Origin of the sequence: Agathobacter sp. LCP21S3_B2 (assembly GCF_052118705.1) — a bacterium.
Lineage (GTDB): Bacteria > Bacillota > Clostridia > Lachnospirales > Lachnospiraceae > Roseburia.
Genome location: NZ_JBQKGQ010000017.1, coordinates 1 through 57,671 on the forward strand (window position 1 = coordinate 1; position 57,671 = coordinate 57,671).

At 43.7% G+C, this 57,671-nt stretch carries 61 protein-coding genes and 1 other annotated feature (1 of these 62 running past the window's edge); of the genes, 14 read left to right on the plus strand and 47 right to left on the minus strand.

All coding sequences use genetic code 11. The features are described from left to right. Positions 1–131: 131 nt before the first annotated feature. Both ACTQ1L_RS11800 and ACTQ1L_RS11805 read right to left on the minus strand, forming a co-directional pair. A complete protein-coding gene (locus ACTQ1L_RS11800; protein WP_306763942.1) occupies positions 132–284 on the minus strand; it encodes a hypothetical protein in 153 nt (50 codons plus the stop codon). Positions 285–787: 503 nt separating this feature from the next. After that, positions 788–1,171, minus strand: coding sequence for a hypothetical protein (locus tag ACTQ1L_RS11805; RefSeq protein ID WP_441367334.1), 384 nt, complete (start codon positions 1,169–1,171; stop codon positions 788–790). Between the two features lie 383 nt (positions 1,172–1,554). Here ACTQ1L_RS11805 and ACTQ1L_RS11810 point away from each other — a divergent pair, with 383 nt between their 5' ends. Next, a complete protein-coding gene (locus ACTQ1L_RS11810; protein ID WP_441367336.1) occupies positions 1,555–1,770 on the plus strand; it encodes a type II toxin-antitoxin system Phd/YefM family antitoxin in 216 nt (71 codons plus the stop codon). After that, the gene (locus tag ACTQ1L_RS11815) at positions 1,771–2,190 is read left to right on the plus strand and encodes a PIN domain-containing protein (RefSeq protein WP_441367338.1); all 420 of its coding nucleotides are present in this window, start codon (positions 1,771–1,773) and stop codon (positions 2,188–2,190) included. 113 nt (positions 2,191–2,303) lie between these two features. On the opposite strand, the gene ACTQ1L_RS11820 is transcribed toward ACTQ1L_RS11815, so the two are convergent. The 4 genes from ACTQ1L_RS11820 to ACTQ1L_RS11835 all read right to left on the minus strand — a co-directional run bounded on the left by ACTQ1L_RS11820 (position 2,304) and on the right by ACTQ1L_RS11835 (position 5,566). Next, a complete protein-coding gene (locus ACTQ1L_RS11820; protein ID WP_117689928.1) occupies positions 2,304–2,699 on the minus strand; it encodes a zinc ribbon domain-containing protein in 396 nt (131 codons plus the stop codon). Between the two features lie 15 nt (positions 2,700–2,714). Further along, entirely contained in the window at positions 2,715–3,038 is a 324-nt protein-coding gene (locus ACTQ1L_RS11825) for an acylphosphatase (protein ID WP_118141173.1), read from the minus strand. A 35-nt stretch (positions 3,039–3,073) separates the two neighbouring features. After that, positions 3,074–4,633: a cardiolipin synthase gene (gene cls, locus ACTQ1L_RS11830; RefSeq protein ID WP_441367339.1), complete on the minus strand. Its 1,560-nt coding sequence runs from the start codon at positions 4,631–4,633 to the stop codon at positions 3,074–3,076. 66 nt (positions 4,634–4,699) lie between these two features. Then, complete coding sequence (locus ACTQ1L_RS11835) at positions 4,700–5,566, minus strand: deoxyribonuclease IV (protein ID WP_055060845.1); 867 nt, start codon at positions 5,564–5,566, stop codon at positions 4,700–4,702. A 279-nt stretch (positions 5,567–5,845) separates the two neighbouring features. Here ACTQ1L_RS11835 and ACTQ1L_RS11840 point away from each other — a divergent pair, with 279 nt between their 5' ends. After that, positions 5,846–6,742: a DegV family protein gene (locus ACTQ1L_RS11840; protein ID WP_441367342.1), complete on the plus strand. Its 897-nt coding sequence runs from the start codon at positions 5,846–5,848 to the stop codon at positions 6,740–6,742. A gap of 27 nt (positions 6,743–6,769) precedes the next feature. Here ACTQ1L_RS11840 and ACTQ1L_RS11845 read toward each other — a convergent pair whose 3' ends face one another. From ACTQ1L_RS11845 to ACTQ1L_RS11855, 3 genes are all read right to left on the minus strand, one after another. Then, positions 6,770–8,482: a carbon starvation CstA family protein gene (locus ACTQ1L_RS11845; protein ID WP_441367343.1), complete on the minus strand. Its 1,713-nt coding sequence runs from the start codon at positions 8,480–8,482 to the stop codon at positions 6,770–6,772. A 157-nt stretch (positions 8,483–8,639) separates the two neighbouring features. Beyond that, positions 8,640–9,686 carry a bile acid:sodium symporter family protein gene (locus ACTQ1L_RS11850; RefSeq protein ID WP_441367408.1) on the minus strand — a complete coding sequence of 349 codons (1,047 nt, stop codon included), beginning with the start codon at positions 9,684–9,686 and terminating at the stop codon, positions 8,640–8,642. Between the two features lie 63 nt (positions 9,687–9,749). After that, positions 9,750–9,989, minus strand: a binding site (T-box leader). Positions 9,990–10,115: 126 nt separating this feature from the next. Beyond that, a complete protein-coding gene (locus ACTQ1L_RS11855) occupies positions 10,116–10,970 on the minus strand; it encodes a DUF5684 domain-containing protein (protein WP_441367345.1) in 855 nt (284 codons plus the stop codon). Positions 10,971–11,132: 162 nt separating this feature from the next. On the opposite strand from ACTQ1L_RS11855, the gene asnB reads away from it, so the two are divergent. Then, positions 11,133–12,980, plus strand: a complete 1,848-nt coding sequence (asnB, locus tag ACTQ1L_RS11860; RefSeq protein WP_441367347.1) for an asparagine synthase (glutamine-hydrolyzing) — start codon at positions 11,133–11,135, stop codon at positions 12,978–12,980. 13 nt (positions 12,981–12,993) lie between these two features. Here asnB and ACTQ1L_RS11865 read toward each other — a convergent pair whose 3' ends face one another. The 14 genes from ACTQ1L_RS11865 to ACTQ1L_RS11930 all read right to left on the minus strand — a co-directional run bounded on the left by ACTQ1L_RS11865 (position 12,994) and on the right by ACTQ1L_RS11930 (position 24,524). Further along, positions 12,994–14,115: a hypothetical protein gene (locus ACTQ1L_RS11865; protein ID WP_441367349.1), complete on the minus strand. Its 1,122-nt coding sequence runs from the start codon at positions 14,113–14,115 to the stop codon at positions 12,994–12,996. Between the two features lie 156 nt (positions 14,116–14,271). Further along, the gene (gene atpC / locus ACTQ1L_RS11870) at positions 14,272–14,679 is read right to left on the minus strand and encodes an ATP synthase F1 subunit epsilon (RefSeq protein WP_012741051.1); all 408 of its coding nucleotides are present in this window, start codon (positions 14,677–14,679) and stop codon (positions 14,272–14,274) included. A 14-nt stretch (positions 14,680–14,693) separates the two neighbouring features. Beyond that, positions 14,694–16,085, minus strand: coding sequence for a F0F1 ATP synthase subunit beta (gene atpD / locus ACTQ1L_RS11875; protein WP_441367351.1), 1,392 nt, complete (start codon positions 16,083–16,085; stop codon positions 14,694–14,696). Positions 16,086–16,184: 99 nt separating this feature from the next. Then, positions 16,185–17,045, minus strand: a complete 861-nt coding sequence (gene atpG, locus ACTQ1L_RS11880) for an ATP synthase F1 subunit gamma (protein ID WP_441367353.1) — start codon at positions 17,043–17,045, stop codon at positions 16,185–16,187. Positions 17,046–17,078: 33 nt separating this feature from the next. After that, positions 17,079–18,584, minus strand: coding sequence for a F0F1 ATP synthase subunit alpha (atpA, locus tag ACTQ1L_RS11885; RefSeq protein WP_321112014.1), 1,506 nt, complete (start codon positions 18,582–18,584; stop codon positions 17,079–17,081). Continuing rightward, positions 18,581–19,147 carry an ATP synthase F1 subunit delta gene (atpH, locus tag ACTQ1L_RS11890; protein WP_012741047.1) on the minus strand — a complete coding sequence of 189 codons (567 nt, stop codon included), beginning with the start codon at positions 19,145–19,147 and terminating at the stop codon, positions 18,581–18,583. Before atpH ends, atpA begins: the two co-directional genes overlap by 4 nt. Next, positions 19,135–19,665: a F0F1 ATP synthase subunit B gene (atpF, locus tag ACTQ1L_RS11895; RefSeq protein ID WP_022293665.1), complete on the minus strand. Its 531-nt coding sequence runs from the start codon at positions 19,663–19,665 to the stop codon at positions 19,135–19,137. The genes atpH and atpF overlap by 13 nt, the downstream gene beginning before the upstream one ends. Positions 19,666–19,730: 65 nt before the next feature. Beyond that, a complete protein-coding gene (atpE, locus tag ACTQ1L_RS11900; protein ID WP_012741045.1) occupies positions 19,731–19,985 on the minus strand; it encodes an ATP synthase F0 subunit C in 255 nt (84 codons plus the stop codon). 33 nt (positions 19,986–20,018) lie between these two features. Further along, the gene (gene atpB, locus ACTQ1L_RS11905; RefSeq protein ID WP_173858647.1) at positions 20,019–20,756 is read right to left on the minus strand and encodes a F0F1 ATP synthase subunit A; all 738 of its coding nucleotides are present in this window, start codon (positions 20,754–20,756) and stop codon (positions 20,019–20,021) included. Between the two features lie 39 nt (positions 20,757–20,795). Beyond that, the gene (locus ACTQ1L_RS11910) at positions 20,796–21,227 is read right to left on the minus strand and encodes a hypothetical protein (RefSeq protein ID WP_055224455.1); all 432 of its coding nucleotides are present in this window, start codon (positions 21,225–21,227) and stop codon (positions 20,796–20,798) included. Beyond that, positions 21,208–21,534 (minus strand): AtpZ/AtpI family protein, encoded by a 327-nt coding sequence (locus ACTQ1L_RS11915; RefSeq protein WP_441367356.1) that lies wholly within the window; start codon positions 21,532–21,534, stop codon positions 21,208–21,210. Before ACTQ1L_RS11915 ends, ACTQ1L_RS11910 begins: the two co-directional genes overlap by 20 nt. 176 nt (positions 21,535–21,710) lie before the next feature. Continuing rightward, positions 21,711–22,196 (minus strand): deoxycytidylate deaminase, encoded by a 486-nt coding sequence (locus tag ACTQ1L_RS11920; protein WP_321112011.1) that lies wholly within the window; start codon positions 22,194–22,196, stop codon positions 21,711–21,713. 105 nt (positions 22,197–22,301) lie between these two features. Then, entirely contained in the window at positions 22,302–22,931 is a 630-nt protein-coding gene (upp, locus tag ACTQ1L_RS11925; RefSeq protein WP_321112010.1) for a uracil phosphoribosyltransferase, read from the minus strand. A gap of 72 nt (positions 22,932–23,003) precedes the next feature. Continuing rightward, entirely contained in the window at positions 23,004–24,524 is a 1,521-nt protein-coding gene (locus ACTQ1L_RS11930) for an L-threonylcarbamoyladenylate synthase (protein WP_321112009.1), read from the minus strand. Positions 24,525–24,887: 363 nt separating this feature from the next. Between ACTQ1L_RS11930 and ACTQ1L_RS11935 the strand changes: the two genes are divergently transcribed. Beyond that, complete coding sequence (locus ACTQ1L_RS11935) at positions 24,888–25,058, plus strand: DUF362 domain-containing protein (RefSeq protein ID WP_015517610.1); 171 nt, start codon at positions 24,888–24,890, stop codon at positions 25,056–25,058. A gap of 146 nt (positions 25,059–25,204) precedes the next feature. Here ACTQ1L_RS11935 and ACTQ1L_RS11940 read toward each other — a convergent pair whose 3' ends face one another. From ACTQ1L_RS11940 to ACTQ1L_RS11975, 8 genes are all read right to left on the minus strand, one after another. After that, complete coding sequence (locus ACTQ1L_RS11940; RefSeq protein WP_441367410.1) at positions 25,205–25,921, minus strand: MerR family transcriptional regulator; 717 nt, start codon at positions 25,919–25,921, stop codon at positions 25,205–25,207. Between the two features lie 224 nt (positions 25,922–26,145). Further along, a complete protein-coding gene (locus ACTQ1L_RS11945; protein ID WP_441367358.1) occupies positions 26,146–26,967 on the minus strand; it encodes a purine-nucleoside phosphorylase in 822 nt (273 codons plus the stop codon). A gap of 55 nt (positions 26,968–27,022) precedes the next feature. After that, complete coding sequence (locus ACTQ1L_RS11950; protein WP_441367360.1) at positions 27,023–28,210, minus strand: phosphopentomutase; 1,188 nt, start codon at positions 28,208–28,210, stop codon at positions 27,023–27,025. A 75-nt stretch (positions 28,211–28,285) separates the two neighbouring features. After that, positions 28,286–29,272 carry an adenosine deaminase gene (gene add, locus ACTQ1L_RS11955; RefSeq protein ID WP_441367361.1) on the minus strand — a complete coding sequence of 329 codons (987 nt, stop codon included), beginning with the start codon at positions 29,270–29,272 and terminating at the stop codon, positions 28,286–28,288. A gap of 119 nt (positions 29,273–29,391) precedes the next feature. After that, on the minus strand, positions 29,392–29,811 hold the full coding sequence (locus ACTQ1L_RS11960; RefSeq protein ID WP_441367362.1) for a cytidine deaminase: 420 nt from the start codon (positions 29,809–29,811) through the stop codon (positions 29,392–29,394). 35 nt (positions 29,812–29,846) lie between these two features. Further along, positions 29,847–30,500 carry a deoxyribose-phosphate aldolase gene (deoC, locus tag ACTQ1L_RS11965; protein WP_321112002.1) on the minus strand — a complete coding sequence of 218 codons (654 nt, stop codon included), beginning with the start codon at positions 30,498–30,500 and terminating at the stop codon, positions 29,847–29,849. Positions 30,501–30,534: 34 nt separating this feature from the next. Further along, the gene (gene udp, locus ACTQ1L_RS11970; RefSeq protein WP_022292497.1) at positions 30,535–31,317 is read right to left on the minus strand and encodes a uridine phosphorylase; all 783 of its coding nucleotides are present in this window, start codon (positions 31,315–31,317) and stop codon (positions 30,535–30,537) included. A 404-nt stretch (positions 31,318–31,721) separates the two neighbouring features. Further along, positions 31,722–32,483 (minus strand): DUF6128 domain-containing protein, encoded by a 762-nt coding sequence (locus ACTQ1L_RS11975; protein ID WP_441367364.1) that lies wholly within the window; start codon positions 32,481–32,483, stop codon positions 31,722–31,724. A gap of 210 nt (positions 32,484–32,693) precedes the next feature. On the opposite strand from ACTQ1L_RS11975, the gene ACTQ1L_RS11980 reads away from it, so the two are divergent. Both ACTQ1L_RS11980 and ACTQ1L_RS11985 read left to right on the plus strand, forming a co-directional pair. Continuing rightward, entirely contained in the window at positions 32,694–33,080 is a 387-nt protein-coding gene (locus ACTQ1L_RS11980) for a Fur family transcriptional regulator (RefSeq protein ID WP_441367365.1), read from the plus strand. Between the two features lie 64 nt (positions 33,081–33,144). Continuing rightward, a complete protein-coding gene (locus ACTQ1L_RS11985; RefSeq protein ID WP_441367366.1) occupies positions 33,145–33,732 on the plus strand; it encodes an NADH peroxidase in 588 nt (195 codons plus the stop codon). A gap of 494 nt (positions 33,733–34,226) precedes the next feature. On the opposite strand, the gene ACTQ1L_RS11990 is transcribed toward ACTQ1L_RS11985, so the two are convergent. Next, positions 34,227–34,718 (minus strand): type II toxin-antitoxin system PemK/MazF family toxin, encoded by a 492-nt coding sequence (locus tag ACTQ1L_RS11990; protein WP_441367368.1) that lies wholly within the window; start codon positions 34,716–34,718, stop codon positions 34,227–34,229. Between the two features lie 502 nt (positions 34,719–35,220). On the opposite strand from ACTQ1L_RS11990, the gene ACTQ1L_RS11995 reads away from it, so the two are divergent. The 3 genes from ACTQ1L_RS11995 (at position 35,221) to ACTQ1L_RS12005 (ending at position 36,753) form a co-directional block, all read left to right on the plus strand. Then, positions 35,221–35,598 (plus strand): TnpV protein, encoded by a 378-nt coding sequence (locus tag ACTQ1L_RS11995; protein ID WP_441367370.1) that lies wholly within the window; start codon positions 35,221–35,223, stop codon positions 35,596–35,598. Between the two features lie 232 nt (positions 35,599–35,830). Beyond that, positions 35,831–36,100, plus strand: coding sequence for a metalloregulator ArsR/SmtB family transcription factor (locus tag ACTQ1L_RS12000; protein ID WP_277084059.1), 270 nt, complete (start codon positions 35,831–35,833; stop codon positions 36,098–36,100). Next, positions 36,097–36,753 (plus strand): DUF1648 domain-containing protein, encoded by a 657-nt coding sequence (locus ACTQ1L_RS12005; RefSeq protein WP_441367372.1) that lies wholly within the window; start codon positions 36,097–36,099, stop codon positions 36,751–36,753. Before ACTQ1L_RS12000 ends, ACTQ1L_RS12005 begins: the two co-directional genes overlap by 4 nt. A 148-nt stretch (positions 36,754–36,901) precedes the next feature. Here ACTQ1L_RS12005 and ACTQ1L_RS12010 read toward each other — a convergent pair whose 3' ends face one another. Together ACTQ1L_RS12010 and ACTQ1L_RS12015 are read right to left on the minus strand one after the other, a co-directional pair. Then, positions 36,902–38,332, minus strand: coding sequence for a MobA/MobL family protein (locus ACTQ1L_RS12010; RefSeq protein ID WP_441367374.1), 1,431 nt, complete (start codon positions 38,330–38,332; stop codon positions 36,902–36,904). 255 nt (positions 38,333–38,587) lie between these two features. Next, on the minus strand, positions 38,588–38,803 hold the full coding sequence (locus ACTQ1L_RS12015) for a helix-turn-helix domain-containing protein (protein ID WP_009288849.1): 216 nt from the start codon (positions 38,801–38,803) through the stop codon (positions 38,588–38,590). Between the two features lie 181 nt (positions 38,804–38,984). Here ACTQ1L_RS12015 and ACTQ1L_RS12020 point away from each other — a divergent pair, with 181 nt between their 5' ends. Then, complete coding sequence (locus ACTQ1L_RS12020; protein WP_441367376.1) at positions 38,985–39,635, plus strand: helix-turn-helix domain-containing protein; 651 nt, start codon at positions 38,985–38,987, stop codon at positions 39,633–39,635. A gap of 122 nt (positions 39,636–39,757) precedes the next feature. Further along, positions 39,758–41,056, plus strand: coding sequence for a tyrosine-type recombinase/integrase (locus ACTQ1L_RS12025; protein ID WP_441367378.1), 1,299 nt, complete (start codon positions 39,758–39,760; stop codon positions 41,054–41,056). A gap of 177 nt (positions 41,057–41,233) precedes the next feature. Here ACTQ1L_RS12025 and gloA2 read toward each other — a convergent pair whose 3' ends face one another. Further along, on the minus strand, positions 41,234–41,614 hold the full coding sequence (gloA2, locus tag ACTQ1L_RS12030) for an SMU1112c/YaeR family gloxylase I-like metalloprotein (protein ID WP_441367379.1): 381 nt from the start codon (positions 41,612–41,614) through the stop codon (positions 41,234–41,236). A 59-nt stretch (positions 41,615–41,673) separates the two neighbouring features. Further along, a complete protein-coding gene (locus ACTQ1L_RS12035; RefSeq protein ID WP_441367381.1) occupies positions 41,674–42,699 on the minus strand; it encodes a M42 family metallopeptidase in 1,026 nt (341 codons plus the stop codon). Positions 42,700–43,123: 424 nt separating this feature from the next. Between ACTQ1L_RS12035 and ACTQ1L_RS12040 the strand changes: the two genes are divergently transcribed. Further along, a complete protein-coding gene (locus tag ACTQ1L_RS12040; RefSeq protein WP_441367383.1) occupies positions 43,124–43,798 on the plus strand; it encodes a phosphoribosylanthranilate isomerase in 675 nt (224 codons plus the stop codon). Positions 43,799–43,864: 66 nt separating this feature from the next. On the opposite strand, the gene ACTQ1L_RS12045 is transcribed toward ACTQ1L_RS12040, so the two are convergent. The 11 genes from ACTQ1L_RS12045 to ACTQ1L_RS12095 all read right to left on the minus strand — a co-directional run bounded on the left by ACTQ1L_RS12045 (position 43,865) and on the right by ACTQ1L_RS12095 (position 57,067). Continuing rightward, on the minus strand, positions 43,865–44,455 hold the full coding sequence (locus ACTQ1L_RS12045; protein ID WP_015568037.1) for an ECF transporter S component: 591 nt from the start codon (positions 44,453–44,455) through the stop codon (positions 43,865–43,867). 183 nt (positions 44,456–44,638) lie between these two features. Further along, on the minus strand, positions 44,639–46,618 hold the full coding sequence (locus ACTQ1L_RS12050; RefSeq protein WP_441367385.1) for a RecQ family ATP-dependent DNA helicase: 1,980 nt from the start codon (positions 46,616–46,618) through the stop codon (positions 44,639–44,641). A 398-nt stretch (positions 46,619–47,016) separates the two neighbouring features. After that, positions 47,017–47,964, minus strand: a complete 948-nt coding sequence (locus ACTQ1L_RS12055; protein ID WP_441367386.1) for a carbohydrate kinase family protein — start codon at positions 47,962–47,964, stop codon at positions 47,017–47,019. Between the two features lie 109 nt (positions 47,965–48,073). Next, positions 48,074–49,540: a glycoside hydrolase family 32 protein gene (locus tag ACTQ1L_RS12060; RefSeq protein WP_321110401.1), complete on the minus strand. Its 1,467-nt coding sequence runs from the start codon at positions 49,538–49,540 to the stop codon at positions 48,074–48,076. Between the two features lie 122 nt (positions 49,541–49,662). Next, on the minus strand, positions 49,663–51,000 hold the full coding sequence (locus ACTQ1L_RS12065; protein WP_441367388.1) for an MATE family efflux transporter: 1,338 nt from the start codon (positions 50,998–51,000) through the stop codon (positions 49,663–49,665). A gap of 187 nt (positions 51,001–51,187) precedes the next feature. Beyond that, a complete protein-coding gene (locus tag ACTQ1L_RS12070) occupies positions 51,188–52,354 on the minus strand; it encodes an AI-2E family transporter (protein WP_441367390.1) in 1,167 nt (388 codons plus the stop codon). 113 nt (positions 52,355–52,467) lie between these two features. Next, positions 52,468–52,776, minus strand: coding sequence for a GIY-YIG nuclease family protein (locus ACTQ1L_RS12075; protein WP_321110404.1), 309 nt, complete (start codon positions 52,774–52,776; stop codon positions 52,468–52,470). 48 nt (positions 52,777–52,824) lie between these two features. Beyond that, on the minus strand, positions 52,825–54,450 hold the full coding sequence (locus ACTQ1L_RS12080; protein ID WP_441367392.1) for a diguanylate cyclase domain-containing protein: 1,626 nt from the start codon (positions 54,448–54,450) through the stop codon (positions 52,825–52,827). 73 nt (positions 54,451–54,523) lie between these two features. Further along, positions 54,524–55,201 (minus strand): peptidoglycan DD-metalloendopeptidase family protein, encoded by a 678-nt coding sequence (locus tag ACTQ1L_RS12085; protein WP_441367394.1) that lies wholly within the window; start codon positions 55,199–55,201, stop codon positions 54,524–54,526. 72 nt (positions 55,202–55,273) lie between these two features. After that, a complete protein-coding gene (gene rsmA, locus ACTQ1L_RS12090) occupies positions 55,274–56,146 on the minus strand; it encodes a 16S rRNA (adenine(1518)-N(6)/adenine(1519)-N(6))-dimethyltransferase RsmA (protein ID WP_321110407.1) in 873 nt (290 codons plus the stop codon). 135 nt (positions 56,147–56,281) lie between these two features. After that, complete coding sequence (locus ACTQ1L_RS12095; protein ID WP_321110408.1) at positions 56,282–57,067, minus strand: TatD family hydrolase; 786 nt, start codon at positions 57,065–57,067, stop codon at positions 56,282–56,284. Positions 57,068–57,439: 372 nt separating this feature from the next. Here ACTQ1L_RS12095 and ACTQ1L_RS12100 point away from each other — a divergent pair, with 372 nt between their 5' ends. Further along, a protein-coding gene (locus tag ACTQ1L_RS12100; RefSeq protein ID WP_441367395.1) for a PadR family transcriptional regulator crosses the window boundary here: on the plus strand, positions 57,440–57,671 show its 5' portion. 101 nt of this gene lie beyond the right edge of the window; 232 of the gene's 333 nt are visible here — the first part of the coding sequence; the start codon lies at positions 57,440–57,442; its stop codon lies beyond the right edge, outside the window.

The following is a 57,671-nucleotide window of genomic DNA, read 5'->3' on the forward strand; positions in this document are numbered from 1 at the left end:
TTGTATTCTTTAGATTTTACCAACTTTGCCGGTCAGTAATAATCTAAATTTACTTGAGGTATTTTCTTTGGTCAACTCCCTTTACAATTTAAATTATACAGGAAGCTCCTAAATTTCATTTTCTAAAGCATCTACTGATAATTCCAATTCACTTTGTTCTTTGCTTTACTGTAAGTGGAGCAGGTGTAATTGTCCTGTGCATTGGTGTACTTTCCTGTAGGATTACCGTTTTTGTCCTTCTTTTCATAACCGCCGATGCTTGGTGTCACCGCTTTGCTCATCATCACGGGATAATCTCTCGTAGAGTGCTGTGATTTTGTTTAGTTCCGGTTGTTTGGTTTTCATAAGATTCTCCTTTTAAAACAAACAACCAGCTTATCTGTGGTTTTATTCTACCACGAATAAGCTGGTTTGTGTAAAAATAATTATTGTCTCACTAATAGGCGAAATCTGACAGAAAATCGGAACTGTTTTATAAGTATCACAAAATTTTAATTCCATAAATTTATGGGAATTATGAGAGAGATATGGATGCCTTTGTTACAAAAATATCAAATTTCCTGTCTGTTGTCATTTTGGCAAATTGGAATTTAAGGTTCTCTTTTATTTTCAAAATAAGCTTCAATCTTTTTATCTACAACAATTCCTACAGGTATCAAAACCAATAAAATAATTACCATTATTATCAATGTAAAAACCATCGCCCCATCAAAACATTTATCAGCAATAAGTTATTTTTCTTCTATAGATTCTGTTACATTAGTTCTATATTTCTCTTCACATGCTTTTAAGTAATCAAAGCATAATCCACCATCACATCTATAGAAAATGGATCTTTACAAATTGTATTATCACTATTGAGAATAAATACAGGTATGATATCTTTATCGTTGCTGTTTATATAACTAATTTTAAAACTGTATCCTGTTCTTCCAAGTGAAATGCCATCTCTTTTCATTGAAATACCTTGAATATTCGCCACTATATATTCGATATCTTCTGAATCGGTGATAGTAAAACCAGTTCCTGTATTTCCATCGAACACATTTATATGGTCTACCTCAGAAGGATTTACATTCTTACCGAATTTCTTTGGCATGAAATAGTAACCTACTGTTCCTACCAATAACACAGCAATTAAAATAACCAGAATACGCAGTTCCTTTTTCATACACTCTTTACCTTCACAAATCCCGATTTAATAGTCTCTTGAACAAGGCTACCATATGGGTTATTCTACCACATATTCATCCTTAATTCATCTAAAATTTTCACGATTGATTTACCATATATCTAAACTATCTTCCTAATCCACCCAAGCCGGCATCTCGTTATCCAAGACCAACCGGCATACTCCATAGGGTTGTCAATGGCAAGAGCGTTCAATGCACATTTTGAATTTGGTGAAACACATAAAAAGCTGCTCATCAAATATCCCCCGGATAATAATGTGGAGGATACAACTAGTACACCGAGTAATATTTTCCAGCTAAATACATTGATAAAATCGTACAAAATGAGTATAATAATAGTACGAAGAAAGGAAGTGGTGATATGTCAATTACAGCAACTGAATTGAAAAATAATCTTGGAAAATATTTATTATTATCTGCAAAAGAAGATGTTTTTATCACAAAGAATGGAAAAATAGTGGCAAAACTGACAAATCCACATCAGGATAGAGTAGAAGTAGCAAAATCCCTGTTTGGAATCTTACCAAAGGATGCAGACCTGAATGAAGCAAAAGAAGAAAGGATTGGTGCAAAATAGATGAGGATTCTTGCAGATACAAATGTGATAATAGATGCCCTGACTTCAAGAGAGCCATGGAATAAAAGTGCAGAAGAAATATTTCTTATGGCAGCAAATCATACAATCGAAATGTACATTACTGCAAGTTCAGCAACAGACATCTATTATCTTATAAGGAAACATTTGCATAACATAGAAGCAGCAAAGATGATAATGGGAAAGCTTTATTCATTGACTGGAATATTAGAGGTTACAGCGGATGACTGCATGGATGCACTTGCATCTACAATCAGTGACTATGAGGATGCAGTTGTTGAAAAGGTGGCATCCAGAAAAGATATGGATTATATTGTCACAAGAAATATAAAAGATTATCAGGCAGGTGGAACAAAGATAATTCTGCCAGATGATTTTGTGAAACTTGTTGAAGAGGAATAATTTTTACCACCAAATCGTCAAATACCGATTTTGTTAAACTCTTTCTATGCTCCATCCTCTGCCTTATTGCAGTCGATTCGTAAAAGCATATTATCATTAGAACGTGAAACACATTACAGCCTCCTGCCGCATTTTGGGCAGAATTCAAAGTCCTCTGTAGTTGTATATCCACAATTGCTGCATCTTTTTATTGTGTTTCCACTTCCATTTTCAAAGCCATAACCATACTGCGGGTTTACACGCTGCAAATGCTGTGGCAATATCTCCACGTCCTCGCCTCTTGCTATCCTGCGTCCTATTTCCGGATCAAGCTCGTAAAGCGCATTACAGCATGTGGTCTGCACATAGTAGTGCCTGTTCCATTTAAAACACGGAATGAAGAACAGTGACAGCACCATGTATGTCATATACACCTGATACCTGCCATACCTGCCACATTCATCGCAGGTAATGACCTGATTGAAGTCAAAGTCCTTCCTGCCGTCCGTTATTCCCATCATAAAAAACATATATGATGCCTCCGTTTATCTGTGCCATAGTCCCCAGAAGTCTCCAAGCGATTCTCTCGTATGAAATCCTCGCTCATCCTCAACCACCGGTATTGATTTGGCATCCATTTTCTCTATATTTACATAAGTACCCTGACCCACCATTGCAAATACCCTGTCTATCTGCTCCTCTGTGCCCTGTATTTCCATAAATACCGAGCCGTCAGGGTCATTTCTCACCCAGCCTGTTGCACCAACGCTTTCTGCCGCGTGTTCTGTTCTGTAGCGGAAACCTACTCCCTGCACCGAGCCGTACACTCTTATCTGCTTTCTGATGATTTTGCTGTCGTAATCACTCATATGCACTCACTTCCATGACACAAATTATTTTCAGTCTACAATAGCCCTGCAAACAGCCGCATAATTGACTGCCCCAGCCTTCGTCTTGCACTTCTTCCGGTCCTGTACTTCTCCGTCACCTCCGCTGACTCTGTGAAAAGCCTGATAAAATCATCCCTGATTTCATGCACCACTTCACAATCCGCCATAAAACAGCCATTTTCAAAGTGATGATAAAGGCTTCTGTAGTCAAGATTTATGGTACCGCAGGTTGCCATTATATCGTCTGCCACACTCATCTTTGCATGGCAAAAGCCCGGTGTCCACTCAAAAATCCTCACACCATGCTTCACAAGCTGGTTGTAGAATGAGCGTGTCACGCTGTATATTGGTTTCTTATCAGGTATGCCCGGCGTGATGATGCGCACGTCAACTCCACGCTTGGCGGCAAGTGTCAGCGCATGGCTCATCTCATCGGTAATGATAAGGTAAGGCGTGATAAACCAGCAATAACGCTGTGCCTTGTTTGCCATACTGATATAGACATCCTCCCCCACCTGCTCGTTATCGAGAGGACTGTCTGCATATGGCTGGATAAATCCACTCTGTTTTGCCTCATAATCATAGTGCAGCAGATATTGCGATACATCCACCTCGCGTGGCACCTTGCGCTCTGATGCATTCCACATCTCGAGAAATGCGATGGTAAACGACTTGACAGCATCTCCCTCGAGCCTGATTCCCGTATCCTTCCAGATTCCGTATGGGTGTGTCACGTTGAAGTACTCATTTGCCAGATTATAGCCGCCGGTATATGCGATTTTTCCATCAATTATCGTGATTTTTCTATGGTCACGATTGTTTAAAAACATGTTAAAGACAGGTGCAACCGGGTTGAACACCCTGCATTTGATGCCAAGCTTCTCCATCTTTTCCGAGAAATCCCTGTCTATGAAAAAGATTGAGCCCATATCATCATAAAACACCCTGACCTCGACTCCTGCCTGCACGCGCTCCGTGAGCACCTTTTGGATACGGTGCCACGATTCCTTGTCCTCTATGGCGTGATACTCCATGAAAATAAATTTCCTGGCCTTTGATAAATCGCTAAGCTGTGCTTCGAGTCCCTTTGACGCCTGATCATAATATGTCACATCCGTGTTCTGATATACCGGATATAGTGCATTTTTTGCCAGGTATGTTGAAATTCCCGCTGCTTGTGGCACCTTTTCATACATATCGGATAGTATGTCTGCGTTTTCAGGCAGACATGGAAGAAGCATGGAATCCACCTCTTCAAACCGTGCACGCATCTTATGCGGTGCGCCGTTTAGTCCGACTAACAGGTAAAGTGACACTCCCATTATCGGAAATGCCAGTATCAGTATAATCCATGGTGTAGTCATGGATGCGGTCTGCTCACGATTGTACAGTCCGAGCACAAGTATGATTGCCAGGACGCTTGTGGTCGTATTTATCGCTGCCGCATATTCATTTAGCCTTGTAAGCATATAGACCATGAAAACTGCCTGCAATAATATCGCAAGCGCTGAAAAAAACATTCTCTTTAAACCATTCTGTGTTTTTTTAGTTCCCTCGTAGGTTTTTTCCTTCATCGATTATGCCTCCATTATCTTACTGTCTGTAATGCAAAACCTCTCCATACATTTTTAGCCACTTTCTTATTTAAGAAGCCATTCAATTTCCTCTTTATAAGGAGGAATAGTCTTCTTCGCAGAGCCCTCCTCACAAAGCCATGGTGTTTCCAGAATCTTTGGTACATTTGCAAAGGTCTCATCATGCACCAGGCGGTGCAGTGTATCATAGCCGATGGTTCCCTTGCCTATATTTGCATGCCTGTCCTTGTGTGCTCCGAGAGGATTTAAGCTGTCATTCACATGAAATACCGCTATCTGCTCAAGCCCTATCACCCTGTCAAACTCTGCAAAAACCTCATCATAATGGTTCACAATGTCGTATCCTGCATCATTTACATGGCACGTATCAAAGCAGACACGCAGCCTTTCTTTCCTGTCCACTCCATCATAGATTGCCTTAAGCTCCTCAAAGGAACGGCCTATTTCACTGCCCTTTCCTGCCATCGTCTCAAGTGCGATAAACACATCGTCATCATTCTGATTGAGCACTGTGTTAAGTCCCTTTACAATCTGTGCGATTCCAGCCTGCTCACCGGCATTTACATGACTTCCCGGATGAAGCACCAGTATGCGGCTCTTCATTGCCGCGGTCCTTACTATCTCCTTTTCCAGAAACTCCACTGCCAGCTCGTATGTCTCAGGCTTTACGGTGTTTGCCAGATTTATGATGTATGGCGCGTGGACCACTATCTCATTTATCCCATGCTCATGTGCATATTCCCAGCCTGCGTCTATGTTGAGCTCAAAGATTTCCTTTCTTCTCGTGTTCTGTGGTGCCCCGGTGTAGAGCATAAACACATTCGCGCCATATGACGCTGCTTCCCTGGCTGATGCCAGAAACATATCTTTTCCTGCCATGCCTACGTGACAGCCTAATTTTATATCACTCATATTTTTCCTCTGTTTCATTGAATCTATATATCTATTATTTCTACTATAACACTACATCCCTGATAACTCTATCTAAATATTCTAAATTTTTACTAAACATAGCAAAATCCATTGACATAGTATTAAAAACTACATATACTATTCTTTGCAACCACATATATTAATGGAATATAATTGCAATGTATGTGATGCATAACTACAGTTAACCAATTATTATGATTAAAAGGGCAAAATACCTTTTGACCATCATATCATTATTATAGAAATACGAGGGTAAATATGTTTGAAATAATTGTTGACTCTGCGGCAAACATTCCTGCAGAGCTATGTAAAAAATATAAAATCAAGGTGCTATCATTTGTAAACCTTGTCAACGGAAAGGAAATGACCTGCTTTGAGCCTGACCTCACACCGGAACAGGAGCGGGCAAAGGGTAAGGAATACTATGACGCTATAAGAGAAGGTGCCGAGATAAAGACCGGACTTATCAGCAGCGGAATCTTTGAGGATACCTTCAGGGAAATCATTGAGGCAGACAAGGATATCCTGTATTTTTCCCTCAGTAAAAACATAAGCGGCAACTACAACTCAGCCCGTGTCGCAGCCGATGCTGTCCTTGATGATTGCAGTAACGGCAGAAAAATACGCCTGGTGGATTCATTAAATGCTTCCCTCGGACAGGGACTTCTCGCAATATACGCCAGTGAAATGCGTGAGAAGGGCATGAACTTTGATGAGGTGGCTGACACGATAGAGACCTATCCTGCCAGATTAAACGGTGTGTTTACCGTGGGCAATTTAAAGTATATTGCAAGAACCGGCAGATTAAGCGGAACCACCGCTTTGGTTGGCAACATGCTAAGTATCAAGCCTATCCTAAGGGGCAGCAAGGACGGATATATTGTACAGTTCAGAAAATGTCGCGGCCGAAAAGCTGTATTAAATGAGCTTGTCAATCTGTTATGCGACAACATTACAGACCCTGAAAATCAGATTATCGGAGTGGCACATGCTGACGCATATGAAGATTCGCTCTATGTGATTGAACAGATTAAAAAGCGCATAAAGGTGCGCGATGTGATAAATACCACCTATGATTTCTGCACCGGAAGCCATGTTGGTCCGGAAGCTTTAGCAGTATTTTTCATGGGAAAGGACAGAGAATTGGGAGCCTGATATCAGGCTCCCATTATATTTTACTTCTTAAGCTGCAGCTTTCTTGCTTTCTGATTTCTCACAGAGCTTCTTCACACCCTGAATTGCGACAAGCACACCAAGGATGAGCAGTAATACTGCGAATATAAGCTGTAATGAATTTCCAAGGTCAAGTCCTACAGAGAATAACGCCTTTGTAAGCTTGTAGATTGTCATGCCAAGTGCAGTAAATGTAACTGCCATCATGAATACCATTGGAATCCAGAGCATGCAGCCCTGACGCTTTGTCTTCTTTAAGAATACTGCACAGGCAACAAGTGCAAGTACTGATAAGAGCTGGTTAGCTGAACCAAACAGTGGCCATATCTCTGCATAGCCTACCTTTGTAAGCATGAATGCAAGTATCAGTGTGATGATTGTTGCAAAGTATTTGTTTGTCATCAGCTTGACAAATGGACTCATATTGTCATCATCTGTGTCTGAATCAAGCCAAAACTCCTGGAATGACAGACGTCCGACTCTGGCTACTGAATCAAGTGATGTCAGAGCGAAGGCTGATACAGCAAGGTTAATCAGTGTGAACACAAGTGAGTGTGGTAAACCGATTACTGACAGGAAGTTTGCGATAGCTCCTGCGAAAATCTGTGGCTGTGTTGTAAGTCCCTGAGCTGCTGCCTCTCCCTTACCGAATGATGCTACTGCAATAAGTGCCAGGATTGCAAGCATACTCTCCATAAGCATGGCACCGAATGAAACAGGAAGCATGTTCTTCTCATTCTTAATCTGCTTAGAAGCAGTACCTGATGATACAAGTGAATGGAAACCTGAAACTGCACCACAGGCGATTGTTACGAATAAGATTGGGAACAGATACTGTGGGTTTCCGTTTGCATCAGGGATTGCAAATGCTGTGAAAGCCTCAAGGTTACAAGCAGGATTTGCAACAAATACACCGATTACCGCACCTACGATCATGAAGATTAACAGGTAGCTGTTAAGGTAATCACGTGGCTGAAGCAGTGCCCATACAGGTGTAACACTGGCTATAAGTATATATGCAAATATAATTATGTGCCATACGCTAAGGTTTAAATACATTGGGAAATTGAGTCCCAGTGCTATAGCTACTATAAGTAATGCGATTGCAACAAGTGTGTTAATCCATTTGTTGAACTTAGAGTATTTAAGGAAGAAACCAAGGGCAACTGCTTCTATGATGAAAAGCATTGATGTAGTTGCAACTGCTCCGTTGGCTACAACCTTTGTAACCTCGCCTGCTTTATCAGCAGCAAAGCCATTGAAGGTTCCGGCTACGACATCTGCGAAGGCTGCAACAACAAGTATACAGAACAGCCAGCAGAATAACAGGAATAATTTCTTTCCTAATTTACCGATATACTCCTCGATGATGTAACCGATTGTACGACCCTTGTTCTTAACTGAAGCGTACATAGATGCAAAATCCTGAACAGCTCCAAAGAATACACCACCAATTAATATCCAAAGCAGAACCGGAAGCCATCCGAAAATAGCTGCCTGAATTGGTCCGTTGATTGGACCTGCACCTGCGATAGATGCAAACTGATGTCCGAATACTACATTGGTATCGGCCGGTACATAGTCCACTCCGTCCTCCATCTCGTAGGCAGGAGTCTTGGCATTTGGATCAATGCCCCATTTGTTTTGCAGATAACGGCCATATAATAAGTATGCTCCACCGAGCACAACAATGGCTATTACCATCATTAAGATTCCACTCATATTATTACCTCTTTCTTTTGTTTATCTTAATTTTATTTGTATATTATGTTTACTCTTTTTTTAACAAATTTCAATAAATATTTTATACATAATTTATTTTTAATTTCTATGATTTTTGTTTAATTTACCAATCGGTTATAATAGGTATTCATTCTCTTTATGCTGTCTTTGTCTCAGCGGCTTCTTCTGCCTTTTTAGCAGCCATTTTGTCCTTTAATGCAAAGGCTCCGGCAAGCAGTGTGCCTGAGATTGAATGCCATGTACATGACACTGCACAGATGATGGCTGATTCAGGTGTTGAAGCAAACTGTGCTGTAGTGGTGGCAAGGTTTGTGGCAAGACCTGCATTCTGCATACCAACCTCGATAGAGATGGTTCTCTTCTTGGCTGTGTCCATGCCTACCAGCTTTCCTGCACCGTATCCGAGCAGATATCCAAGTCCGTTATGTAACAGAACTGCCGCAAAAATCACTACTCCTGATGTAAAGAACTTTGAGCCCTGTGATGATACAACACCACCTACAACGAATGCCAGACCAAGCACCGCAATACCCGGCATGACCTTCTGAGCCTCGGCAAATGCCTTTTTCTTTCCAAGCAGGTAGTTGAGTAAAAATCCAACCGCTACAGGAAAGATTACAGTCTCAATGATTGACACAAACATCGGAAGCGCCTTGATTGAGACATGTGTTCCGCTTGCAAGCAATGATACCAGAAGCGGTGTCATAAATGGTGAGAGCAATGTGGAAACTGTTGTCATTCCAACTGAGAATGCCACATCACCACCGCAGAGGTATGACATAATGTTTGAAGAAACACCACCAGGACAGCAGCCTACGAGGATAAGTCCAAGTGCGATTCCGTCAGGCAGATTCAATGCCTTTGAGATACCAAATGCGAGAAACGGCATGATAAGATACTGTGCGATTGCACCTACACATATATCAAATGGTCTCTGTGCAAGTATCTTGAAATCCTGTGTCGTAAGTGTAAGTCCCATACTAAACATGATGATTCCGATAATGATTGACTGACATGTGAACTTGTTGGATACCGGATCCACAAACAGCATCTGATTTACCCAGGCCATCAGATTCGGAACCAGAAATGTGACTACGGCGATTGCTATGACAACTATCGATGTGTAGTCTGATAAAAATTTACTTACTTTTTGTAATGCTTTCATTGTAAGCCTCCTTAACATTTTTCTGCTCACTAAAACTCTTTTATGGAATTAAAAAATCCCTTTCCAGATTGACATAATCTGAAAAGGGACGAAATAATCCGCGTTACCACCCTGATTCCACAGTGTATTACTGTGACACTCTGCATACCAGCATATGCTTTCCATATAACGGTGGACACCGGCGAGGTTTACAGACACACTTAATGCTTTCAGCCTGCTTCTTAGAGAGGATATTCCAATCTGATCATTGCCTGTTCGCACCGCCCACAGGCTCTCTGAAAATAAATACAAATCGGACCTTGTTCTCATCAACGAATTTTGGTGAACATATTTATTTAAATCTTGCTTTGTATTATAGTCCTCTGACACTATATGTCAAGAGAATGATACAAATTTGTACTATAATATTTATTTATAGTTTTTATTCATGCGCTTTATTCTTATTATTTATTCGTAATCTTTGTTGTTATACTCATCATTCCATGACTGTCCTGATGAAGCTGAACGATTTCTACCACTCAGAATCTGCGTTTCATCATAATCATTCTGACCATACTGCGGGTTTCCGGCTCCGTTTGTTCCCGGTGTACCATACATATTCTGGCCGTACTGCTGATTTCCGGCTCCGTTTGTTCCCGATGCTCCGTACATGTTCTGGCCGTACTGCTGATTTGCTCCGTTTCCGTACATGTTCTGACCATACTGCTGACCGTATCCGTTTGAACCGTATGGATTATAGTAGTTATTATTACTATTGTATCCATCTCCCACATAAACAATGTTTTTGTTGAAGGCAATAATACAGATAAAAATCACATTGAGGAATATAAGTCCGCAGGCAAATCCTGCTCCCTTGCCAAACGCATGTGACAAACCAATACAACACATTATATTTAAAACCACCATAACTATAAGTGCGGAAAAAAATATAACCACCGAGAATATCATCATTGCCATATGAGTACTAAGACTGCTGCTATAACCATACATTGAATCATAATATGATCTGGAATAAGCACGCGCAAACATAAAAATGCCCGAAACAACCAGCTCATAGCATAACAGAATAAATGAAGCTATCGTAACAATGAAGGCGGCAAGATATCCCCAAAACAGCTTTTTCTTTCCTGCTACCTTGAATCGTATATATGAGCTGTAAAATGGTATAATCGCTGCCCATCCCGGCTCCCCTGCTTTATTATACAAAATCCACGATGCCACAATCGTAAGTACAAATACGGCCAGATTTATTACTTCCCTGACTCCATCCGTATCGCTAAAAAGCGAATAATAAAAACTCATTTGCATTCTCCTTTTCATAACCTATATCTATATGTTATGAAAAGTATACATTACCTTTAATCAAAGAGCAATATAATTATTGCCAAAATTCCTTTTTCTCACACCTTGCTCTTTTTAAGCATAACATAAATAAAATCTGATTTTACGGAGATATGAAATTTTATGTGTGGTATTGCCGGATTCTGTAATTTTAAAGAAGACTTTGAAAAGAACACCGATTACTGGAACTTTCGTCTTGAGAAGATGCGTGCTGTGCTCGCCCACCGCGGCAACGATGCCAGAGGACGCTACCTTAAAAAGCATATTGGTCTGTCGCACAGCCGTCTGGCCATCCGTGATATCCTGTGCGGCGACCAGCCCATGACGCGTACCCACAATGGCTATGATTACACTATCTGCTATAACGGAGAAATTTACAACACTGATGAGCTGATTCCCGAGCTGTCCGAAAACGGCTTTGTATGCTCCACAACCTCAGACACAGAGGTTATTCTATACGCCTACATCCATTGGGGCGCCGATTTTGTCAATCGCTTAAACGGTATTTTTGCATTTGCCATATGGGATGCGGCTAAAAGCCGGCTGCTATTATACCGCGACCGCGTAGGTGTCAAACCGCTTTTTTATGCCATCCGAGGGGATTCTCTGGTGTTTGGCTCCGAGCCAAAGGCCTGCTTTGCTCACCCTGCAGTAAAGCCTGAGCTTGATAAGCAGGGCTTGCAGGAGCTTCTTGCTATCGGGCCTGCGCACACGAGCGGGCTTTCCCTGTTTAAGGATTTGTTTGAGGTTTTGCCGGGACATTTCATGATTTACTCCCGGGATGGGCTGCATGATGAAACCTACTGGGAGCTTACAAGTCGGGAACACACCGAGAGCTATCGGGATACCGTTGCTCACACACGTTTTCTGGTGGAGGATGCTATAAAAAGGCAGATGGTTTCCGATGTGCCGGTATGTACTTTTCTGTCAGGCGGCATCGATTCAAGCATCGTGACCGCCATCGCCGCAAACTATATGAACACACGCGGTAAAACGCTCAACACTTTTTCCTTCGACTTTAAGGACAATGACAGGTATTTTAAGGCAAACGCCTTCCAGCCGGAGAGGGATCTGCCCTATATCAATCGTATGCTTGAAGAGTATGAGACAGCCCACTCCTATCTCGAGTGTGATGAGAACTCTCTCTTCAAGGCGCTCTTTGCCGCAGTCGATGCAAAGGATATGCCCGGCATGACCGATGTGGACTCGTCACTTTTATATTTCTGCAGCCTCGTCAGCCGAAAAAACAAGGTAGCTCTTACCGGTGAGTGTGCTGATGAAATCTTTGGCGGATATCCGTGGTTTTACCGCAAAGAGCTGCTGGAAAGATATGGCTTCCCATGGTCATCGGATGTCGCTCCACGCCTTACTCTTTTGCGCGATGATGTGGGTTTGGAGCTTGATTTATCCGGTTATCAAGCTTTTCGATATGAGGAGTCCAGGTCAAAAGCACCTCTCCTTTACGGCGAGGCCGGTGAGGACGAAAGCCGCCGCATAATCGGATATCTCAATATCAAATGGTTCATGCAGACGCTTCTTGACCGCATGGATCGCACCAGCATGTACTCCGAGCTTGAGGCCCGCGTACCTTTTGCCGACCATCGTATCATTGAGTATGTCTTTAATGTGCCTTGGCATATGAAATATCAAAACGGTGTGGAAAAGACTCTGCTTCGCGATGCTTTTTCAGATGTCCTGCCACCTGAGCTTTTGCACAGAAAAAAGAGCCCATATCCAAAGACTTATCATCCCGGCTATGAAGCTCTTCTTATAAAGGGAATGGAGGAGATATTAGACTCCCCTAACGCCCCTGTGCGCACTCTCATTGACACTGACAAAACGCGCGAATTTTTAAAGGCACCGGCAGAATACGGCAGTCCGTGGTTTGGCCAGCTCATGGCAGGTCCGCAGCTTATCGCATATTTCATCCAGATTAATTACTGGATGGAGAAGTATCAGCTGTCTGCCTAATGCTCATCCATGATTAATTGACCTTGCGCTCTATATCAATGATGTTATTCTCTATGATATTGTTTTCTGTAATGTTGTTATCTATGCTCTCTGCCGAAGAGGTGCTTTCACTCTCCTGCTCCTTCGGTGTAAATCTTCTCACCTTATCCATGAGCTGAGTCTTCTTCAGCTCATGCTTAAGCTCAACACGCTCACTCTTCTGCTGTCGCTTTTTCTCCTTAAGCTCGTACTTGGCCTGCTTCTTTGCGAGCTTATTCTGCCTCTTCTGCTCCTTTATGGCAGCCTTTACTTCTCTCTTTGCCTGCTTTGCCGCAAGCTTTGCTTCTTTTGCTTCGGTCTTTATGCGGCTCTTTTTATTTTTCTTTACGCTCTTTTTGGCAACCTTATGTAGTTCCTTAAGATCTGATTTTGCAGCCTTTATATTTTTTCTGTCCTTGCGGTATGGATTGTGCGCAAAGTATCCAACAGTGCCTATCATCATAAGAAGCAGCGCCAGTGCCTCTCCAGCCATCGTGACATACTCCAGATACTGCGAATACAGCTTGTAGCCTGCCATCTCCTCCGCTATCAGGATAAGCGGGATGAAAAACAGTATATTCTTTCGCTTTTGGGACAATAACGCTCCCTCCGCACCTACACACATGAGTACATACAGGCACAGCTGCGAAGTCGGTCCATAGGCATATGCCACAATCGCAGCCATTATTACAGATATGCAAAACACTATGAATGCTTCTCCGCGGAACAGGGCATTCTTGTACTCTTTTATTCCCTCCAGCTTGTCTACCGATATGCCATGCAGTGAATATACCTGGTCTGTGATATCCTCCATGCAGTCCTCATGGTATCGCTTCAGCTCCCTGTTGCTGTTTATATCGGCATCTATGGAGCGTCTGCGCTCTGTAAGCAGCTTCTGCTCCTCCATGATCTTCTCCCAGGCCTCATCCTCTGCCTCACGCTGAAGCTTCACCTGCTCGTGAACCCACTCAGCCCGCTGGATGCGCTCGCTCTCCTGCGGTATAACCATCTGCTGCGCATCTACTGTCTGCTGCGGTGTTTGAGTCTCCTGCGTCATGCTGTTATTTTCCTTTTCTTTATTTATCATTCCGGTTTTCTGCCTCTTTCTTCTAGACATTTTCTTCCTCTTGCAATTGTTATTTACTGCTATATATCTTCTATTAAAGCATATTTCAGCGGAATTTTCCATAGAATATGCGCATGATATCCGCAATTTTTACAAACTGCAAAAATCCCGGAAATCCGCTTACCTGCAGATTCCGGGATTTTATAATTACATATGATGTGCCACATCTATTCTGATAAGTGCCTTCCTGAGTGCAAACTCTGCTCTCTTCACATCAATCTCTGCTGTGTGATTTGAAAGGCGCTGCTCTGCCCGCTCCTTTGCGGCCTGTGCGCGGTCTATGTCTATCTCATCAGGCCACTCTGCAAGCTCTGCGAGAAATGTGACCTTGTCTCCAAGTATTTCCGCAAAGCCTGAATGGATTGCGGCTATTTTCTCCTCATCGCCATTATGGATAGTCACGATTCCCGGTGCAAGCACTGTCGTGAGCGGTATATGGTTTTTGTATACACCAATCTCTCCGTTTTGGGTATTGAACTCGAGGAAGTCTGTCTCTCCCTTGTAGAACACCCTGTCCGGTGTGATTATTTCTATGTCAAAAATGTTATCTGCCATGAAATCACCTCACATTACTGCATCTTGGCACGGACTTCATCTATGCTTCCAACGTTTAAGAAATAGCTCTCCGGTACATCATCATGCTTTCCTTCGAGTATCTCCTTAAAGCCTCTGATGGTCTCGGCGATAGGCACATATTTGCCCTCGAGTCCTGTAAACTGTCCTGCCACGAAGAACGGCTGTGACAGGAAACGCTGCACCTTACGTGCGCGGCTTACTACAAGCTTATCCTCCTCTGAGAGCTCATCCATACCGAGGATTGCGATGATATCCTGCAGCTCCTTGTACTTCTGGAGTATCTCCTGGACAGCGTGTGCCACCTCAAAATGCTCCTGTCCCACGATACGCGGATCAAGGATACGCGATGTGGATGCCAGCGGGTCTACAGCCGGATAAATACCAAGCTCTGCGATAGAACGCTCAAGTACTGTCGTGGCATCGAGATGTGCGAAGGTAGTCGCCGGTGCCGGGTCTGTAAGGTCATCTGCAGGCACATATACGGCCTGAACAGATGTGATTGAACCGTTCTTTGTTGATGTGATACGCTCCTGAAGAGCTCCCATCTCTGTCTGCAGTGTCGGCTGGTAACCAACGGCTGAAGGCATACGTCCTAAAAGCGCTGATACCTCTGAACCTGCCTGGGTGAAACGGAAGATATTGTCCACAAAGAGAAGCACATCCTTGCCGCCTCTGTCACGGAAATACTCTGCCATTGTAAGTCCTGCCAGGGCAACTCTCATACGTGCTCCAGGCGGCTCGTTCATCTGTCCGAACACCATGGTGGTCTTGTCGATAACACCTGACTCCTTCATCTCGTAGTACAGGTCATTTCCCTCTCGTGTACGCTCTCCTACACCGGTAAATACTGAGTATCCACCATGCTGTGTAGCGATGTTGTGGATAAGCTCCTGGATGAGCACCGTCTTTCCTACTCCGGCACCTCCGAAGAGTCCGATTTTTCCACCCTTCTGGTATGGGCAGAGCAAATCTACAACCTTTATTCCTGTCTCAAGCATCTCCTGCGATGTAGCCTGCTCCTCAAAGCTAGGCGCAGGTCTGTGGATTGCCCATTTCTCCTCTGTCTGTGGAGGCTCAACCTCGTCGATAGGCTCTCCGAGCACATTGAACATTCTTCCAAGTGTATTCTCCCCCACCGGCACAGAAATAGGTGCTCCTGTTGAGATAGCGTCCATGCCGCGGACGAGACCATCAGTAGGTCCCATGGCGATACATCTGACTGTATCGTCGCCCAGATGCTGTGCAACCTCGACGACCAGCTTTCCGCCGTTTTTCAGCGGCACCTCGACTGCATCGTTTATCTCAGGCAGATTACCCTCTGAAAACTTGATATCCAGAACGGCACTGATAACCTGTATGATTTTACCTACATTTTTATCTGCCATTTATAGTTTCTCCTTCTTTTTTAATTCATATGATACACTCGCCTTTTTGGCCATTCACAGACATACATACCTGCCTTCCCATGACCGGATATGCATGTATCACTCTATCGCATTAGCTCCTGCAATTATCTCAGTAAGCTCCTGCGTGATTGAGCCCTGACGCGCTCTGTTATATTTCAATGTCAGATCACTGATCATATCCTCTGCATTGCTCGTAGCAGAATCCATCGCCTGCATTCTGGCTCCGTTTTCACTGGCAAATGACTCCACCAGTGCTCCGTAAAACAGGCTTGTCACATATTTTGGTATAATAAGCTCCAAAGCCTCCTGTGGATTCGGTTCAAAATTCATGAGAATATTGGAGTCCTCTTTCTCATCTGCCCCGCTCTCATCCAGCTCCACCGGCAATAGCTTTATGAGCTTCGCCTCCTGTGTAACTGTGTTTTTGAAATGGGTATATGCGAGGTAAATCTCCCCTACCTGACCGTCTGTAAATGCCTTTAACACTCTTTTGCAAAGTGCCGCAGCATCCTCATAGGTCGGGTCCTCCATCATCTCCGGTACACTCTCAACTATATGATAGCCCTTTGACGTAAGCAGCTCATCACCCTTTGCTCCCACAGCGTATATGTCGAGTTCTTCTTTTTTGAAGTCTCCGTGTGTGATGAGCTTTACTATATTGCTGTTGTATCCGCCTGCCAGTCCGCGGTTTGATGTCAAAACAACTACCGCCTTCCTTGGCGAATCACCGGCCTTTAAGTATGGGTGCTCCAGATTGCCGCTCTTTGCAAGCATCGAGCTGACTGTCCTGTACATATAGTTGAAATACGGATCTGTTGCCTCCGCATGTGCTCTCGCCTTTTGCAGCTTGACGGTAGAAACGAGCTTCATGGCCTTTGTGATCTGCTGAGTACTTGTAATACTGCTTTTTCTGCGCTTTATGTCTCGCATCGAAGCCATTTTACCACCTGCCTTCTACTAATATCCAACCGTCTAACGGAACTGCTTTTTGCATTCCTCGATTGCCTTTATAAGTGCCTGCTCCGTATCATCGTCCATCACCTTTTTCTCCCTGATTGCTTCAGGAATCTCAGGATATCTGGTATCAATGAAATCAAACAGCTCTGCCTCAAATCTTAAAATATCCTCGATTTTGATATCGATAAGATACTTCTTTGTCGCAGCGTATATTATGATAACCTGCTTCTCTACAGGCATCGGCTTGTACTGCGGCTGCTTTAAAATCTCCCTGATTCGTGCTCCCTGTGCGAGCTGCTCTGCTGTGCTTGCATCAAGCTCTGAGCCAAACTGTGAGAACGCTGCAAGCTCTCTGTACTGAGCCAGCTCTACTCGGATAGGTGCTGCAATCTTTTTCATTGCCTTTATCTGTGCCGAGCCTCCAACTCGTGAAACTGAAAGTCCTGCATTTATGGCAGGTCTGAAGCCCGCGTTGAACATCTCTGTCTCGAGATATATCTGACCGTCTGTGATTGAGATAACATTGGTCGGGATATATGCCGATACATCACCCGCCTGTGTCTCAATGATAGGAAGGGCTGTGAGTGAGCCTCCACCCAGCTTGTCTGACAGTCTCGCTGCTCTCTCCAGAAGCCTTGAATGGAGATAGAAAACATCTCCCGGATAAGCCTCTCGTCCGGGTGCTCTCTTTAAAAGGAGTGAAAGTGTACGGTATGCTGCTGCATGCTTACTCAGATCATCGTAAACTATGAGCACATCCTGTCCGTTTTCCATCCATTCCTCACCTATAGCGCAGCCTGAGTATGGTGCGATATACTGTAACGGTGCAAGCTCTGATGCTGTCGCAGCCACTACTGTCGTGTAGCTCATGGCTCCGAACTCCTCGAGCTCATTTACTATGGATGCAACCGTAGAAGCCTTCTGACCGATAGCTACATAGATACATTTCACACCCTGTCCCTTCTGGTTGATTATGGTATCTATCGCGATAGCCGTCTTTCCGGTCTGTCTGTCTCCGATAATAAGCTCTCTTTGTCCTCGTCCGATAGGAACCATTGAGTCAATAGCCTTTATACCGGTCTGAAGCGGTGTATCTACTGACTTTCTCGAGATAACTCCCGATGCTACTCTCTCTATCTGACGATATTTGTCCGACTGGATAGGTCCCTTTCCGTCGATTGGCTGTCCGAGCGCATTTACTACTCGGCCGAGCATCGCATCGCCTACCGGCACCTCTACCACTCGTCCTGTGGTCTTAACTGTATCTCCCTCGTTGATATTGCGCTGCTGTCCAAGTAAAACAGCACCGACATTGTCCTCCTCGAGGTTTAATACCATTCCATATACTTCCCCTGGAAATTCCAAAAGCTCTCCCTGCATCGCATTCTCAAGACCATGAATACGTGCGATTCCGTCTGACACCTGAATGACTGTTCCTACATCAGCGACTTCGAGCTGGGAAGCGTATCTTTTAATCTGCTCCTTTATTACTGAGCTGATTTCTTCCGGCTTTAGATTCATGGAGCGCATTCACCTACTTTCAATTGTATTTTTGTCAAATCGCGGGTGAGTCTTTCTAATCTGCTGCTGACAGATGAATCCACCACTCTGTCCCCGATTCTGATTTTCATACCGCCTATGAGCGCGGTATCCACCTCAAAATGCATCTCAAATTTTACGTATTTTGTCGTGTCAAGAAGTCGTTTCTCCACAGCAAGCTTCTGCTCCTTTGACAGCTCAAATGCAGATGTGACGTATGCTGTTCCGATATTTTGGTACTCCTTGACTCTGTCAAGAAAGTAGTCGAAAACTAAGGTAAGCTCTTTGTAGTGATTCTTTTCTATAATCATCCTCATAAGCCCTACCAGCTCCGCTGAAACTCTTCCCCCAAATATTTCTTCGATGATTCTGACCTTTTCTTCTTTATCAATCTGCGGATGATCCATCAGCTTTGAGAGGTCATCATTTGCAGCAATGATTTCCTTTACTGCTGTTACCTCGTCAGACAGGCTGGATAGCCTGTTGTCCTCAAGGGCAGCCTCAAACAATGCATCACCGTATACCTTAGATACTAGCTTAGCCATGTTGATTCTCCCATTTCCTTAAGTGTCTCTTCAACGAGTGTATCCTGAATGTCTGTGGTGATTGAGGCTGCGACAGCCTTTTGTGCCATAAGCGATGCTATCTGTATCATCTCCTGCTTCATATCATCCATGGCATGCTTCTTCTCAAGCTCTGCCTCTTCTCTGGCTCTCTTTATGATGCGTGAAGCCTCTTCCTTTGCATCATCCACAATCTTGTTCTGGTTTTTAAGCGCCTTCTGTCTCGCCTCTGTGAGAATAGCCTCGGCCTCTTTATCGATGTCCTTAAGCTTTCCCTCGTACTCTGCCTTTAGTGCTGCGGCACTTTCCTTGTCAGCAATAGCTGTGTTTATATCGCTTTCTATCCTGTCCTGCCTGTCCTTTAACAGCTTCCTTGCAGGGTTGAAAAGCAGATACGACATCAGCATGAAAAGGAAAAATACTGCAACTGCCAAAAGTACTGTATCAAAGAGCAACTGCGCATCCAGATTAAACAAAAATGTATATCCCTGTGCTAACAACTTTTACTCTCCTTTCCGTTGGCTGTATCGCCGCACGGTAATCCTCTGCGGCAAACCATAATATACTATCCGAGCGGATGAACGAAAAGTAAAAGTAATGCAACAACGAGACCATAAAGACCTGTTGTCTCTGCAACCGCCTGTCCTAAAAGCATGGTTGACATAATCTGTCCTCTTGCTCCCGGGTTACGTCCTACGGCTGCTGCACCATGTCCTGCTGCGATACCCTGTCCAACACCAGGTCCGATTCCGGCGATAACTGCCAAACCTGCACCGATTGCTGAGCATGCTCTGATTAAATCCTGTCCATTGATATCCATAATTGAATCCTCCTAAAAATACATCTTATAGTTTTACTCATCCGTCTCACATGCCTGTGTAACGTATGTCATTGTCAGCATACAGAATACATATGTCTGAATTGCTCCTGAGAACAAATCAAAGTATACATGCAGTACTGACGGCCACGCTATGGCTATAAACCTTAGCAGACCATATACCAGCGCCATGATAACAGTTCCTGACAACACATTGGCGAACAAACGCAATGATAATGAGATAGGAATTGCAATCTCACTGATAATGTTGATTGGCGCCCATATAGGCAGCCACGGCGGCAGTGGTGAACACATACCGGTCCAGATATCCTTTGCGCTTTGATGCTTAGCCTTATTGAATCTGATCATGAAAAATGTAATAAGTGCAAGCGCCAGTGTGGTTCCGTAGTCGGCTGTCGGTGGTCTTAAGCCAAACAAGCCTGAGATATTACTCATCAGTATAAATATAAAAATCGTACTGATGTAGTTTACAAACCTCGGAGCCCACTTACCCATGGTTCCCTCAACCATCTTGTCGAGCATCTCTACGATGAGCTCGATGATATTCTGAAAGCCGTCCGGTACTTTCTTTGCTTTTTTAAGCTTCCTGTTTGCCACTATAGCGAATATGACCATAATGGCCATCACTATGAGGATACAGGCATGCGATGTGGTAATCCAGACCTCCTGACCGAATACCTTTATCGAAAAAATACCATGGATCATAAAGTCGATATTGTCTGCGTTACTTTCCAGTAAAATCGCCTGATTCACATTATCACCTCCTCCTTATTAAGTTTACCTGCGGTTTTGCTACTCTGTCTCCATTTCGCCGGCGGAAGATGCATCACTTCTCCCGGAAAATCTGTCTGTCACCTTCATAAATAAAGGCTGTAAATATGCTGAAATCTTGAGCCCCAGCATACCGACAAAGGCCATTATCAGATTTCCAAAATCAAATAGTCCCAATATAAATAACAGGACCGCAACAACAATATACCTTAAAAGTGATTTTGCTACGATCCTGCGATTGGCATCCTTTTGTCCATATATGGCGGTTGCGTCATATATGACTGTAGCGATATTGACAGCCATACCAACAGCTATCGCTATCCCATACCATAAGCCGATAGAATATGAAATTTTGTCTGTGACAAACCATACCCCAATAAGCTGCACAACAATCCCGTAAAAAACTATCCCAAATACAAGTCCCGGCAATGCGTCATTTATTCTTTTTAACATCCTTCTCTACCCTGCTAATACTGTCTGATATCTCTGTTTCCGTAGTACTCTGCCTGCCCGGTGTCTGTCTGACGGCTCTGCCATCATCCTCTGGCTTCAGGAATTTTTGAACCATACGGTATATATTGTTTACCCCCGCAAACGCTCCAAGGAAAAACAATGGAACAGTTACCCAGTCCGCTCCGGTCTTTTTCCCAATCCACACACCGGCCAGTGTGCAGAGAAATATCGGCACAATCATGTTGATTCCAAACTGGAAAACCATGATAAGTGCGTTCATTACCTCTTTCTTATTATCTCTTTTCATATACAAATTATTATATCATTTTTATTGCTTTTGTCTATATTTTTATGTGTAAAATGCATAAAAAATATATGTGTTTTATGTCAAATCGCGTCAATTTAACATAACAATTGCAGTATAAGGCTGTAATCTGACAGCAATAACCATACAACCAATAAGTGTACATTACACCACAAGTGCTACAGCACAAGCGTCACCTCACGACCTGTGTGCTCATACCTGCGAATTGTAACACCTGCTGCCCTCAGCATCCTCTTTGAAGCTGTCACGCTGGCAGTGCCCTCGTACTTGTCACTGTCGTAGACTACCTCCCTGATGCCGGACTGTATAATTGCCTTAGCGCACTCATTACACGGAAACAGGGTGACATATATGGTCGCTCCCTCAAGGCTTCCGCCCCTGTAGTTTAAGATGGCATTGAGCTCGCTGTGTGTAGAATAAAAATACTTGTTGTCCTCTCCTTCTCTGGCCCAGGTGAACTCATCATCCGAGCAGCCCAGAGGAAATCCGTTGTAACCCATGGAGAGTATCTTGTGCTCCGGGTCCACTATGCATGCCCCCACCTGGGTATTCGGATCCTTCGAGCGCATGCCTGAAAGCATCGCTATGCCCATAAAATACTCATCCCATGAGATATAATCCTTTCTCTTTTCCGAAGCGCCCATATATACACCTCCATTCAATATGGTCTATCACACTGTCTGTTACTTTACTGTTTTATATCACTGTTTACACCTCAGAGCAACCTGCAGCTATTATCATCATTATTATTACTTGGTTCCGAAAATTCTGTCTCCTGCATCTCCGAGTCCCGGCACAATATATTTGTGCTCATTGAGATGATCATCGAGTGCGCCTATATATACATCCACATCAGGATGTGCCTCTGTGAGTCTCTTTACTCCCTCAGGAGCTGCAATTATGCACATAAAGTGGATGTTTTTCACACCGCGTTTTTTGAGCATATCAAGCGCTGCAACTGCTGAACCGCCTGTTGCGAGCATCGGGTCTACCACAAATACCTCTCTGTTGGCGCAGTCTGCCGGAAGCTTGCAATAGTACTCGATAGGCTCTGCTGTCTCCGGGTCACGATACATGCCAATGTGTCCAACCTTTGCGGCAGGGATGAGCTCAAGCATACCCTCCACCATACCAAGTCCGGCTCTTAAGATAGGAACAACTGCAAGCTTTTTGCCCTTTAATTCCTTTACAGTGGCCTTACAGATAGGAGTCTCAATCTCCACATCTGCAAGCTCCAGATCTCTTGTTGCCTCGTAGCACTCAAGCATCGCAACCTCGCTGACGAGTGTTCTGAAATCCTTTGAACCTGTGTCGGTTCTTCTCATAATTCCAATCTTGTGCTGAATCAGCGGATGATCCATAACTACTACCTTACCCATAATATTTGTTCTCCTTTGTCTTGTATTGTGTTGTCTTATATTTGTTTGTCATTTATGTATTTTGTATTCCGGTTACTGATTATTTTCACCATTTGCATTTAAGAGCTTTACCAGCTTCTTAAGCGTGGCTCTGAGGCTTTCATAGCACAGTCCGTAGCTTTGAAGCGTGCCGCCGTAAGGGTCAAGTATCTCAAGCTCATCGCCCACATACTGTGAAAGCACAAAGACCTGCTCCGGGTCGATATCGGCAAAGCTTTCTATGATGCGCTCGCGCTGTGATGACTCCATGGTAAATACCATAGTACTCTCCGTGATATCAGATTCCTCAAGCTGCGTTGACACCATGCCATCCGTGGAAATGCCATTGCTTATGAGCACTGCCTCTGCCTTCTGATTGACCGGCTCCGGAAATTGAACAACAAGTCCTCTCGCCTCAATCTCCATCGGCACCTTGAGTACAAAGTCGTTCATGATGCCCTTTGCCATCTGCTCCCTGCATGTGCCGGTCTGTGCGACAAAAATGATTTTGTCATACTTCACATGTGTGTCTATCACCTGATGGCCTGCCGCCTTTAGCATACGGTTCATGATGGCCTGTCCTATACGCGGTGTGGAGAAGCTCTCCGAGAAAATCACATCCACATCGAGCTCATCACAATCCCTTAATATACGGTAAAGCTCATGGGCTATCGAATCCTCATCGGCCCTGCTTCCCATCGACAGGACAACATCTGCATCATAAAACTGCTTTGTCTCCTCTGTTGCGATGACTGCTATCTTTTTGCCATCATCCCTGTGCGAAGCCACAAGCTCATTTATCTTTGCAATCACATGCTTTCTGGTACCGTCCACGATGACCATGTCAGCCTTTGGCGCATAGTGCTTGTACTTCATGCCGGGGGCCTTGGGCTTTCTAGTATCATCTGCCGCTATGATTCCCGGATCGATGATGACCTCCTTGCCTAATACCTTTGAAAGCATCTGAGGTGTGATGTATCCCGGGCGCAGCACCATAGGTGTATCCTCTGTCAGGTCAATAATGGTGGACTCTATTCCTATGCCAACCGGTCCTCCGTCTATAATCATGGCTATTTTGCCGCTTAAATCCTCAGCCACATGTGCAGCCTCTGTAGGGCTCGGTCTGCCGGATGTGTTGGCGCTTGGCGCCGCGATAAGGCAACCGCTTCTTCTTATAAGATCTAGCGCTATAGGATGATTCGGCATGCGCACAGCCACTGTGTCCATGCCGCCTGTTGTGGCATACGGCACTGCATCGCCCTTCTCCACTATCATGGTAAGAGGTCCCGGCCAGAAAGCATCCGAAAGCTTCCTTGCATCCTCCGGCACCGTCTTTGCGATGCGCTCCAAATCCGAAAAATCTGATATGTGTACGATAAGCGGATTGTCCGACGGACGCCCCTTTGCACTGTATATCTTCTTTGATGCCTCCGGATCTAAAGCATCACCGCCAAGCCCATACACTGTCTCTGTCGGAAACGCTACAAGCTCACCGGCTGCAATCAAATCACCTGCCTCCTGCATGAGCTTATGGTCTAAATTGTCCTGATCTATTTTTATAATTTTTGTTTCCATTTTATATCCTCACCGCACATACTACAGTAATATACCATGTGCAAACACCAGTTTTTCTAAATAATCATGTGTTTTTATTGTAACAATTCAGAGCCACCTCGAGAGCAGGAAAACCTGCTGCTTACATGTAAGCATGAGGTATCAGCTCTTTTGTCCTCAGAGGTTCTGAATAGTTTTCTATTTATTATACAATAGTAACAATAGCATTTCAAGTTTTACTCAATATTTGGTAATTTTTATATAAGATTGTGTAAAAGTAAGTACAATTTTATTTGGCATTGCATTATTCTGCGTTTTGTACTAAAATGCAGATAAGCCAATAACGGCGAATAATGATCATTATTTTATAAGGAGGATTTCATTATGGCATACGTAATTTCTGATTCATGCGTTAGCTGTGGTACATGTGCTGGTGAGTGCCCAGTAGGAGCTATCTCTGCTGGTGATTCACAGTACGTAATCGATGCAGATTCTTGTCTCGATTGTGGTACATGTGCTGGTGTTTGCCCAACTGGAGCAATCAGCCAGGGCTAATTTTTAGCATACTGTAAGAAAGAAAGACGACCTGTTATAGGTCGTCTTTTTTTGTGTTGTAATCGTCTTTGTATTGTAATCATTTTTATGCTGTAAGCGTTTTTTGCAGTAATTATTTTTATAGTGTAAGCGTTGTCTTGCATGCTCTACAGCCTCACCGGATTAAGCTCATGTGTATGCGTCTTGTCGCGTCCCTTCTTTCCCTTGGTGTCTGCAGCACTTATTTTTGTATCTGCAGGCATGTCCGCGTTCCTTTTCCTGGAAAAAAGCCCCTTTCTACGCAGATTTCCGCGTATGGCAGCGTCCAGCTTTTTATATCTCTCCTCCTGCGCGCTGTCCTGTTCGCGCATCAGATAGTTCATTTCCTTTAATATCCGCTCCTGCACCTCAGTGGATATCTGCTGACTCAGCTCCTCATTGTTCAGTGCTATGGCTCTCCCCACGATATTGCTCATCAGCTCGCGAAACTCATCCATACGCTCTTCTGCCGTGCGGCTTCTGTATGTATGATTGTATCCGTCCAGCTTATCGTGATATGCGGGATTATACCCATACACCTCCTGTTTTGCCGCCTGATTTGCAATATTTGGGTAATTTACAGGCTGTACAGATTTTTCCATGACCGCAGGATTCGGTGGATTTAATGGCTCACCTGGTGCATCCGAATGAAGCATATCGCGGATTGCACGAAGCTGATACCCCTTCTCCTTGAGCTCCTTTATCCTTAAAAACTGCTTTATATTATCTCTCGTATAGTATCTGTGACCAAGTTCATTTCTAGGCACATCAAGTCCCAGCTCATCCTCCCAGTAACGCAACACATGAGTCTCCACATCCACGGCGGCTGCCGCATCGGAAATCATGTAACGTACTTTCTCCAAATTGAAGTCCTCCTGTCTGAAATTATATTTTATTCGCTATACGCTTTTGGCACATCGAAAAGAACCAGCACTGCGAAAAAAGTTATATCGCTGTACTGGTTCAATTATAGCCTTGATAGAACTCTCATTCAATTGGTTTCGGTCGCAACTTTCGACATTTCGCGGTTTTTTGTTACTGTTCACACCTCAATGTAATCTGCTTCCGTTTATATATCCTTCACTACAGCAGTGATCAGTTCTGTAAACTGCTTTGCCACGCGGTCTGCGGTTTCCTGCACTTCCTTGTGGTTGAGCTTTTTGTCGGATAGTCCTGCTGCAAGGTTGGTGATACATGAGATTCCGCAAACCTCAAGCCCCATATGACGCGCTGCAAGTGCCTCACAGGCTGTGCTCATTCCGACGGCATCTCCTCCGAGTATTTTACACATCCTGACCTCGGCCGGGGTCTCATACTGCGGGCCTGTGAGCTGTACGTAGACTCCTTCTCTCAGCTTTATGCCCAGCTTATCTGCCTTTTCTTTTACGATTTCCCTCATTCTACGGCTGTATACCTCGCTCATATCCGGAAAACGCTCGCCCAGTTCATCAATATTGGCTCCGATCAGTGGACTTGGTATGGCTGTCGCGATATGGTCCGAAATCAGCATAAAGTCTCCCGGATTAAAATCAGTATTAAGACCGCCTGCCGCATTTGTGAGTATCAGCTTTTTTGCGCCCATCATTCCCATGAGGCGTGTCGGCAGCACAACGTCTGTTACCGAATACCCCTCATAATAATGTACTCTGCCCTGCATGATGACAACAGGCACACTATCCACATATCCAAATACAAACCTGCCCTTGTGTCCGGGAACTGTGGATGTTGGAAAGCCCTTGATATCCTTGTAATCTATGGTTGTCTCTATCTTAATCTGCTCTGCATAGTCTCCAAGTCCCGAGCCCAAAACTATGGCTGTCTCCGGTACAAAATCTGTTTTTTCACGCACACTTGCAAGGCATGTGGTGAGTTTTTCATATATACTGTTCATTTTTTTCTCCATATATTTTCTGTTTAAGTTTAAAAAATTCCTGAGATATTCCCCCTTAAAGTTCTTCAAGAATAGAATGTCCGATGGTACCCTCCGGCATTTTTACGCCGAAGTTGTCAGTAATTGTGGCTCCAATCACCGCAAAGGTGGCTTCCTCCTCAATTGCGCCACCGCCCTTCATGCTCTTTGAATACGCGATAAAAGGCACATATTCGCGTGTGTGGTCTGTTCCCTTGTAGGTAGGGTCGTTTCCGTGGTCTGCGGTCAGTATGAGCAGATCATCATCCCTTAGCTTTTCCATTAAAATGCCCAGGTTTTTATCAAATTTTTCTATTTCCTCTCCGTAGCCTGTCACATTTCTGCGATGACCCCACAGTGCATCGAAATCGACCAGATTCACAAAGCACAGCCCTTTAAAATCCTTCTCACATATATCAATGGTCTGCTCCATTCCATGAACCGAGCTTTTTGAGCGGAATGCCTCTGTAATGCCCTCTCCGCAGAAAATATCATTGATTTTGCCGACTGAAATGACATCCAGTCCACTGTCCTTTAATGCATTTAATGCAGTAAGACCTGTAGGCTTAAGCGCATAGTCGTGCCTGTTTGAGGTTCGCACGAACTCACCCTTTTTCTTTCCCACATATGGTCTGGCAATGACGCGCCCTACTCGCCACTCGTCCTTGAGTGTTATTTTTCTGGCTATCTCACAGCAGCGGTAGAGATTCTGTAAATCAAAGGTCTCCTCATTACCGCAAATCTGAAGCACCGAATCCGCTGACGTGTATACAATCATCGAACCGTTCTTTATCTCTTCCTCTCCGAGCTCCTCGATTATCTCAGTGCCGCTGGCGCTCTTGTTGCCTATGACCTTTTTTCCGCACTGCTTCTCAAGCTCAGCGATGAGCTCCGGTGGAAATCCGTGCTCTGTGAAGGTCTTAAACGGCTTTTCGGTTTTTATGCCCATCATCTCCCAGTGGCCTGTCATCGTGTCCTTGCCGTTGCTCGCCTCTGCCAGCCGCGTAAATCGGCCGATTGGCTCAGCAGCCGGCTGCATCTGACCGCCACAGTGCAGATTGAGCATTCCAAGCCTTGTAAGATTTGGGATGTCGAGAGTCTGCATACTCTCAAGTATATGTCCAAAGGTGTCTACATCTGTGTCTCCAAACCTTTCCGAGTCAGGCATTGCGCCGATTCCCAGAGAATCCAGGACTATCACAAAAATTCTGTTATATTTCTTCATGGTGTCATACCTCCATTTTCCGGTCCGTAAATTTGTGCTGCGGTTAAATGTTAAATCTCCATAAGTCTCGCGGCACTATACCAGCTGTCTGAAAATCCTCTCCTTCACGGCATCATCCGCAAATGCCACATCCAGTGCATTTTTCATCATAAGCGGCAGCTCCTCATCTCGTATGCCATAGGTTCTTTCTATGAATTCAAGCTCCTTTGACAGAGTTGTATTGCTTACGGTGCGGTTGTCTGTGTTTATTGTGACCTTTAATCCGGCGTCCAAAAACTCCCTGATGGGATATTCGTCTGCAGATGCCACCGCCTTTGTCTGCAGATTGCTTATCGGACAAAGCTCGATGCCTATGCCCTTTGCCGAAAGCTGCCTTTCAAGTTCTCCGTGGCCTCTCACGGCTATTCCATGGCCTATCCTGGCCGCGCCAGCCTCCACTGCATCTATGATATTCTGTGCATTTCCACACTCTCCCGCATGGATTGTAAAAGGCAGCCCAAGCTGCTTTGCATATTTGAAAAGCTCCATGAAGCCTGACATAGGGTAAGGCACCTCAGCACCTGCGAGGTCTGCCGCGCACACACCCGCGCCTAAAAATTCCCTTGCGGTGTGCAGCATGCGTCTGTTTTGCTCCTCGCTGTGATGCCTCATGGCGCACACAATAAGCCCACATTCTATGCCAAAATCCTTTTTACCTCTCTCAAGTCCCTTAATCGTCGCCTCTATCACGCGCTCGCAGCTCATGCGCTCATTCTCTGAAAGCAGCGGTGCAAAACGGATTTCCGCGTATACGACGTTTTCCCTATGCATGCCCTTAAGCACATCATAGGCTGCTCCCTCAAGCCCCTTTTCATCCTGGATGCACTGCCCCGGCAAGTCAAATTTCTCCAGATACTGTGCCAGACTTGTGCAGTCATCCGACACGCTAAGCTCTGCCTCCTGCACCGTCCTGCCAAGCCTTTTCTCGACAAATTCACGGCTTAATGAGCCATCAAGATGGCAGTGAAGCTCAATTTTCGGCAGCTTTATTATATTGTCTCTTATATTCTCTTCTCTCTCCATATTTCCCCCATTTCCGGTTTCCCACTTCCTGTTGAGGCGGCTAATGTTCACACGACCATATAACCAACAACTATTACAGCCCATTATACAGCCCATTAAAGGTACAGCTACAGGTCGCTCTACTCAAGGTTCGCAGGTCCAAACCCCTGCGGGAGCATATCCTCCAGTGTGTAAATCCTATAGTTTTCCCTGTCAATCGCCAGTATTATTTTAAAGGTCTTCGGATTGCAAAACTCCATCATAACCTGGCGGCATACTCCACATGGCGCTGTATAACCCGTCGCTTTTTGGTTCTTTCCGCCCACGATACAGATTGCCTCAAAATCCCGCACGCCTTCACTCACAGCCTTGAAAAATGCTGTCCTTTCCGCACAGTTTGTCGGTGTGTAGGCTGCATTTTCTATATTGCAGCCGGTGTAGACTGCCTGATTTTTTGCTAAAAGAGCCGCACCGACATTGAATCCTGAGTACGGCGCATATGAAAATTCAAGCTGTGCAAGGGCTGTATCAATCAGTTTTTCAATTGTTTTTTTATCCATATATAATTCCCCGGTTATTTATTGTATACGAAAATTCAGTCCATAGCCTTAATAAGCTTCACCACACGGCTTGTCCCAAGCCTGTCAGCGCCAAGCTCAAGAAATCTTTCTGCATCATCTAATGAAGAAATGCCTCCGGCAGCCTTCATCTTCACACCCTCCCCGATATGCTCTGAAAACAGCTTTATATCGTCAAAGGTCGCACCTGCCGTGCCAAATCCTGTAGATGTCTTGATGTAATCAGCCCCTGCGCTCGTCACGATATCGCACATCCTGATTTTCTCCTCATCTGTGAGAAAGCAGGTCTCGATGATGACTTTAAGCACCTTATCCTTGCATATAGACTTGAGCTTCTTTATTTCATCCTCTATCAGCTCATACCTTTTATCCTTGAGCCAGCCGATATTGATGACCATATCTATCTCCTTCGCTCCGTTTGCAAGGGCATCCTCTGTCTCAAAGGCTTTCACCGCAGTGGTCGAATATCCGTTAGGGAAGCCTATCACTGTACAGACCTTTACCCTTTCACCCAGATACTTTGCTGCCTGACTTACATAGCTTGGTGGTATGCAGACCGATGCTGTGTGATATTTTATCGCATCATCGCATATCTGCCTGATTTCGTCCCATGTAGCCTGTGGGGATAAAAGTGTATGGTCAACGTGTTTTAAAATTTCATTTATATCCAATGTCTGTTCTCCGTTTCTGTGTTTTATGTCTGACTTATTCTCCGGCGCAATCCTCGCGAATGAGGTTTCGCACTGCCGAAACCGCCACCTGAACCGCCATGTCCGTATCGCGTACCACAGGATTCTCAAGCCCGAGCTTTTCCCTCTCCTGATTTGCGACCACAAGGAAGCATGAGCCTGCCCTGACTCCAAGCTTTGCCGCAACGACAAAAAGAGCGGCTGACTCCATCTCTGACGCAAGACAGCCAAGCATCCTCCATGCATTCCATTTATTGATAAGCTCGTAGCCTGCCGGCATTTTTTCAGGCTCGTGCTGTCCGTAAAATGCATCCTTGCACTGCACCACGCCTGTGTGATGCGTAAAGTTTTTCTGCTTTGCTGCCGCAACAAGCGCGTTTGTGACATCTAAATCTGCCACAGCCGGAAACTCTATCGGCGCATACTCCTTTGATGTGCCCTCCATGCGGATGGCCCCTGTCGCAATCACGATGTCACCGCTTTTCACATCTGTCTGCATGCCTCCGCAGGTTCCGATCCTCACGAAGGTATCTGCACCGCATCTGTACAGCTCCTCCATCGCTATAGATGCGGATGGTCCGCCAATGCCTGTCGATGTTACGCTGACCTTCACTCCATCCAATGTGCCGGTGTATGTGATAAACTCCCTGTTGTCAGCTATCAGGACCGGATTGTCAAGGTACTGCGCTATTTTAACACACCTCTTCGGGTCTCCCGGCATGATAACATACCTGCCGACCTCTCCCTTTGCGACCTGGATATGATACTGTCTGTCAGGATCCTTTGAATAATTTTTCATGTAATGCCACCTCCCACAGTTTTCTTTTGTTAGCTTTAATTATACACAATTTCTGTGGTTTTGTGCAGAGGAAAGGACATTTTCCCTTGTAAAAAAATTTGTGTATGGTTTTTATGTAATACGAAAATTGCGGCATGGGATTCCGGCGCGCGTATACTCTCACTGAGCTGACGCTACACCGATAAGATACTGTACGAATTATGCTTGCAGATTTTTTATGCTTGACGAAACCGTCGCTACTCGCCCTCCATGGCTCGATAGCTCCTTGACTTGCCTTCCCTGGCAAGTCATTTCTGTGCTTCATGGCATAATTCTACAGTATCTAACCGGCTTCGCTATGCGCTCTTGTGAGAGTATACGCGCGCCGGTATCTCATGCCACAATTTTCTGACAAACTATAAAAACTACAGCGGGCAGAACCAGTATCCGAACACTCCGCTATCGACATCCGCTGAATTTGCCGGTGCGGCCGGCTCAAATTCCGTGAAGCCGAATATCCCTGCCAGCATGCGCTCCTGCGGCTCGCTCACGCCCGGCACTCCGAGATATTGCCTGCCATCTGTATCCGTTTTGATGACGAGATGCTTATAGTTTGCGTAACCGTGTGTAAGAAAGCTGTTGTTGACTATGTACCAGTTTTTGGCTGGAAGCGTGCGAAGCTCTGATATGTCTATGCGCCTGATTTTGTCCTGACTGTCATCAACATTTTGACTATGGATTTCTTTCTGGCAGCCCGGTTCAGGCTTAGGAGTCGATACAGGGTTTTTCTTATTTGATAAATCTGCTTGTACCTTGAGTGGCTTTCTTATAACTGCTTCCGTGTTATCCGTCCAGCAGCTTGCCAGAAATTTTTCATCTGCATTTTCCAGCTCTATCCTTACACCGAGCACCTGCAAAAATGTCTTTCCACTGTCCTTTACGTTTTCGGTATCTACATTATATATCTCGCGCGCTTCACCGTTTTTTACCGTAAGCTCCCCTGCCTCTATGGATTCTTCCGCTTCATATACCAGATACACTCTTCCTTTTCCGGAGTATTTTCCGAGATTTTTTATCTGTACGAGAAATGCACTTTTTTCTCCATTTATTTCCACTTTTATAAAGCCTGCATTATTTCCTTTTATTCTGCCATCATATAAATACAGGTATGTAACGAATCTCTTCATGCTTATTTACCCGCCTGCGCGTTTTGTACTATTCTATGAGTAAAGCAGTGATATTATGCGTGTTATTAATTTATACTTGATTTATAGCTATTCGAGTCATCTCGAGAAAATAAAATAGGAATTATTCTTATTTTTCTCTTGACAATTATAGTACTATAGTGTATATTAATTTCAGTAACAATTCCTGATTTCATTTGAGAGGAGATTCATATGATTAAGTATAGTCGTCAAAGAGAGTCGATAGTCAACTTTCTGGCGAGCCGGACCGATCACCCGACTGCTGAAACTATCTATCAGAATATCAAAAAAGAATTTCCCAACATCAGTCTTGGAACTGTTTACAGAAACCTTTCCTTGCTTGAGGAAATTGGTGAGATCATCAAGATTTCGACCGGAGTCGGTCCTGACCATTACGATTACAATACAGTACCTCATTATCACTTTATATGCAGAGGCTGCGGACACGTGATGGATATTGATTTGGACTTCGCCGATGAGCTGATGACACAGGTGCAGGAATCCACTGATTTAGCGATTGAGAGCTGCTCAGTTTTGTTTACCGGACTTTGTCCGGATTGCGAGAATGAGCTTTCCTAGAGCCTGACAGTTTTTTACAACAATTAAACATTTATTTACTATCTTTAAAAGGAGGAACATTATTATGGCAAAATGGGTTTGTACAGTTTGTGGATACGTTTATGAGGGAGAGAATCCACCGGCAGAGTGTCCGGTATGCCACGTTGGCGCAGATAAATTCAAGAAGGTTGAGGGAGATTTAACACTTGCTGCAGAGCATGAGTTTGGAGTATACGCTTCAACTGTTAAGAACAATCCTGAGATCTCTGATGAAGATAAGAAATACATCTTCGAGCAGTTAAAGGCTAACTTCGAGGGCGAGTGCTCTGAGGTAGGTATGTATCTTTGCATGGCTCGTGTAGCTCATCGCGAGGGATATCCTGAGATTGGTCTCTACTGGGAGAAGGCAGCTTACGAAGAAGCTGAGCATGCAGCTAAGTTTGCAGAGATGCTCGGTGAGGACCTTGAGCCTAACATGAAGGCTACTACAAAAGACAACCTCGCTTGGAGAGTTGACTGTGAGTTCGGTGCTACTGCAGGAAAGACTGACCTTGCTAAATGTGCTAAGAAGAACAACCTTGATGCAATCCATGATACAGTTCATGAGATGGCTCGTGACGAGGCTAGACACGGAAAAGCCCTTAAGGGACTTCTTGACAGATATTTTGGTTAATTACAAAATAGCATAGAACCGCTTAAAATAAGGCTTTATAAGAGGAATGAGTATTTATGTACTTGTTCCTCTTTTTATAGAAAAATGTTTATAATTCATTTTAAGTGGCATATTTGTGTCATAGCCTGTTATTTTCAAGACTGATATTCATTAAAAGTGTCATCATCTTTTGTGTCACGTTAATTGGTTACAAATCCGCTATTTATGCGGATTTCAGCCTGATAATTGAAGTTTTATTTTTTCCATCATGTATCACCACCTTTCTACATCCATTACCCCAAAAAAGGGTAAAAAAATAGCCATCTGGATGGTTAGTCCAAATGGCTTATGTAAAAAAAATAGCCCCTACTTTCATAGGGGCTTACCGATGAATCGCCAGATTCACCACAACTGAATCAATTTTTACCGGTCAGTCGCCAGACCAACCATAACTGTATGAATATCATACACCAATATTATATGGAAAGTCAAGGATTTTATAACTATTCCTCATCCTATTCCTCATCCTTTTTCTTTATTATACTGCTTAACCCAAGAACATTCAACAGCTTAATATCAACTTCTTTCATCTCCACGGATAAATCACAAACTTTTTTTGATACAATTCTCTCTTTACCAATTGTCTTTATCTGTCCGAGATCTATTGCACCACACAGATTCTTGGTCGTTCCATTTTCATCCACAAAAGGATATTTACCTGTTATCGGAATCTGAATATCAGGAATTGTGAGCGTACTAGAAGAAATAATTGCTACTGTAAATACAGGTGAATGAAAATTATATGCGTTCGATTGTAAAACAACAACAGGTCTGATTTTATTCTCTTCACTACCTATATTTTCTCCCAAGTCAGCAAAATAAACCTCTCCTCTTTTTACGGTCCATTTTCTTTGAGATTTTTTTCCAATATTATAATATAGTTTTTGTGCATTCCATCTGCTAATCTTTTGCGATTTAACTAAGACACTTTTTTCTTCCGGTGTCACTCTTTTCACTCCAATCATTACCGTATGTAGGGTTCTTACCCTACATACTATAATAACATATACTCACACATGATTCTACAAAAACTATTGATTTCTTTTTTTCTACCATCATTCTCATTAGCTTCCTCTTAACATTTCATAAAATCCTGATTTTAATGTGTCTATTATACCATAATGATACTATTATAAAAAAGGAAAAAGAGCTCCTTCGAGCTCTTTTGGGTCAGTTCGGCAAACTTGAATTTGAAAACCACAATTTTATAAGTGGTTATTAACCCTCACAGGGTTTTAATAAAATCCTCCAAATGCCTTGAAAATAAAGGGTTTATCGCAAAATGCTCACCTTAATTTATTATACGATTTCACTTATGTTTATTCTTCCCTTGGAAGCTGATAAGGGCAAACACAAGGGCAAGAAAATCTGATAACAAGATATAACAGAATGTGGCAATCGAAGAACTGTGACGTATGTGCGAATATATTATACTGGAGGATTTATTATATGGACAAGTACATTTTTGATGAAAGCAACGGCTTATGGTATGAATTGCAGGGAGATTATTATATCCCTTGTCTGATACTTTCCGAAGAAGAAACGCAGCCTATCGGTTTATGGGGACGACGCCACAAAGAGTATCTAAAAGAGCATAAACACTACCTTTACACCACAATGCTGATAGAGGGTACGCTGAACTCTTACCTTGCCGATATTGATAGACAGGCGCAGGAGTGTTTACTCGTGCTGACGAAGCAGATTGCCGAGCAGGAAAATGTGACCGAACGACTGAAAGCCGATAATGCTATGTTGTGGGTGCAGAAAATGAATGAAATTCAGTCCAGAGTTAGGGAAATTATTTACAGCGAGATTATCTACGCATAGTAAGTAGGGATTGGGGGGGGCGGTAAGCCAGTATTAGGCTTATCGCCCTTGTCTGCTCGTAAGCAAAATGAAGAGATACCGTCAATGGCAGTGCTTTGACTGTTCATCGTGACCATTGACGGTATCTCTTGTTTTGCTATTTAAAAATATTTTGAAATAGTTATTGACAAACCAACGCTAAATTGATATAATCTATTTAAAGATTGTTTGAAATAGATTGGAGCGTGGTGGATTGGCTATAAATGAAGTGTTAGCTGCTTTAGCAGACGATACTCGTCGAAAAATTCTGCTAAAGTTACAGGAAGGGAAAATAAGCTCAGGCGATTTAGCTATTGCATTGGATATGACACCACAGGCATTGTCATATCATTTATCAAAGCTAAAAAAGGCAGACTTGATTTACGAAACTCGATATAAAAATTTTATTTACTATGAATTAAATTTATCTATTCTTGATGAAACAATTATGTGGATAAGTAATTTACGTGGAGGTCAACAATGAAAAAGAAAAAAGTCATTTTTTACAGTCTTATGTTTTTACCATTGGCAGTTGTTCTGATTGCCTTACAATTCTTGCCAGAGCAAATTCCAGCTCATTATGATATGAATAATCAAGTAACACGTTGGGGTAGCAAATACGAAACATTAATTTTCCCTGTTATTACAATTTTATTTGGCTATTTTATGCTTGGTATGGCTAAATTTTCTGCAAAACAAGAAGAAAATGGAAGCAATAACGAAAATGTATGTATTGTGGCAGGAATTGTATCTCTTGCACTTTTTAACGCTATGACAGGCTATTTTTTGTATGCTGATTTCAATTCGATTGAAAATCTGTCTTCAATTGCACTTGATATTAACCAACTTTTATTTGGACTGCTTGGAGTTGCAATGATTATATTAGGTAACATTATGCCAAAACTACGAATGAACTCAGTTGTAGGATTGAGAACAGTATGGAGTATGAAAAATGAAACAACGTGGAAAAAGAGTCAACGCTTTGGTGGTATTTCATCTATTGTAGGAGGTTTTATAATAATCATAGCGTGCTTTTTAACGAAAGGTTTTTCTTGCTTCTGGTGGACAATGGGTATCGTAACACTTCTTTTAATTGTTGACACCTACTATACCTACACATTATCAAAAAAGTACTAATATTGTAATATGTGCTTATGGAAACCTTTTATATGTATATGAACACCCTGCAAGACGCAAAAATCTTGCAGGGTGTTTTCTTATGCTCTGATATATATGTAAGACCGCAAGGCAGGTTGCCCTGCGGTGTTGATTTCCTATGTCGTGATTATCTTTCCCTGTCTTGGGATTTCTTTCTCTGCTTCGGCTGAGAGTTCTGTTTACCATCTTCCTGAAGCTGTCTGAGCCTGTTACGCACACTTTGTCTTTCGGGCGGTCTGTGCTGTTTTTCAGCAGGTTTCTGTCCGTTCTTAACTGCCTGCTCCCATTCTGCAAGGTCTTGGTTATACTGTATCACAATAGCCTCTGCTTTGCGGTAAGTTTTCATAAATGCCTGTACATCAGGATAACCGTCATCTTTAAGAATATCGGGGATTTTATCCAGTTTTTCAGCAAGTTCGGTTTCGGTCTGCTGTATCTGTTTTTCCAGAGCCTTACGCTCCTTGCCTTTGAAGATACCCGTTGTTTCTGCAAGCTGCTGTCGCAGATTCGGAAGTGTGACTTCCTGTATCTTCTTGATTGCTTTCGCCTGTTTCTGTACCTTTATCATTAGGTTCTGCATTGTGCGGAACTCGTCCATATCCATATCAAGGACTGGCTTGGGCGGCATATCCTTTTCACGGATGATGGCTTGGAGAAATTCCTTTGCCTTGCCTACGATATTTCTGAACAGATTTGGAAGCCAACCGTTTTCACGGATGGACTGACCGACTTTGTCGTGGATTTCGGTCTGCTTGATTTCCAGTATCTTTGCTTCTTCAATGCCCGATACAAGAGCCAAATCCGCTGTCCTGTTCCATTCCTGCCTTGCGGCGTTGTCTGCTTCGATTTCGGCAGCCTTGGGGTTGTTCTTGCCTATCTTTTTTGTTGGGAGATACACGCTGTTCTTATCAAACACTTTCAGCCGCTGTTCAGGATCTGAAATGTGGGAATTGATAAGCTCCGTGTAAACCTCTTTTGCTTCTGCTATGAACGCTTCTGTTTTGAAACGCTCGTCTTTGGTTGTGAATAAGTGGCTTTCGTAAACTTCCCCCTTTTTGATAACGGTACAGCCTTTTCGGACTTGACCGTTCTCGTCTGTGATTTCTTTCTTGGTTCGTACCCTTTTTCCTGTTTCGTCATAAAATACGCTTCTGGTGGCAATCTTGATGTCCGGTTCGGGAAGCAGTTTCCTTTCGCTGAATATGAGGTGGATGTGGTAGTTGGTCTTGCGTTTGTTGTAGTGCAGAGCCGATACACATTCCACTCCGTACTGCTGTCGGAATTTATTCGTAAATTCTTCAAGCACTTGCTGTGGGTCAAAGGTGGTGTAAATCTCCGGCAGAGCAATGATTAGCTCCCTTGCTTCGATACACTTCCCTGTTGTTCCGCTTCGCTGGAACTCCTGCTGACTTTCCCTGGCAAGATTCTTCCAAAAGGTATTGTCGGCGGTACGATAGGTGGCGTAAAGGTTTTCCTGTTTGGCGTGGCTCGTGATATATGAGATTCTTCCCTTAACATTGGGCAGCTTCGACATCTGAATAAACGAATGTCTTGCCAACCTTTGCTCCTTTCTTCGCTGAGAATACCGTACTCATCACGCAACCGACTTGTCGGGTGCGGCTGTCACAGCTATCGGTGATTGGTGGGACAGCAATGGAAATTGCACCGCAATTTCCTCTGTATCATAACTGAGGTGGTGGTGTCCGAAGTTGTGATACAGGCTCCCCGCAGGGGCGAAATACCCAGAGTACAAATCGCAGATTTGTGCGAGGGGTGTATTTCGCTCTCAAACGCCGAGGGCTTTGGAGAACGGTTATTCCACTTTTCGTACATCGCTTGGATTGAGGAGATTCCTGCCCTGATTGACCGTCATAAAACGCTCCAACGTATCCCTGCGGATAATCGTCTTTCGTCCGACTTTCAGAACAGGCAGTTTGCCCCAGTCCACCAGTTTTCGCATTGTGTTCCTACCGATACCCGTACATTCTGCTGCTTCTTCGATAGTTAAACCCATTTTAATTGCTGTCATTACACATCTCTCCTTTCAGAATACTCATTTTGCAACTTTGCAATTATCATTATACTTATTTTGCCATCTCTTGTCAACTCATTTTACAACCTGTTAAAGATATTTTTTAACTTTTATCAGAAATATAGTTGCAAAATGGGTTTTAATGTGCTATACTTGTATTCGTCAGGAGGTGAAAACCTTGAAAAAAGAAATTACATTCACCGCAAAACAGGTCGGTGAACGAGTAAAAGAACGTCGAACAGAATTGAATCTCACAATGCCGGAGCTTGGCAAACGTATCGGAGTGAACAAGTCAACGATACAGAGATACGAAGCAGATGGCGTAGACCCAAAGAGAACAATGATTATCAATGGACTGGCAGAAGCACTGCTTACCACTCCTGAATGGCTCACAGGTCTTTCAGAGGATAAGGAATATGACAGCAAGACGCTCTGCGAAAAAGACTTGGAAGAACATATCAGAAAGTACATTGATACCGTGTCTACGGTTGTGAATGGAGAACCACACCAACAGCTCCTTACCACATTCCTCGGAAAGATGATTGATTTGTATTCCGTTCTCTGCCACCACTTCTCCGATGCTATGACAGAGGTTGACCGTGTTGCAGAAGATGAAGGACTGAAACAGTCACTTATGAGATATGCGATTGAGTCGGGAGCGATTAAGGAACGAGTTTACCATAAAGAGATGGAAGCACCGATTGAGGATATGAAACGATTCTTAGACGGAATTTTACATATCTACGATGAAGGTCGTACCGCTGTGAAGATGGGAGACCTTTTCGGGATAGTAGCGGAAGCCGAAGCAAGGCTTGCCGAAAAAGAATAATTCCGTGGCTCTTTGACAACAAAAAAGCCGATGAAACAATCGGCGGATGTGACACTATTTACTTTACGCACACCATACGTCACAGTTCCGATTGCCACGGATAGAAAGGGGACTATTTATCAATGGCAAAAGGATCTGTAAGAAAAAAGGGCAAGAAATGGTACTACCGCTTCTATGTAGAAGATGAAAGCGGAAAAATGGTACAGCGTGAGTTTGCAGGCACAGAAAGCAAATCGGAAACAGAAAGTCTGCTCCGCAAGGCAATGGAGGACTACGAAGCGAAGAAGTTCGTGGCAAAGCCTGAGAATACTACTGTGGGTATGCTGCTTGATATGTGGGTGGAGGAAGAACTGAAACCCGGCAATCTGAGCAACGGTACAGTGATGGCATATATGGGAACAGTGAACAGGATAAAGAAATATCCTATCGGAGACAGAAAGCTGAAAACGGTCACTGCGGAACATTTACAGGCATTTATGGATTTCCTTACTTTCGGAGGAGAAAACCCTGACGGGACAACAGCAAAGGCACTCAGCAAAGGGTATCTGAGACTGTTCTCAGCAGTATTGCAGGGGGCGTTCCGATTTGCGGTATTCCCAAAGAAACTGATTTCCTTTAACCCTATGCAGTATGTGGTATGGAGAGGAAAGAAAGAGGAATACGAACTGTTTGCAGACGAGGACGGCGAAGTTGACAATGCACCGACCATTGACCATCAGCAGTTTTTAATGTTGGAGGACTTTCTGAAAAAGAAAGATAATCCTGCATTGCTCCCGATGCAGATAGCCTACTACACAGGGCTTCGTATCGGAGAAGCGTGTGCATTGACTTGGCAGGACATCAACCTTGACGGACAACACCTCACAGTACGACGCAGTATGCGATACAATGGGCAAAGGCACAAGACAGAGATAGGTGCTACCAAACGCAAGAAAGTCCGCACCGTGGACTTCTGCGACACTCTGGCTGACATTCTCAGAAAGGCAAAGACGGAACAGCATAAGAACCGCTTCAAGTATGGCGAACTCTATCACCTCAACTACTACAAAGAGGTCAAAGAGAAAGACCGTACTTACTATGAAGTCTACAGCCTGCCGAGAACGGAGGAAGTACCTGACGGATACAAGGAAATATCCTTTGTCTGCCTGAGACCTGACGGAGCATACGAGTCACCGAGTACGGTTGGTGTTATGACGAGGTCGGCAAAAAAGAAGCTGGAAGGATTTGAAGATTTCCATTTTCATATGCTGAGACACACATTCACCAGCAATCTGCTCTCCAATGGTGCAGCACCAAAGGATGTGCAGGAACTGCTCGGACACGCTGACGTAAGTACCACAATGAACATTTACGCTCACTCTAAGAGGGAAGCGAAACGAACTTCCGCAAGACTGCTTGATAAGGTGGTCGGGGAAGCCTAAACAAAAAGTTTCCCTTGTTTCGGCTCATAAGGGCAAAAACAAGGGAAAATACATAAGGAACGAGTATTAAAATGCCGATTTTCCTTGAAAATACAAGGGTTTCGGAGGATTGATTAAATAAACTTGAATTTATAAAATCACAGCCCAAAACAGGGCATATCTTTTCACTGCAATACCTTATTCGTGAATTTCCAAGGGTAGATTGTCAGGATCATGAAAGAATGTCATTTTTTTTCCTGTGTAAGTATCGAGTCTAATCGGCTCAGTTATGATGCCCATTTTATTCAATTCTCTTACAGTATCATCGACCGAGTCTACAGCAAAGGCAAGATGCCTGAGACCATAAGCCTCTGGATAACTTGGATGCTTCGGACAATTTTTAATGATAAAAAGTTCTAATTCTATCTCATCGAGTTGAAGATCAATTTTATAATCATCACGTTCTGGTCTGTAATTTTCCCGAATAATAGAAAAACCTAACAGATCCACATAAAAGTGCTTTGATTTCTCATAGTTGCTCCCAATAATGGCAATATGATGAACTTTTTTTAAATTCATGGTGTATTTGCCTCTCTCCTACTTTGTTTGAATACATGAAATAATGTATCACAATGATACTATTTTGTAATATATTTTTTCAAAAGCTTATAAGTATTCTCCACGCCATCCATATGTGAGCGCTCATAGTTATGCGATGCATAAACTCCTGCACCGATAAGGCCATGACGGATATCATATCCGCTGTGCAGTGTTGCCTCAACATCAGAGCCGTAGTGCGGATAAACATCGATTGCATAGTCAAGCCCCTCGCTCTTTGCCAGATTTGAAAGCTCTGTAACAAGCTCGTAGTTGTAAGGTCCGCCTGAGTCCTTCGCACAGATTGAAACCATATGCTCCGTACAGCCGAGGTCGGCTCCAACGCAGCCCATGTCTACGGAAATCATCTCCTCTGTATCCTCCGGTACGAAGCTTCCGCCATGGCCTACCTCCTCATAAACCGTAAAGAGCAGTGTGACCTTGCGGTTTAGCTTCCAGCCCTCCTCCTTTACGGAATGAGCCACCCCGAGTAAGATGGCGGCTGACAGCTTATCATCAAGGAAACGGCTCTTGATATAGCCACTCTCCGTGATGACTGTACGTGGATCCATGGCGATAATATCCCCTGTCTGGATGCCAAGTGCCTCTACGCCCTGCTTGTCATTTACATTTTCATCGAGCAGGATTTCCATGTTTTCTTCCTTTATCTCGACTTTTTCGTCTGCCACATGTGCTGATGGCTCTGTATTTAGCACCACGCCTGTGTACATTCTGCCATCACGCGTAAAAACCATGCAGTTTTCTCCATCTGCTGTGCTCCACTGATGACCGCCGATAGTTGTCGGGCGTAGACGTCCGTTATCCTTTATTGAGCGAACCATGGCTCCAAGTGTATCCACATGTGCTGCCAATACCAAAGGTGCGCCCTCTCCACCGATTTCTACGCTGATATTTCCTTTATTTGAAAGCTGTGGCGCATATCCCATAGCCTCAAGCTGCTTCATCAGATAGTCTGTGGCATTTTTTGTGAAACCTGTAGGGCTTGCTATTGATGTGAGTGCTTTGAGCTGTGTTCCGATATATTCTTTAATCTCTTCTGTTGACATAATTGTTATCTCCTGCTTTATTACTGTTTATTAACTGCATTATAACATCTCATTTTTGCGCATGCAATCCGTATTAACCATTGTTTGTAGTACTCTATTCGCAAGCCGCGGGTACCATGACGCACACACTATTCCATGTAAGCGAATAGCGAAGCTGCTTAGAGACTGTAGAATTGTGCTATGTAACGCAGAAATGCCGAGGCATGGACGCCGAGGCAAGGAGAAATCGAGCCATGGATGGCGAGTTTCGACGGTTTCGTCAAGTTAAGAAAACCTTTGGCACAATTCGTACAGTCTCTTAGCTGCGTAGCGTAGCGAACGTGGGATAGTGTGTGCGCCATGGGATCCGCGACTTGCGAACAACACCCAACAATTTATGGTCAATCTACTTGCGATTAACCTGCAACAATGCTATTCTTAGGATATGAATACACTGAATATATATAATAATAAAGATATAAATACAAAAATAAATTTAGATACAAATTCCAACACCAAAATAAAAATCTGCGGTCTGACTTCACCTGCTGAAGCACGGTATCTCAATGAAAATCACGTTGATTTTGCGGGAATGGTGTTATTTTTTCCAAAGAGCAAGAGAAATATATCCATCGAACAGGCAAAGGAGATTATGGCAGCCCTTGATGCTTCCATCAAAAAAGTCGCCGTTGTAGTTTCGCCATCCATAGAGCAGGTCAGACAGATTGAGGCTGCAGGCTTTGACTATGTCCAGATACATGGGGAAATTCCGGAGACAGAGGCGGAGGCAGCAATAGCTATCCCGATTCTCAAAGCCTTCAATGTCTCTGATATGGGCAGCTATGAGAAGTATCACAACGATTCACGTATCGCAGGCTATGTGTTTGATGCCATTGAGCCCGGCAGTGGAAAAACCTTTGACTGGAAGCTGGTTGACAATATCCCCCGCGATGAAAAGCTGCTGCTGCTTGCAGGGGGCTTAAATCCCGACAATGTGCGCATGGCAATTGAAGCCGTGCATCCTGACGGAGTTGATGTATCCTCAGGTGTAGAAAATGATAACGGAGCGGGTAAGAATCCGGACAAGATACATGATTTTGTTTCGGCAATAAAATCATAAAAAAATCCACATACATCTCTTTCAACATGATGTATGTGGATTTTATTTTATGAAATTATGTAACTATTATTTTTCTTTGCCAATCTTGAAAAACAGATTTGCCTTGATGAGCACCGGTCTCAGTGCCATATACACGATTGTCGCAGCAATCACTGATATCACTGCATTGACTCCTGTTGTAGTCACGCTCCATGCGATTTTGAGCTGTGCCATCGGCTTTCCGAGGATAAGCATATCGTAGAAATAGCTTATTATCGGGTCAAAAATAAAGTTGAAGAGCATTCCTGCACATGCTGCAAGGACTGTCCATTTAAATACATGTTTCTTGTCTGTTGAATATGTAATCTTTCCAAGCTTGTGTGCTACAAGACCGGTGATAATACCAATCATAAACTTGAGGAAAAATGTCTTTGGCGCTCCGGTGATATATATCGGGTCAAGTAAATCGCCGATTGTCATTCCGATTGCTCCACCGATTCCTCCGTATACTCCGCCTAAGAGCAAAGCTGCAAGTACTACGACCGCGTTGCCCAGGTGAAAGGATGTGGCGCTGCCACCCGGTAATGTGACCTTAATCTGTAAAAATGTGAATATGACATATGATAAAGCTGCCATAAGTGCTGTAAGTGTGAGTTTTTGAACTTTTTCGTTTCTCATAAAATGCCTCCATTTGATTATATGTAACTATTCAAAATCTGCTGCTTACATCTAAGCATTATGCATCAGTTTTTTCTCAGTAGTTCTTAATAGTTACAATTAAATTATATAATACTCTTATGTGGCATCAAGTATATATCCAATTTTATATAAATTTATATATCCAGTTTATCTAAAGTCCATTTACTCCTGTGATTTAATGCTGCCATAGTGTTTTTTCAGCATTTCTATTATCACCTGCTGGCTCTGCTTCGAATGGGTGATAGCGTAATAGTTTCCACCAAATTTTGCCTTGCGCTCTTCCTCATCTATTCCTACGCTTCGTCCCTTTTCGGTGACACGCTTTATCTTGTTCTCGCCTTCTGTAACTTCCTCCAGATATCCCTCTGCAATAAGAAGCTCGTTTATAAACGAGGCTGCAAGCTTTTTGTGCTCCTTATCAGCAGGGCACAGCTCATTTATTTTGTTCGTAAGCTCTGTAAGCATGCATTTGTCGGTGAGCTCTACATCATCAAGCTTCTGTGGCTCGATATAAAACGGAAGCTTCTTTTTTCTCGTGCTGCCGGTTTCAACAGCCTCCGCATCGCTTAAAACAGTCTGTAGTCTTTCATCAGCCGTGCTGCCTGAATGATTTGGGTTTTCTGCAACAAATGCATTTACCGCCGTCACAAACGCTTCACCATAATTTTGTATCTTCTGCTCGCCCATTCCGTACACATCGGCAAGCTGTTCCTTATCCCGCGGCAGCTTTGCGCACATATCCTTTAAGGTCTTGTCGGAGCAGATGATATACGGAGGCACCGACTTTTCTGCAGCCAGCTCTGTACGCACGCTGCGCAGCTTTTCAAACAGCGCAGCACCAAGCTCGTTAAGTCCTGCAAGCTGTGCTGCCTTTTTGCGCTTTTTGCCGGTTTCAACGTATGTCTCCTCCTCTTCATCCTCCACAACGACACAGTTGCTGCATTTGTTGCAGATGCATGGCGTTGTGTCTCCGAAATATGAAAGTATAAACTCTCTCAGGCATTTGTCCGTCTCGCAGTAATTTATCATCTGCTGCAGCTTTCTTTGGTCATTGGCTGTCTTTTGCATGTCGGATGCCACATCGCCAGCTGAAGCCTTATTCTGCAGAAGGAACTTGTTTATCATGATATCCTGCTTTGAGAAAAACAGCACACATTCCGCTTCCTCACCATCTCGCCCCGCTCTTCCGGCCTCCTGATAGTAATACTCGAGGCTCTGTGGCATGTTATAATGCAGCACATATCTCACATTTGACTTGTCGATTCCCATTCCAAATGCGTTTGTGGCAACCATCACACGAATTCTGTCGTATGTAAAATCCTCCTGATTCTGCTTACGTTCATCATTTGAAAGCCCTGCGTGGTAACGGCCCGCCAAAATGCCCTGCTCATTTAAAAGGGTATATAGCTTATCCACATTCTTTTTCGTTGCGCAGTATATTATTCCACTTTCGTCCTCATGCTTTTTCACATAGTTGATGATGCTGTTGTCCTTCTGGCTGCCTCCCTTTCTTGTAACAACCCTGAAAAACAGGTTAGGTCTGTCAAACCCTGTCACCATAGTAACCGGATTGTTAAGTCCAAGCGAAGCCACTATATCATTTTTCACGCGCTCCGTGGCGGTCGCTGTAAACGCACTGACTATCGGTCGTCTTGGAAGTCTCGTTAAAAATCCGGCAATTTCCAGATAGCTCGGTCTGAAATCCTGTCCCCACTGCGATATACAGTGTGCCTCATCAACTGTCAGCATCGATATGTCCGCGTTGCAGGCAAAATCCAGAAAACGCGGCGTGTTGAGACGCTCCGGAGCGACATAGATTATCTTGTAGCGCCCCTGTGAGGCATACGAAAGTGCCATCCTTATCTGGTTTTCGGTCAGTGAGCTGTTGATATAGGCGGCATGCACACCTGCCTGGTTTAAAGCCTTGACCTGATCTGACATGAGCGAGATAAGTGGCGAAATAACAAGCGTAATTCCTTTAAGCATAAGCGCCGGAAGCTGGTAGCACAGCGATTTTCCTGCGCCTGTCGGCATGATACCGAGCACATCGTGCCCGGAAAGTATGCCGTTTATGAGCTCCTCTTGCCCTGTTCTAAGACTGTCGTAGCCAAAGTATTGTTTGAGTGTCTGGTTTATGTTCATTTATGCTTGTTGTCCTCCATAAGCTGCTTAATTATCCTGTATAGTCTCAGATCATTGTTTTATATATAGTATGATATGAGGGTCAAAAGGTATTTTGCCCCTCATTTATGATTAATCAGATTACTACATGCTACGCATTCCCGTAATCTGACTACACCTCGAAATCCGCTAATTTCCTGCGTTCCCGCAGCAAATTGCTACTTTCTCGGTGTAGTGCGGGTCACTAAGGTATACATCGAATTGCAGCAAGCATGCATCGATGATACCTTTTGACCCTTTAATCATCATATCATATCCAATACAATTATGCACTGCAAGAAACAAATATACTCTTCTTAATCACGTTTTTAAACATAGATTAAGAAGAGTATAATCTCTTTTATCGTATTAAATTATAACTACTTAATCACAGCCTCAACCTCACCCTTCTCAGGCATCACGCGAAGTGCGCCCTTTCTCGTGGTAATAAGCGAAGCTGCTGCATTTGCGAATGTGAGCATCTTTTTCACATCGTCATCCTTCCGGTCATTGATACCATGCTCCAACACATCGTGAAGCAGACATGCACAGAAAGTATCTCCTGCACCTGTAGTCTCGACAGTGTCATCTCGCAGGAACGGAGCTGCCTCCACGATATGTCCGTCAAAAAATGCCATACTTCCGTTTTTGCCCATGGTGGCACAGATAAACGGAATGTGATACTCATCTATGAGCTTCTTCACACCTGTCTTTATGTCATTTTCACCTGTCATGAATTCAATCTCATCATCAGATATTTTTAAGATGTCACACTGACTCAGGCCCCAGCTTATCTTCTCTTTTGCATCGTCCATGCTCTTCCAGAGCGGTTTGCGCAGATTAGGGTCAAAGGAAATCAGTGCGCCTGCCTCTTTTGCGGCAGCTATTGCATGCTTTGTCGCTTTCTCACAGGTCTTATCTGTCATTGAAAGACTTCCGAAGTGGAAAATTTTTGCGTTTCTCACAAGGGATAAATCCACCTCATCCGCTGTCAGCATCATATCTGCTCCCGGATTTCTGTAAAATGAGAAATCTCTGTCTCCGTCTGCTGCGGTCTGGACAAATGCAAGAGTGGTATGGACATTATCATCATAGCGCACGCCTGTTGTGTCGATGCCCTGCTCCTTTACGGCATCAACAAGCAGCCTTCCGAACGCATCCTGCCCCACTTTTCCGATGAAAGCAGTCTGATGACCGAGCTTTTGAAGCATGGCAAGCACGTTACATGGAGCTCCACCCGGATTAGCCTCAAAAAGCTTATTGTCCTGCGCACTTGTACCGTTTTCTGTAAAATCTATAAGTAATTCACCTAATGCAACTACATCCATATTGTACCTCTTTCTTTCCTGTCAAAATATCCTGTATATCATTCTGCAAATAACCGGACCAATAATTTGTCCGGTTATTATTTGTATGCTCTACTGATATGCAGTCATATTACAAAATTATATCATATTTTTCAATATCCACAACAGCACTCCCGTCACAGTTAAAGCTGATTCCATCTGCCTGAAGAGGTGTACAGATAGCTGTGGTTGCGACCTGCTGTCCGTCATTGATAAAGAGCTCTATAGACTGTCTGTCCATGATGAAACGAAGCTTTAGCTTTCTGTCTGTATCTGCGATTTTAATTTTTCTGACACAGACGACATCCTTTGTGACGCCACAGCAGGTACGATCAATCTCGAGCATGCCTGCGACTCTGTTGTAGGTAAACGCTGTGCTATACTCATCATCGCATGCCATTTCAACAGTGAAGTTATTGTACTCCTCGCCTGAAAGCTCCACTGTCATGTCGAGAGTGCGGCCCTTTATGCCATCAAAGGTCGTGTAGCAGTCTATTTTTTTATCTGTATAATGACACTTGTTTGCACGATAATTTTCTATTTCCTTAACCGGCTTCTGCCAGATACGGCCGTCCTTTATTTCAAGCTCACGAGGCAGTGTCATCATGCCCTGCCAATCCTGCGAATCAGGAACGACACATGCATCCCATGACTTCATCCAGGCAATCATCACGCGGCGTCCGTCCGGAAGCAGTGTAGTCTGTGGCGCATAAAAGTCCATGCCATAGTCAAGTGTGTGCGGCTCTTCTTTGATAAATACATGATTTTCTTTATCATAATCCCCCAGAAAATATACAGAGTTGTGTCCGTTATGAAACTCATATTTGTCTGCCTTCATATTCTGCGGTGAACAGACGAGCACATGCTTATCCTCCAGCCCAAAGAAGTCCGGGCACTCCCACATGGTACCTATTTTGCCGGTGCTGTTTGCCGCAAGGATTGTCACAAACTGCCAATCGGTCAGGTTTTTTGAAGAGCAGAGCACCACCTGTCCCACATCGTTTAAGTCCTTGCTTCCAACTATAAGATAATATGTGTCATCCTCTTTCCATATTTTCGGGTCACGGAAATCGATTCTGCTGCAGTTTTCAGGAAGCATATCGCCTGTCACAACAGGATTATTCTCATGCTTCACATAATTAAGTCCGTCTCCAAATGCGATGCACTGGTTCTGTCTCTCCTGCTCACTGCCGTCAGGAAGTTTAATCCTTGTGACACCTGTGTATACAAGCACATGCTTACCATCTGCCTCAATGGCGCTTCCTGAGAAACATCCTTTTTTATCATATTCCTCGTCAGGTGCCAGAGCACACGGAAGCTGTTCCCATTTAATCATATCGCTTGTCGTACTATGTCCCCAATGCATAGGTCCCCACTCACGCAGATATGGATAGTACTGATAAAACAGATGAATTTTTCCGTTATAGACAGAAAATCCATTCGGATCATTAATCCATCCTGCCGGTGCACTGATATGAAACAAAGGTTTACTCTCTTTATCCGTAGCAGCTATTTTTTTTGCCTCGTAGCTTCTTGCTTTTTCCAATAATTTGCTCATGCAAATCCTCCCATTCTGTTTGACATGTAACAGCCTGATTTTCTCCTGCTGCGTCCTGATATTCCCGGCTGCTCACACCATCCCAGGAGTTTCTATCCGCTGAGAAAACCTCATTTGTGGTTTTACTGTACCTTCTTTCTCATGCGCATCTCCCACACATAGTAGGTCACAATAAGCAGTATTCCTGTTGTAAGCCAGGCTGCCGGATCTGCAAAGCACACACCGACGTAACCAAATGGCTTTGACAGGGCAAGTATTGCAATCAATCTCGACACAAGCTCCATCACACCGCTAAGCATAGGCACAAGTCCCTTGTTAAGTCCCTGCAGACCGTTTCTGTATGCAAAAATCCATGCCAGCGGAAGCATGAATATGCTCGCGATTTTCAGATATTTCATAGCATAGTCAATGTCAGTTGCCGTAGGCGATGTGATAAACCAGCCTATCATGTACGGTCCGACAAAGCAGTTAATTGCTGCCGCTAAAACTGCGCAGCCTATACATATGAAAAAGCATGTCTTCATACCCTTAAATATCCTGTCGTATCTGCCTGCACCGAGATTTTGTCCGCAGTACGTCGCAGCTGCTGTTCCAAGTGTAGGCATGGTCTGTGTCGCGATATTGTTGACCTTGGATGCGGCGGTAAACGCAGCTACCACCTGCGAACCGAACACATTGACCGCAGCCTGGAAAATCATCGTTCCGATAGCAGTGATTGAATAGTTGAGTGCCATCTGCAGACCGATTGAGAGCATGTGCCGGATTCCGTTCCAATCCATGTAATAATCCTCACGGCTGGTGCGCAGCAAATCATACTTCTTAAACATCACGATAAATGACAAAACTGCTGCAATTCCCTGCGAGATAACTGTCGCATAAGCAGCTCCTGCCGTGCCTGCCTTCACCACCACGATAAAGAATATGTCCAGCACAATATTCAATACAGATGAAAAAATCAAAAAGTACAGCGGAGTCTTGCTGTCTCCGATACTTCGCAAAAGACCGGAAGCCACATTGTAGGACATGGTGCAGAAAATTCCTGAAAAAATGACCTTTATGTACGCATCAGCCATGACAAGTATATCATCAGGTGTATTGAGCCAGATAAGAAGCTGCCTCGACGCAAGCACTGTCGGAATCGTGAGCACCACTGAAACAATCACAGTAAGAATGATAGCTAAAGCCACATAATGCTTCAAAAGCTTCTCTTTTTTCGCACCAAACGCATGGCTTGCCATAACTCCAAAGCCCTGTGCTATTCCATTTGCAAAGCCAAGCACCAGAAACATAATACAGCCTGTCGAACCAACCGCCGCAAGCGCCTTTGAGCCCAGATACTGCCCCACGATAACCGTGTCCACCATATTATAGAACTGCTGAAACAGATTTCCCATCAGAACAGGAATCGAGAACAGCAGTATAATTTTCATTGGATTGCCTTTGGTCATATCTGTCTTCATGTGTAAATACCCTCCCAAAAAATTCAATTCATAATAGCTCTCCCAGCAGGTTCACCCATGCAGAAAATCCATTAAAAAAATGTGTGAACAAGCTCTTTTTCAAAGCCTCATTCACACATTATATACACATGTTTTCCAGTATTCAAGTACTATTTTCAAAATTTATAACTTATTTTTAACAGTACTTTTATTCTTTCTTCCTCACACGATAATTCACATATCTCTTTATCAGGTAGTACACGACACCCCATGTCGGTACTCCGATGAACAGCCCCACTACTCCAAATAATCCATTTCCAAGGAAGATTGCAAATACCACCCAGAAAGGTGAGAGTCCTGTAGACTCACCGAGTATCTTTGGTCCGATGATATTGCCGTCCACCTGCTGTAAGATAATGATAAACAGCAAAAATATCACACCCTTTGACGGGCTGTCGAGCATGATGAGTATGGTGCTTGGTATGGCTCCAATGTACGGTCCAAAGAACGGTATGACATTGGTCACTCCGACTATCACGCTCACGAGTGCCACATACGGCATGCGCAGTATCAGGCAGCACACGAAACAGATAGCTCCGATTATGAGTGAATCGATGATTTTGCCACTGATAAAGCCACCGAATATCTTGTCGCTCTCCTTTAAGATGCTTGAAAGCACCTGTATATGGCGCTCCGGCAGAAATGCACTCACGAGCTTTTTAGTCTGACGCTTGAAGGTATCCTTGCTAAGCAGGACATAGATGGCCACGATGAATGCAACGAGGCAGTTTACCGCTGTACCAAAGATTCCCATAATACTGTTTATCACAAAGGTAACCTGTCCAAGCATATTGTCCCTTACCCATTCGGTAAAATAGCTTATGCTGTTATTGTATAGCTCAGTGATTATTTCCTTTGCCTTGTCATTATTTTTAGCAAGCTCTGTGATTTTTTTCACAAGGTCCTGTATCTGATCTGGTAAAAGACTGACCGCGTTTGTGATGTTGCTTACAAGCTGTGGCACCACCATCATGATGAGCACTACTATAATGGCTACTATTATGACCAGACTTATAAGTATTGACAGACCTCTCATTGATGGTCTCTTTCCTCGCTTTTTTTCTATGGCTTTGCCGAGCGAATTGCTTAGCTTTCTGTCATAAAACTCTACCATCGGATTTACGAGATATGCCAGTACAATACCCATGATAATTGGCATAAGTATGTTTATTATTCTCACTATCTGTGCCATTATTGCATCAAATTTAAATAGCACAAACACTAGCAGGATTGCTCCTGCTAGTGCTAAAAACTGTGAAAACCCTTTGGCCCATGCGACCTTTATGGTGTGCTTCATCTTATTATTCTCTTCCATGCGCGATTCCTCCCCGTTTATTGTATGTCCGGAATGTAACAAGCTGATTACCGCTCCCAAATAATTCCTTCGTTGGTAAATATTGTGAGATTACAACAAACATTATATAGTCTTTAATCAATCCTGGCAACACTCTCGCCCTCTGTCAGCTCAAATGGTATTATCTCATGACTTTTATCCATTCTATCTATCAGAGCCTGCTTCTGTGAACGCTTAAGCTGTTTTATGTGATACTCCCTGCTCATTGCCTCCTCTTTTGTGGCAAAATGCTCGAAGTAGACCAGCTCCACAGGTCTGCGTGTCTTTGTATATTTGGCGCCTTTTCCGTCATTATGTGCTTTTATGCGCTTTTTGAGGTCATTTGTCCAGCCTGTGTAAAGTGTACCATCAGCACACCTTACAATATATGTATAATTTTCCACTTTTATTCCAATCCCTATTTCCTAAAAGAGTTTTACAGGCTCTTAAACCTACTCTGAAAGCTTAAGGCACTCCTCTCTGTCCATCACACTATAGCTGTTACGGTTTTCTGACTTTACGCTATAAAGCACCTCATCAGCTATATGTAAAAAATCCCACACTCTGTTTTCCTTATGCGGCACATCGCAGAACATTCCCTGGGATATTGTGACAATTGGCATAGCTTTTGAATATCTGTGCGCTATATTCAGATTCAGCACCTTCTGCCTCAGCTGCGCCGCATAGCTTTCTGCCTCCTCCTTTGATACCGCCTCATATATGATAACAAACTCATCTCCACCGTATCTGGAGCAGAAACCTCCATGTGCCATTGCCACTTCCCTGATACATTCAGCTATCTCAATAAGACATTTATCTCCTGCCTGATGTCCGTAATTGTCATTGTATTCCTTGAAATAATCAACATCCAGTATCTCAATTGCAAAATTATGTCCGGCTTCAAGTGCATTCATAAACATATCATCAGCCTGGACATTGAGCTTTCGTCTGTTTGCCATACCTGTAAGCGGATCTGTCTCCGACTGTACCAGAAGACGTTTATTTTCCTTTTCCATTTCTTTCTTGGCACGATTTACCTTCTCGAAGTTGTTTCGGAGTCCTATTACCTCTTTTATCACACCCTTTGACTCGGCTGCCTGTCTCTCCGACAGCTCATAGTACAAGCCGGCAGACTGCAGATACTCTGCATTCATATGATTTTTTCTGTAGTAACGGATTTTGAGTGACAGCAGTCTTACCTGCATGCCTGTGACCTTCATGTTGGTTAGCATTGGCTCCATAAGCTCAACAAGATGCCAGAACTCATCATTTTTATCGCTCTCAAACAATACATTCAGATAGACAAAAAAATCCTCCAGCAAATCCAGAAAAAGCATATCCGGACGGATTCCGCTGTCAATCTTATTGATGCATTCATCACGCTTATCATACTGACCGCTTCTATGCATATAAAAGGTTTTACTGATTAATATGCCAAGCCTGTCAATGGCATCCGCATACGGCAGATGCTCTTTTTCAACCTCAGACAGCATGGCATCTATGCCTGTAAAATCATTCTCAAGCACCTTGCAGTTTATCATATTTTCATATAAGGATATCATCTTGGTATGATACGCAGGGTCATCCGGTATGGACACTATGTATTCCATGGCTTTCTCAAAATATTCCATGGCTTCCCTGTATCTTCCGGCCTCTATGTTCAATGCTCCGCAGTTGACATTGATCATGCCCTGTTCTTCGAGTAAGCCGTATTTTTTACAATACATAAGGCCATCAAGATAATAATCATACGCCACAGGCATATTGCCTCTGCTAAAGGTAACAATGCCCAGTATGTTGTATGATCTAGCCAGAAGACACCACTCGCCGCTCCTCTCCAGATGCTTTATGGCTTTGACTATAACATCAAAAATATGTTCACAGTCATTCAGACAATACAGCGTTGAAGCAAGATAAAAATATCCAAACCCAAGAAGCTTTGAATCCGCTGTATTTTCGCCATATGCAATGAGCTCATTACAATACTTCATGGTGAGCTCGGCATTCTTTCTATATGTGTCAAGAATGCCCTGTGTCAACTGTTTTACTTTTTCATTGTATTCTTCAAATTCCACCATGCTCACCTCTCTGCCTGCTCATATCCGCATCTGCATATGGCGGATCATGTATGGCATATTCTATATTTTCTATTTATTTGTCTCCGAAATAGTCCATCGGATTGATTGGTTTTCCGTCCTGTTCCATTGCAAAATATATATTTGTACCCTCGACGGTGTAATATCTGGTTTCTTTTCCAACTGCCCCAAGCGTCTCGCCCGCTTCAAGCACATCTCCCTCATCACAGGTCAGATCCTTAAGCTGTCCGTACGTTGCCATGTAGCCATCTCCCAGATCCTGTACCACCGTGCATCCTGTCTCAGCACTGTCATATATATCTATGATTCTGCCCTCTGTGACAGAGCACACAGAATCCCCCTCATTGGCGCGGATTACCATGCCGCGATTGTACTGATACTGATCAAGTGTTGGAAAATATACTGTTTTTTCCATGGAAAACGGTAACAGCACATCTCCCTTTAAAGGCCAGTTTGTCACATTTTCCGGTGAAAAATGCAGTTCTTTTTCTGTCGGTTCCTGTTTTTGAGGCTGCTTAGCATCTGTGCTATCCTGCTTTGTTTCTGTCTCGGTATCCTTCTCTTCCCTCACGGGCTGTGGTGTCTTTTTCTCTGTGGGCTCCACTATGGACGAGGTCTGTGAGATTTCTGTCGGTTCTTCCTCGTTACTGAGATTGTGTGTTGAATATACCGCTGCAAATCCTATGGCTCCGGCCACGAGACATGCCGCTGCTGCTATTTGTTGTTTTTTCATAGGACATTTCCTCCATCATCTGATTTGTTCTGATGATAGTTTGTCCTGTCTGCGCATATTTATTCATACACTTTATTCTTTTTTGGCTGCTCCGATTATATTGGACAACTGTGCAAACTGTTCCAGGCTGAGTGCCTCACCACGCACGTTTACAGGAACACCGAGTGCTTCGATGCTCTGTTGTATCTGCTCCTTTGTCAGTCCCATGCCGCCGAAGTTGTTGAGTCCGTTGGCAAGTGTTTTTCTGCGCTGGTTGAAGGATGCCCTGATAATTTTGAACATGAGCTTTTCATCCTCCACCTCAACCACCGGCTTTTCATATCTCTTGAGCGATATAACGGAGCTACCTACCTTTGGCTGTGGCATGAAACAGCTTGGCGGCACATTCACCACTATTTCCGGGTGCGAATAATATTGTACTGCCAGCGAAAGTGCTCCATAATCTTTCTTGCCGGGACCTGCCTGCATGCGGTCTGCGACCTCCTTCTGCACCATGATTGTGATGCTGTCTATAGGCACATGGCTCTCAAACAGCCCCATAATAATTGGTGTCGTTATGTAATATGGCAGGTTTGCGACTACTTTTATCGGCTTACCATTATTATATTCCTCTGCAAGTACGTTTATGTCCACCTTTAATATGTCATCGTTTATTACCTTTACATTGTCGTACTCACTCAGCGTATCCTCAAGTATCGGTATCAGATTTGTATCTATCTCGACCGCAATTACCTGACGCGCCGACTCACACAGATACTGCGTCATCGTGCCTATTCCGGGACCTATCTCAAGTATCATGTCATCCTTTGTGATGCCGGCTGAGTCTATGATTTCTTCAAGTATGTTTGTATCTATGAGGAAGTTCTGACCGAATTTCTTTTGAAAATTGAAATTGTATTTCTGCAGAACCTCGATTGTGTTCTTAGGATTTCCCAAAAATGCCATTATATGCGCTCCTTGTGTCGTTTCGTCTGATGTGACAGTCCAACTGCTGTCAATATCTTTTATAATATCACAGAAAATGTCTTTATTTCAATTATATTCTTGAATTTTCGCGGTTTTCGCCCCTCACGCTGTGGCTCAATCCCGGAAATTGACACGTTTAAAGAGTTCAAATGCGTTTGCGCGCGTTACGCGCTCTACCTCATCCGGCGTAATACCCTTGATTTCCGCTATCTTTGATATGACATACGGAATGTTTGACGAGTCATTTCTGGTGCCCCGATGCGGCTCCGGCGCCATGTATGGACAGTCGGTTTCAAGGAGGATTCTATCCAGCGGAAGCTCTGATACAGTCTGTACGAGCTTCTTTGCATTTTTGAATGTGACAACTCCGCCAACTCCGATATAATAGCCCATTTTTATAAATTCCTGTGCCATCTCCGGCGAGTATGAGTAGCAGTGTATCACACCGCGGATGCCTTTCGCAGCTGCTTCCTTCATAATTTTCATTGTATCTTCGGCCGCATCGCGGGAATGTATTATTACAGGCAGTGAAGCTTCTGCCGCAAGCTCAAGCTGGCGCTTAAACCAGTAGCGCTGTTTTTCCTGTACATCGGCTTCCTTATCCCAATAATAGTCAAGTCCTATTTCGCCGACGGCCACCGTCTTTTCCCATAATGTCTGCTGCTTAAGCCATGCAAAGGTCTCATCGTTCAAGTCTGCTATGTCGCTTGGATGCACTCCGACCGCCGCATATATAAAATCATATTTTTCTGCAAGCTCCATCGTTGTTTTTGTGGAGCTTATTGATGCACCGACGTTTATTATCGGCGCCACCCCGCTGTCACAAACCCGCTGTATGGTCACATCGCGGTCTTCCTTAAATCTGTCATCGTCATAATGGGCGTGTGTTTCGAATATCATTTTTAATTACTTCTCCTGTACTTCTAATTATTATTTTTATTATTCCGCATGTAAACTGCTACATATACTATGTACAGTATACCATCACAGCCTGTGTTTCTTCCACTTATTTTTCAAATCCCTGTTGACATAAAAAACAATCTGTGATATGTTTACTACGACAGACATAGTATGACACTCGTAGTACGTCACGCGTAGTATCCAGTTCACGACAGAATATTTCGTGTAAACAGTAACATAAAATCCATCATATATAAAACCGGATTCACAGACAAGTAAATCATACTCCGGTCTGAAATATAATAAAAATGGATAACTATTCTCACGGTGGTTCTGAATAGTTACTAAAATATTAGAAACAGGAGGTGGAAAATGGTTAACATCAGCAGCGATGTCATCCGCGGATACAACGATACCATCATCCTCTATCTGCTTCTCGACAAACCATCCTACGGCTACGAGATTTCAAAGCAGATAAAGCAGATATCCGAAGAAAAATACGTCATTAAGGAAACAACCCTTTACTCTGCATTTACCCGTCTGGAGAAAAACGGATACATCACATCATTTTCTTCGAGCGACAACGCAAACGGCAAACGACGAA

Bases quoted from the DNA above. Each gene is read 5' to 3' on its own strand.
- ACTQ1L_RS11800 (WP_306763942.1), bottom strand. From the start codon at position 284: ATGATGAGCAAAGCGGTGACACCAAGCATCGGCGGTTATGAAAAGAAG.
- ACTQ1L_RS11805 (WP_441367334.1), bottom strand. From the start codon at position 1,171: ATGAAAAAGGAACTGCGTATTCTGGTTATTTTAATTGCTGTGTTATTG.
- ACTQ1L_RS11810 (WP_441367336.1), top strand. From the start codon at position 1,555: ATGTCAATTACAGCAACTGAATTGAAAAATAATCTTGGAAAATATTTA.
- ACTQ1L_RS11815 (WP_441367338.1), top strand. From the start codon at position 1,771: ATGAGGATTCTTGCAGATACAAATGTGATAATAGATGCCCTGACTTCA.
- ACTQ1L_RS11820 (WP_117689928.1), bottom strand. From the start codon at position 2,699: ATGTTTTTTATGATGGGAATAACGGACGGCAGGAAGGACTTTGACTTC.
- ACTQ1L_RS11825 (WP_118141173.1), bottom strand. From the start codon at position 3,038: ATGAGTGATTACGACAGCAAAATCATCAGAAAGCAGATAAGAGTGTAC.
- cls (WP_441367339.1), bottom strand. From the start codon at position 4,633: ATGAAGGAAAAAACCTACGAGGGAACTAAAAAAACACAGAATGGTTTA.
- ACTQ1L_RS11835 (WP_055060845.1), bottom strand. From the start codon at position 5,566: ATGAGTGATATAAAATTAGGCTGTCACGTAGGCATGGCAGGAAAAGAT.
- ACTQ1L_RS11840 (WP_441367342.1), top strand. From the start codon at position 5,846: ATGTTTGAAATAATTGTTGACTCTGCGGCAAACATTCCTGCAGAGCTA.
- ACTQ1L_RS11845 (WP_441367343.1), bottom strand. From the start codon at position 8,482: ATGAGTGGAATCTTAATGATGGTAATAGCCATTGTTGTGCTCGGTGGA.
- ACTQ1L_RS11850 (WP_441367408.1), bottom strand. From the start codon at position 9,686: ATGTTAAGGAGGCTTACAATGAAAGCATTACAAAAAGTAAGTAAATTT.
- ACTQ1L_RS11855 (WP_441367345.1), bottom strand. From the start codon at position 10,970: ATGAGTTTTTATTATTCGCTTTTTAGCGATACGGATGGAGTCAGGGAA.
- asnB (WP_441367347.1), top strand. From the start codon at position 11,133: ATGTGTGGTATTGCCGGATTCTGTAATTTTAAAGAAGACTTTGAAAAG.
- ACTQ1L_RS11865 (WP_441367349.1), bottom strand. From the start codon at position 14,115: ATGTCTAGAAGAAAGAGGCAGAAAACCGGAATGATAAATAAAGAAAAG.
- atpC (WP_012741051.1), bottom strand. From the start codon at position 14,679: ATGGCAGATAACATTTTTGACATAGAAATAATCACACCGGACAGGGTG.
- atpD (WP_441367351.1), bottom strand. From the start codon at position 16,085: ATGGCAGATAAAAATGTAGGTAAAATCATACAGGTTATCAGTGCCGTT.
- atpG (WP_441367353.1), bottom strand. From the start codon at position 17,045: ATGGCTTCGATGCGAGACATAAAGCGCAGAAAAAGCAGTATTACAAGT.
- atpA (WP_321112014.1), bottom strand. From the start codon at position 18,584: ATGAATCTAAAGCCGGAAGAAATCAGCTCAGTAATAAAGGAGCAGATT.
- atpH (WP_012741047.1), bottom strand. From the start codon at position 19,147: ATGGCTAAGCTAGTATCTAAGGTATACGGTGATGCATTGTTTGAGGCT.
- atpE (WP_012741045.1), bottom strand. From the start codon at position 19,985: ATGGATATCAATGGACAGGATTTAATCAGAGCATGCTCAGCAATCGGT.
- ACTQ1L_RS11910 (WP_055224455.1), bottom strand. From the start codon at position 21,227: ATGTTAAAAAGAATAAATGACGCATTGCCGGGACTTGTATTTGGGATA.
- ACTQ1L_RS11915 (WP_441367356.1), bottom strand. From the start codon at position 21,534: ATGAAAAGAGATAATAAGAAAGAGGTAATGAACGCACTTATCATGGTT.
- ACTQ1L_RS11920 (WP_321112011.1), bottom strand. From the start codon at position 22,196: ATGGGCGCTTCGGAAAAGAGAAAGGATTATATCTCATGGGATGAGTAT.
- upp (WP_321112010.1), bottom strand. From the start codon at position 22,931: ATGGGTAAGGTAGTAGTTATGGATCATCCGCTGATTCAGCACAAGATT.
- ACTQ1L_RS11930 (WP_321112009.1), bottom strand. From the start codon at position 24,524: ATGGAAACAAAAATTATAAAAATAGATCAGGACAATTTAGACCATAAG.
- ACTQ1L_RS11935 (WP_015517610.1), top strand. From the start codon at position 24,888: ATGGCATACGTAATTTCTGATTCATGCGTTAGCTGTGGTACATGTGCT.
- ACTQ1L_RS11940 (WP_441367410.1), bottom strand. From the start codon at position 25,921: ATGATTTCCGATGCGGCAGCCGCCGTGGATGTGGAGACTCATGTGTTG.
- ACTQ1L_RS11945 (WP_441367358.1), bottom strand. From the start codon at position 26,967: ATGAACAGTATATATGAAAAACTCACCACATGCCTTGCAAGTGTGCGT.
- ACTQ1L_RS11950 (WP_441367360.1), bottom strand. From the start codon at position 28,210: ATGAAGAAATATAACAGAATTTTTGTGATAGTCCTGGATTCTCTGGGA.
- add (WP_441367361.1), bottom strand. From the start codon at position 29,272: ATGGAGAGAGAAGAGAATATAAGAGACAATATAATAAAGCTGCCGAAA.
- ACTQ1L_RS11960 (WP_441367362.1), bottom strand. From the start codon at position 29,811: ATGGATAAAAAAACAATTGAAAAACTGATTGATACAGCCCTTGCACAG.
- udp (WP_022292497.1), bottom strand. From the start codon at position 31,317: ATGAAAAATTATTCAAAGGATCCTGACAGACAGTATCATATCCAGGTC.
- ACTQ1L_RS11975 (WP_441367364.1), bottom strand. From the start codon at position 32,483: ATGAAGAGATTCGTTACATACCTGTATTTATATGATGGCAGAATAAAA.
- ACTQ1L_RS11980 (WP_441367365.1), top strand. From the start codon at position 32,694: ATGATTAAGTATAGTCGTCAAAGAGAGTCGATAGTCAACTTTCTGGCG.
- ACTQ1L_RS11985 (WP_441367366.1), top strand. From the start codon at position 33,145: ATGGCAAAATGGGTTTGTACAGTTTGTGGATACGTTTATGAGGGAGAG.
- ACTQ1L_RS11995 (WP_441367370.1), top strand. From the start codon at position 35,221: ATGGACAAGTACATTTTTGATGAAAGCAACGGCTTATGGTATGAATTG.
- ACTQ1L_RS12005 (WP_441367372.1), top strand. From the start codon at position 36,097: ATGAAAAAGAAAAAAGTCATTTTTTACAGTCTTATGTTTTTACCATTG.
- ACTQ1L_RS12015 (WP_009288849.1), bottom strand. From the start codon at position 38,803: ATGACAGCAATTAAAATGGGTTTAACTATCGAAGAAGCAGCAGAATGT.
- ACTQ1L_RS12025 (WP_441367378.1), top strand. From the start codon at position 39,758: ATGGCAAAAGGATCTGTAAGAAAAAAGGGCAAGAAATGGTACTACCGC.
- gloA2 (WP_441367379.1), bottom strand. From the start codon at position 41,614: ATGAATTTAAAAAAAGTTCATCATATTGCCATTATTGGGAGCAACTAT.
- ACTQ1L_RS12035 (WP_441367381.1), bottom strand. From the start codon at position 42,699: ATGTCAACAGAAGAGATTAAAGAATATATCGGAACACAGCTCAAAGCA.
- ACTQ1L_RS12040 (WP_441367383.1), top strand. From the start codon at position 43,124: ATGAATACACTGAATATATATAATAATAAAGATATAAATACAAAAATA.
- ACTQ1L_RS12045 (WP_015568037.1), bottom strand. From the start codon at position 44,455: ATGAGAAACGAAAAAGTTCAAAAACTCACACTTACAGCACTTATGGCA.
- ACTQ1L_RS12050 (WP_441367385.1), bottom strand. From the start codon at position 46,618: ATGAACATAAACCAGACACTCAAACAATACTTTGGCTACGACAGTCTT.
- ACTQ1L_RS12055 (WP_441367386.1), bottom strand. From the start codon at position 47,964: ATGGATGTAGTTGCATTAGGTGAATTACTTATAGATTTTACAGAAAAC.
- ACTQ1L_RS12060 (WP_321110401.1), bottom strand. From the start codon at position 49,540: ATGAGCAAATTATTGGAAAAAGCAAGAAGCTACGAGGCAAAAAAAATA.
- ACTQ1L_RS12065 (WP_441367388.1), bottom strand. From the start codon at position 51,000: ATGAAGACAGATATGACCAAAGGCAATCCAATGAAAATTATACTGCTG.
- ACTQ1L_RS12070 (WP_441367390.1), bottom strand. From the start codon at position 52,354: ATGGAAGAGAATAATAAGATGAAGCACACCATAAAGGTCGCATGGGCC.
- ACTQ1L_RS12080 (WP_441367392.1), bottom strand. From the start codon at position 54,450: ATGGTGGAATTTGAAGAATACAATGAAAAAGTAAAACAGTTGACACAG.
- ACTQ1L_RS12085 (WP_441367394.1), bottom strand. From the start codon at position 55,201: ATGAAAAAACAACAAATAGCAGCAGCGGCATGTCTCGTGGCCGGAGCC.
- rsmA (WP_321110407.1), bottom strand. From the start codon at position 56,146: ATGGCATTTTTGGGAAATCCTAAGAACACAATCGAGGTTCTGCAGAAA.
- ACTQ1L_RS12095 (WP_321110408.1), bottom strand. From the start codon at position 57,067: ATGATATTCGAAACACACGCCCATTATGACGATGACAGATTTAAGGAA.